The organism is Streptomyces sp. CB02366 (genome assembly GCF_001905905.1).
GTDB lineage: Bacteria > Actinomycetota > Actinomycetes > Streptomycetales > Streptomycetaceae > Streptomyces.
On the sequence record NZ_LIVT01000018.1, the window covers coordinates 1 to 57,381 of the forward strand.

Sequence of the window (57,381 nt, forward strand, 5' to 3'; positions counted from 1 at the left end):
GGGAGCGGCCACAACCACGGACGGTCGTCCGAAGAGCACGGACCCCTCGGACGACTGCCAGACGTCCGGTCAGCCGGCCTGGGCCTTCAGGTGGCGGCGCAGGTACTCGCCGGTGAGGGAGGAATCCGCGGCGAGCAGGTCCTTCGGCGTACCGGTGAAGACGATCTCCCCGCCTTCCCGTCCGCCGTCGGGGCCAAGGTCGATGATCCAGTCGGCCTGCTGCACCACATCGAGGTTGTGCTCGATGACCACGACGGTGTTGCCCGCCTCGACGAGACCGTCCAGGAGCGCCAGCAGGGTGTCCACGTCCGACATGTGCAGCCCGGTGGTGGGCTCGTCCAGGACGTAGACCGTGCCCGTGCGGTGCAGCTGGTCGGCGAGCTTGATGCGCTGCAGCTCACCACCGGAGAGGCTGGAGAGCGGCTGACCCAGGCTGAGGTACCCGAGGCCGACGTCCACGAGGGCGCGCAGCTTGGGCAGCAGCGCCTTCTCGGTGAAGAACTCGACGGCCTCGTCGGCGGGCAGCTCCAGGACGTCCGCGATGGACTTGCCGCGAAGCTTGTGCTCCAGGACCTCGGGCTTGAAGCGGCGCCCCTCACAGACACCGCAGTGGGTGGTCACGGGGTCCATGAAGGCCAGCTCGGTGATGATGACCCCGCGGCCCTGGCACTCCTCGCACGAGCCCTTCGAGTTGAAGCTGAACAGTGAGGCGTTCGCGCCGGTCTCCTTCGCGAACAGCTTGCGCAGCGGGTCCATCAGACCGAGGTAGGACACCGGTGTGGAGCGCGAGGAGGCGGCGATCGCGGACTGGTCGACGAACACGGCGTCGGGGTGCGCCTCCATGAAGGCCCCGGAGATCAGGCTGCTCTTGCCGGAACCCGCCACCCCGGTCACCGCGGTCAGCACGCCGGTGGGTACGGCCACGGAGACCTGCTTCAGGTTGTGCAGATCCGCGTTCTCCACGGTCAGCTCCCCCGTGGGCGGGCGGACCTCCTCCTTCACGCGTGCCCCGCGCCGCAGTGCCTCCCCCGTCCGGGTCTTCGCCTTCCGCAGCTCCGCGAAGGACCCCTCGAACACGATTTCGCCACCGTGCACCCCGGCCCCGGGGCCGACGTCGACGATGTGGTCGGCGATCTCGATCACATCGGGGTCGTGCTCGACGACCAGCACGGTGTTCCCCTTGTCGCGCAGCGCGCGCAGCAGCTCGTTGAGCCGTCCCACGTCGCGCGGGTGCAGGCCGATGCTGGGCTCGTCGAAGATGTAGGTGAGCCCGGCCAGACCACTGCCGAGGTGGCGGACCATCTTCAGCCGCTGCCCCTCGCCCCCGGAGAGGTCGGCCGTGGGCCGGTCCAGGGTCAGGTAGCCGAGCCCGATGGACACGATCCGCTCCAGGGCCGTGCGCGCGGCCTTCGCGAGGGGAGCCGCGGCCGGCTCTGTGACGCCGGTGAGCACCTCCGTGAGGTCGCGGACCTCCATGCTCGAGTAGTCGGCGATGTTCTTGCCGTCGATCCGCACGTCGAGCGCGGCGGCGTTGAGCCGCGCCCCCCGGCAGGAGGGGCAGACGCCGTCGGTGACGAAGCGTTCGATGACCTCGCGCTTACGATCACTCAGGGCGCTGAGGTCGCGCTTGAGGTTGAGCCGCTCGAACCGGTCGGCCAGCCCTTCGTAGTTCGTCTGGAACTCGGTGCTCTTGGTCTTCAGCGTCACCTTCCCGCCGGTGCCGCGCAGCAGGGTGTCCAATTCCTCGGCGCTGTACTCGGCGATCGGCTTGGCCGGATCCAGACGGCCTGACTTCGCCCAGATCTGCCAGTCGGGGCTGCCCACCTTGTACTCGGGGAAGAGAACCGCCCCGTCGTCCAGGGACTTCGAGCGGTCCAGCATCTTGTCCAGGTCGAGGGCGATGCTCTGGCCGAGACCGTCGCAGTCCGGGCACATGCCCTGGGGGTCGTTGAACGAGAACGCGGAGACGCCGAGCGAGGACGGCTTCTTGTCCGTCGTCGTGCCGAACCGGGCGAACAGGGCCCGGATCATGGGCTGCACGTCGGTCATGGTGCCCACCGTGGACCGGGCGTTGCCCCCCACCGGCTTCTGGTCGACGATCACCGGGGTGGTGAGGTTCTCGATCGCCTCGGCCTGCGGACGTTCGTACTTCGGGAGCTGGTTGCGGATGTACCAGCTGAAGGTGGAGTTCAGCTGCCGCTGGGCCTCCACGGCCACCGTGTCGAAGACGATCGACGACTTGCCCGATCCCGAGACCCCCGTGAAGACCGTGATCTGGTTGCGGGGGATCGTCAGCGAGACATCCTTGAGATTGTGGATCCGCGCGCCCGCGATACGGATGCCGTCTCCCGGACCGGATGCGGTGTCCGCGCCGGGGGTGGGGTCGGTGACGCTCACAGAGTTCTCCTCCTGGTTCCGTACATGAGTCACCGTTCCGCCGGACGGACCGGCGGAACGGTAACCACCTAGCCTGCACTCAGGAGGTGTCCGCGGTCTTCTCCTGCCGTGCTGACTTGGGCGGCGGCCCGCCCGAGAAGGCGGGCTCGGTGCTCCAGCCGGCCAGCCGCTCCTCCCGCTCCTGCTCGTCGCTCTCGAAAGCGATCCGGCTGCTCGCCCAGCGCAGGAGCGGCGGCGCCGACACCGAGGTGATGAGGGCGATCAGCACGATGATCGTGAAGGTGACGGTGTCCAGTACGCCGATGCGCAGCCCGACCAGGGCGATCACCACCTCGATCATCCCGCGCGAGTTCATCCCCGCCCCGAGCGCCAGCCCCTCGTACCGGCTCATCCCGCCGCTGCGGGCGGCGACGTACGCACCGGCGAACTTGCCGAGCGTGGCCACGAAGAGGACGACGACACCGGTGAGGAGGACCGACGGCTCCGCGAGCGCCGTCAGGTCCATGCGCAGCCCCACACTGCCCAGGAACACCGGGGCGAACACGGCCATGACCAGGGTGCGCAGCGGAGCCAGCCGCGCCGGGTCGATGTGCCGGAGCAGGGTGGCCCCGGCCACGAACGCCCCGAACAGCGCCTCCATCCCGGCCGCCGCGGTCAGCGCCCCGTACAGGACGACGACGGCCACGCCGACGGTGATGGCCGACACCGGAACCCGGCCGCCCCCGGTACGGGACATCCGCCTGCCGATCGGGCCGCCCACCGCGCACGCCGCGGCGATGAACACGGCGGTCCAGGCCATTGTGGTCAGGACCACGGGCCCGCCGGCCCCCCCGCTGGCCAACGCCGTCACCAGGGCGAGCAGCAGCCAGCCCACCGCATCGTCGAACACGGCGGCCGCGATGAGCAACTGGCCGACGTTGCGGTGCGTGAGGTTCAGGTCCGCGAGCGTCTTGGCGATCACCGGGAGCGCGGTGACGCACATGGCGACCCCGAGGAACAGCGCGAAGACGCCCCGTTCTCCGGAGTCCGTCAGCAGCGAGGCCGGCACCAGGTACCCGGTGGCGATACCCAGCCCCAGAGGCACCAGGAGACCGGCCAGGCTCACCCGGGCAGCCAGCCCCCCGCGCCTGCGCAGGATCAGGGGGTCGAACTGAGCCCCGGCGATGGCCACCAGCAGCAGGATGCCGAACTGGCAGAACGCGTCGAGCAGGTGCGCCTGCGACATGTCCGCGGGGAACAGCCGGCCGGAGAGCCCCGGTGCGATCTGCCCCAGCAGCGTCGGCCCCAGCAGCACCCCCGCGGTCAGTTCCCCCACCAGGGGCGGTAGGCCGACCCGGGCGCCCAGCCGCCCCAGACCGTAGGCGCAGACGAGGAGTACGCCGACCTGGAGCAGGAAGACGGTCAGCGGCTCCCCGCCCAGCGGCGACGTGGCGGCGGCGAGCGCCGCCACGTCAGGACCGTGCATGGGGAACCCAGCCCAGTCCGTCCGTCGACGCGGCCAGGCCCCCCTGCCTGACCGGTCGCTCGGCCCCCGCCTCGTCGCCGAGCAGCGCCCGCGCCTGCAGGGCGGCGCCCTGCTCCATGAGACGGCCCACCACCTTTCCCGGCACGGCGCCGTGCGGCCCGCCGGTGTCGTCCGCGGCGGTGTGCGTCATGCCGGCCATCTCGTCCGACGCCTCGGCGAACCGCTGCCTGGCCCGCGCCGCGTCGGCGAACTCGTCGGAGGAGACCCCGCCGATCAGCTCGACGAACGACTCCAGGTCGGAGTCCGCGGTGTTGGAGATCTTCCGGGCCTGCCAGAAGTAGGAGTCCTCCGAATGGTGCATGTCGTAGAAGCCGACGAGGAACTCGTAGAAGCGGCTGTACTCCAGCCGGTAGCGCGCCTCGAACTCCTCGAACGCGGTGGTCTCGTCGACCGTCCCGTCCAGGCAGGAGTTGAGCGAGCGCGCGGCCAGCAGCCCGCTGTAGGTGGCGAGGTGGACCCCGGAGGAGAACACCGGGTCGACGAAGCACGCGGCGTCCCCGATCAGGGCCATGCCCGGCGCCCAGAACTTCGTGTTGCTGTACGACCAGTCCTTGCGGACCCGCAGCTCGCCGTAGGGGCCCTCGGTCACCCGGGTGGCCTCGGAGAGCTTCTCCGCGATCAGCGGGCAGGCCGCGATGAACGACTCCATCGCCTTCTCGGGGTCGCCCTGCACCAGGCTCGCCGAGTCCCGGTTCACCACCGCGCCGACGCTGGTCAGGTCGGGGGTCAGGGGGATGTACCAGAACCAGCCGTGCTCGAAGGCGCAGGTGAAGATGTTCCCGGAGTTCGGCTTGGGCAGCCGCTTGCCGCCGTTGAAGTAGCCGAACAGGGCGAGGTTGCGGAAGAAGGGCGAGTACTCGCGCTTGGAGCCGGACTTCTTGTACAGCCCGCCGGTGTTGCCGGAGGCGTCCACGACGAAGCGGGCGCTCACCTCGTGCTCACGCCCCTCGGCGTCCCGGTAGCGCACCCCCCGGACCCGGCCGTCCTCGGCCTTGAGCACGTCGAGGACGTCGCTGTTCTCCCGTACCTCCACCCCGTGCTTGCGAGCGTTGTCGAGGAGGATCTTGTCGAACTTCATGCGTTCGACCTGGTAGGCGTACCCCGTCGCACCGGGCATCCGGCGCGAGACGGCGAAGTCGAACGTCCAGGGCTCGGGGTTGGCGCCCCACTTGAACGTCCCGCCGTGCTTGATCGTGAAAGAGGCCTTCTTCAGCTCGTCGGAGACGTCGAGGAGATGCGCGATGCCGTGGACGGTGGCGGGGAGGAGGGACTCACCGATCTGGTAGCGCGGGAAGGTCTCCTTCTCCAACTGGAGCACCCGGTGACCCCTCTTGCGGACCAGCGTGGACACGGTCGAGCCCGCCGGGCCACCGCCCACCACGATGACGTCGTACTGCGCTGACACGTCCACGGAGTCTCCTTCTCGCGCGTCGGGAAGCGGCGTCTCACATTCGCTGGAATCCTCCGGCCCGCCGCGGGGGCGCCGCATCTCCGGGATTGCGAAGTCGTGGGCATTCTGCGAGAAGCGCGTACCGCGCGGTCCGGTCTACAGTGACGTGGAATTTCAGTGATTGCGCTGAAGGGCGGAACACAATGAAGGCACTTGTACTGTCGGGCGGTTCGGGAACCCGCCTGCGCCCGATCAGTTACGCCATGCCGAAGCAGCTTGTTCCGATCGCCGGGAAGCCGGTCCTGGAATACGTTCTGGAGAATATTCGCGACCTCGATATCAAAGAGGTCGGTATTGTCGTCGGCGACTGGGCTCAGGAAATCATTGAGGCGATCGGGGACGGCAGCCGTTTCGGTCTGCGCATCACCTACATACGCCAGGACCAACCCCTGGGCATCGCGCACTGCGTGAAACTGGCCCGCGAGTTCCTCGACGAGGACGACTTCGTCCTGTACCTGGGCGACATCATGCTCGACGGGGACCTGCCGGCGCAGGCCCGGGAGTTCCTCCGGGCCCGCCCCGCCGCGCGGATCGTCGTGCGCCAGGTGCCCGACCCCCGGGCCTTCGGCGTGATCGAGCTGGACGCCCAGGGACAGGTGCTGCGCCTGGTGGAGAAGCCCCGGGAACCGCGCAGCGACCTGGCGGCGATCGGCGTGTACTTCTTCACCGCCGACGTGCACCGCGCCGTCGACGCGATCCGGCCGAGCGCCCGCGGGGAGCTGGAGATCACCGACGCGATCCAGTGGCTCCTGGAGCACGGCTCGCGGGTCGAGGCCGGCCGCTACACCGACTACTGGAAGGACACCGGCCGGGTCGAGGACGTCGTGGAGTGCAACCGCCGAATGCTCGGCCGGCTGGCCCGCCGGGTGTCGGGCGAGGTGGGCCCGGAGAGCGAACTGCTGGGCGGTGTGGTCGTCGAGGAGGGCGCGCGCGTGACACGTTCGCGGATCGTGGGGCCCGCGGTGATCGGTGCGGGGACGGTCGTCGAGGACAGCCAGATCGGACCGTACGCCTCCATCGGCCGGCACTGCACGGTGCGGGCCTCCCGGCTCTCCGACTCCATCGTCCTGGACGACGCCTCGATCCTCGCGGTGGCCGGACTGCACGGCTCGCTGATCGGGCGGGGCGCCCGGGTCGGGCCGGGGGCCCGGGGCGAGGCCCGGCACCGCCTGGTCGTCGGCGACCACGTACAGATCGAGATCGCGGCCTGACGCCCGCCTGCCGGGACCCCGGGGGGAGGTCCGGCAGGGGCGTCAGGCCGCGAAGGGCGCTGCCGGGACGGGTGCGACCCGCCCCGGCAGCACACAGGTCCCCGGTCCGCGGAACCGGGGGCCACGGTTCGATCAGCCGAAGGTCAGAGCCACGTGGCCGAGGTCGAGACCGGAGTTGCCGGCGCCGAGGTTGCACGCGTCGGTCGCGCAGTCGACGTTGCCGACCGGCGTGCCGGTGGGCGTGCTGCCCGCGTACGTCTTGCGCACGACGAAGCTGAACGACGCCGCTCCGGACGCGTCCGTGGTGAAGGAGGTGGCGGTCGCCGGGTTGCACGCCTCCTGGCCGCCGACCGGCGCACACTGCGCGATGTAGTAGGTCTCACCCGCGGCCGCACCGCTGACCGACACCGAGACGCTCTGCCCGTCGCTCAGGCCCGACGCGGGGCTGGCCGAGAAGGAGGGCGCGGCGAAGGCCACGGACTGCGCGGCGGCGGCCAGCCCGATGGACGCGACAGCCACGACGCCGAACCTGGAGGCACGGCGGGACATGTGACGTAACGACATGCGGATACTCCATTTCGAGGAGGGGGTTGATCACTCCCTGAAAGGATCACCTCGAATGGCTGCCGCCTGCATCTTCTTCTGTGCTGTCATTCCCCTGGGGCACCGTGCTCCCGTCGACGGCCGCGCGGACGATACGGCAGACTCCCCGTACCTCCTTCGGCCCCACGGCCGTGCCGGTGGGCAGTGACAGCACCCGCTCGGTGAGCGCCTCCACCTTCGGGAGCGGATCGGGCGCGTGGCGCGCGGGGTCGGACCGGTAGGGCTCGCAGCTGTGGCAGCCGGGGCTGAAGTAGGCGCGGGCCAGCACATTGTGCCGCTTGAGCACCTCCTGGAGCTCGTCGCGGTGCAGTCCGGCCCGGTCGGCGTCCACCTCGATGACGACGTACTGGCAGTTCGACAGCTCGCCCTGCTCCTGCGGGCGGACCCGGACGCCGGGCAGGTCGTCCAGGTACTCCTCGTACAGCCGGTAGTTGCGCCGGTTGACCTCGGTGAAGTGGTCGGCCGACTCCAGGGAGGTGAGGCCCATGGCCGCGCTGATCTCGTGCATCCGGGCGACCGTTCCGCTGCCGGTGATCTCGTGCGCGGCGTTGAGGCCCTGGTGGCGCATGGCCCGGAGCCGGTCGGCCAGCGCGTCGTCGTCGGTGACGATCGCACCGCCCTCGAAGCTGTTCACGAACTTCGTCGCCTGGAAGCTGAAGATCTCCGCCGTGCCGAATCCGCCGATCGGCTTGGACCGGTAGGTGCAGCCGAAGGCGTGGGCGGCGTCGAAGAGCAGCGGGAGCCCGTGCTCCTCGGCCAGCTTGGTCAGCTCGTCGATCCGGGCGGGCCTGCCGAAGACGTGCACGTCCAGGATGGCGCGGGTGCGCGGGCCGATCAGCCGCTCCACGTGCGCCACGTCGGCGGTGCCGGTCTCCTCGTCCAGTTCGCAGAAGACGGGCACCGCACCGATCCAGTCCAGCGCGTGGGCGGTGGCGACCCAGGTGAAGGAGGGGACGATCACCTCATCCCCCGGGCCGATGCCCAGGGCCTTCGCGGCGACCTGGATGCCGGTGGTGGCGTTCGACACGGCGACGCAGTGCCTGACCTCGGTGAGCTCGGCCACGCGGGCCTCGAACTCCCGGACCAGAGGGCCGTCGTTGGTGAACCACAGCCGCTCCAGCGCTCCGTCGATCCGTTCGATCAACCGGTCGCGGGAGCCCACGTTCGGGCGTCCGACGTGCAGCGGTTCGCTGAAGTAGGGCGTGGGCAGGGACTCGAGACGCACCGGGCCGCCGCTCATGCCGTGCGCACGCCGACGAAGAGGCCGGGGCTGTTGGGCCGGCCGTCGGCCAGCCGGAAGCCCGGCACGAACCTCACCGAGAGGCCCGCCGACTCGAAGGCGTCGGCGTACTGCTCGCGGGTGAACAGGCTGGAGGTCAGGACCTCGGAGAACTCGCTGAACCCGGAGGCGTCCGCGACCCGGAACCGGACCTCCAGACGCGACTTGTCGCCCTGGCGCACGGAGTGCGTCATCCGCGTGATGACGCGGCCCTCCTCACGGTGCAGATGGCCGCCGACATGCCCGTCGAGGAAGTTCTCGGGGAAGTACCAGGGCTCGGCGACCAGGACACCGCCGGGGTTCAGGTGCTGGGCCATGGCCGACACCGCGGCCTTGAGCTCGGTGACGGACCCCATCTCGCCGAGCGCGTTGCCCATGCAGGTGATCGCGTCGAAGGTGCGGCCCAGGTCGAAGGAGCGCATGTCGCCGGCGTGCAGCGGGACGCCGGGCAGCCGGCCGGCCGCCTGCTCCAGCATCGCGGGCGCGTACTCCAGGCCCTCCACGTGGCCGAAGAGCGTGGCGAGCGTCTCCAGGTGGGCGCCGGTGCCGCAGGCGACGTCCAGGAGCGATACGGCGTCGGGGCGGTCGGCGAGGATCAGCTCGGTGAGCCCGCGGGCCTCCAGGTCGAAGTCCTTGCCGCGGCTGCGGAACACGAGGTCGTAGAACTTCGCGTGCTCGGGGCCGTACTCCATCAGACGAGCTCCTTCGCTGACTGGGCGGAGATGATCCTGGGCTCCGGGATGGGAACGATGAACTTCCCTCCCGCCTCGAGGAAGCGGCGCTCCTTGCGGACGACCTCTTCGGTGTAGTTCCACGCGAGGAGGAGGTAGTAGTCCGGTTCGGTGGCGGCGACCTCGTCCGGCGGAAGGACGGGGATGCGGTTTCCCGGCAGCAGCTTGCCGTGCTTGAGGGGCGTGGTGTCGCCGCAGACGGTGATGTCGTCGGCGGTCAGGCCGCAGGCCATCAGCAGCTGGGTGCCCTTGGACGGCGCCCCGTAGCCGGCCACGCGGTGGCCGTCCGCCGCCAGGCCGCGGACGAGCGTGCGCACCGCCTCGGTCACGTGCGTCACCCGCTCGGCGAAGGCCCGGTAGGGGGCCTCCGTCAGCAGTCCGCGCTCCTCCTCCAGGCCGAGCAGCGCGGCGACCGACGGCTCCGGGGTCCGCGCGGCCGACTCGCGTGCGGCGACGACGGCGATCGAACCGCCGTGGACGGCGACCCGCTCCACGTCGATGATCCGCAGGCCGTGCATGCCGAAGAGGTGGCGCAGCGTGTGCAGGGAGAAGTACGACAGGTGCTCGTGGTAGATCGTGTCGAACTGGTTCTCGTCGAGCAGGTTCAGCAGGTACGGCACCTCGATGACCAGGACGCCGTCGTCGTCGAGCACCGCGTCGACGCCGTCCAGGATGCGGTGTACGTCGTCGATGTGCGCGAAGCACTGGCGGCCGATGACGGCTTTGGCCCGGCCCTGCTCGGAGGCGATGCGGCCCGCGGGGCCGGGGCCGAAGAAGTCCGGGTCGGTGGGGACGCCCCGCGCGTTGGCGATCTCGGCGAGGTTGGCCGCCGGGTCGACCCCGGCCACCCGCATGCCCGCCTCCTGGAACATCGCGAGCTGGGTGCCGACGTTGCTGCCCAGCTCCACGACCAGGTCGCCGGAGGCGAGGCCCGCCCGGCGGGTGGCCAGCTCGACGATGTGCGCCATGTGCTCGCGGATCTGGTCGGAGTCGGAGGAGACGTAGACGTAGTGCTTGAACAGCGCCTCGGGGTCGACGACATGCCGCAGCGTCATCAGCCGGCACGACCGGCACACGATGACGTCGAGCGGGAAGACGTCCTGCGCCTCGTCGGCGTCGGCCGGGTCGACGAAACCGTTGGCGAGCGGTAGCGAACCGAACGAGATGACCTCGGTCCAGTCGTCCGCACCGCATACACGGCAGGTCTCGTCCCGCCTGCATTTCTCCAGCATGAAGTCTCCTGACGGCGAAAGCCGACGCATCGGGCCCGTCGGTCCGGGGACGTCAATCTAGAGTTCCGGCCGACGGGCGCTCCACTTCGTGTGTGCCCTAGTGCTTCAGCGCAGCGGACGGGTGAACGACCGGACGTCCTCGACGAGGAGCTGCGGCTGCTCCATGGCGGCGAAGTGCCCGCCGCGGTCGAACTCGGTCCACCGCGTCAGGGTCGGCAGGATGCCCTCGGCGAACGACCGGATCGGCCGGGTGGCGTCGTCCGGGAACACCGCGACGCCGACAGGGGCGCTCAGGGGCCAGGGCCCGCCCCAGGTGCGGGCGAAGTCCGCCATGCCGCGAGCCGACTCGTAGTACAGCTGGGCGCTGGACCCGGCGGTCGCGGTCAGCCAGTAGATCATCACGTGGGTGAGCAGCCGGTCGCGCGGGATGGCCTCCTCCACGTTCTTGCCGCCGCTCCACTCCTGGAACTTGTCGAGTATCCAGGCGAGTTGGCCGACCGGCGAGTCGGTGAGCCCGTAGGCCAGGGTCTGCGGTCGGGTGGCCTGGATGCGCTGCCAGCCGATGCCGGTGTCGGCGAACTCCCCGCCGTGCGCCAGCTTGCCCAGGTCGCTCTCGTCCAGGCGCCCGATGGCCTCCGGGTCGTCCTGCGGCGGGAAGGTCACCAGCATGTTCAGGTGGACGCCGGCCACGTGCTCGGGGTCGGCCAGCCCCAGCTCCAGCGAGACGACCTTGCCCCAGTCGCCGCCCTGGGCGACGTAGCGCTCGTAGCCGAGCCGGTTCATCAGCTCAGCCCAGGCGCGTGCGATGCGCCGCACGTCCCAGCCCGGCTCGGTCGTCGGGCCGGAGAACCCGTAGCCCGGCATGGAGGGGACGACCACGTGGAACGCGTCCGCCGGGTCGCCGCCGTGTGCGCGCGGGTCGCTCAGGGGGCCGATGACGTCGAGGAACTCGGCCACCGAGCCGGGCCAGCCGTGGGTGAGGATCAGCGGGACCGCGTCCGGCTCGGGCGAGCGCACGTGCAGGAAGTGCACGTCGGCGCCGTCGATGGTGGTGACGAACTGGGGGAACGCGTTCAGCTCGGTCTCCGCGGCCCGCCAGTCGTAACCGTGGCGCCAGTGCTCGGTGAGCTCCTTGAGGTAGGACAGCGGTACTCCGCGGTCCCATCCGGATCCGGGTATCTCCGACGGCCACCGGGTCGCGTCGATCCGGCGGTGCAGGTCGTCGATGTCGGACTGGGCGATCTCGATACGGAAGGGACGCACAGTGAATCCACCCTCGTGATTGTGGGAGCGGGCGGCGCGAAGCGGCCGTCCCGCCGTGATCGGGGACCGTGCTCAGGCTGCTTCGGCCGGTGCGGCCGCGCAGTCCCGTGCGGTGAAGGACCGCATGGAGGCCAGGAAGTTGCGGATCATCGGCATGCCGTGTTCGGTGCGGAAGCTCTCCGGATGGAACTGGACGGACTCCACCGGCAGCGAACGGTGGCGCAGGCCCATCACGTAGCCGTCGTCCGTGGAGTGCGCGGTGACCTCCAGGGACGGCGGGACCGTGCCCTCCGGCACGATCAGCGAGTGGTAGCGGGTCGCGGAGAACCCTGCGGGCAGCCCGGTGAACACTCCGCGCCCGTCGTGCGTGATCCGGCTCGTCTTTCCGTGCATGAGATGCCGGGCGGGGACGGTGGCGGCGCCGTAGGCGCGGGCGACGGCCTGATGGCCCAGGCACACCCCGAGCAGCGGAACCCGGCCGGCGAACGCCTGGACGATCTCGACGTGCCCGGAGGTGTCGGGGTGGCCGGGGCCCGGTCCCAGCAGGACCGCGTCGGGCCGCATCAGCCCCATCTCGTCCGGGGTCATGCGGTGCGACCGCACCATGACCGGCTCCGCGCCGGCGGACATCAGGTACTGGCGCAGGATGTCGACGAAGCTGTCGAACGCGTCGACCACCAGGACCCGCGGGGCGTCGGCGCCTCCCCCCGATCCGTCGGGAGACCGCAAGCTCACAGCAACTCCTCTCCGGTGACCGCCCAGTGCGTGGCGCTCATCTTGGCCAGCGTCTCGGTCCACTCCGCCCCCGGTTCGGAATCGGCGACGATTCCGGCCGAGGCCCGGGTGCGGTAGACGCCCTCGTGGTGGAACAGGGTGCGGATGCACAGGGCGAGGTTGGTGTATCCGCCCACGTCGAGGAGGCCGAGCGCCCCCGCGTACAGGCCGCGGCGGCTACGCTCGACGGACTCGATGATCTCCATGGCGCGGATCTTGGGTGCGCCCGTCATGGTGCCGGCGGGGAACAGGGCGGCGATGCTGTCGAAGGCGTCGGTGTCCGCCCGCGCCCGGCCGACCACCGTGGAGACCAGGTGCATCACGTGGGAGTAGCCCTCCACGTCCAACTGGTCGGGTACGTCGAGCGTGTTCGGCCGGGCGATCCGTCCGATGTCGTTGCGGCAGAGGTCCACCAGCATGGTGTGTTCGGCGATCTCCTTGGGATCGGACCGCAGCCGGACTCCCGCGGCGGTGCCGCCGTCCGGGCCGGACCGCGGCACCGTGCCCGCGATCGGCCGCATCGTGACCTCGCCGTCCTCGATGCGTACGAACAGCTCGGGGCTGGCGCCGATCAGGCGGTGCCCGTCGATGCCCGCCAGGTACATGTACGGGGAGGCGTTCCGCCGGCGCAGGCGCTGGTAGACGTCCGCGGGGTCGGCCGCCGAGCGGATGGAGAGCTCGTGGCCGATCTGCACCTGGTAGATGTCGCCGACGGCGATGTGCTTCAAACACCGCTCGACGTCGTTCGCGAACACCTCGGGGGCGCTGTCGTCGGTGACCGCCGAGGCGGGGAATCCGTCGACGGACGGGTCGGGCCAGGACCGCTCGGCGTCGGCGAGGAGCCCGGTGACGGTCTCCGCCGCGAGGGCGGGCCAGTACGGGGACTCGTGGAGCAGCAGTTCGCTCCGGCCGGTGGCGAGATCGGTGACCACGCTGCCCTGGTGCAGGACCATGCGTACGTCGGGCAGGTCCGGCCGGGTCTCGATGAGGTGGGGCAGCTCCTCGATGTAGCGGGCCGTGTCGTACCCGAAGAAGCCGAGGAACCCGAAGCGGAAGCCGGACGCGGACCCCTCGGCGTCGAACATGTCCCGCATGGCCCGCAGCAGCGACCACAACCCGGCCGCGGTACGCAGCCGCAGCCCCTGGGGGCCGTCCTCCAGCAGCGCGCCGGCCCGCTCCAGGAGCAGGCCCTGCAGGGCGGGTACGCCCTCGACGCGCACCGCCCGGTCGGTGACCGAGAGCGAGAGCAGCGCGCCGAAGCCGACGAACTGGTGCCTGCGGTCGCGGCTCGGGCCGGCCGCGGACTCCAGGAGGTAGACCTCGTCGGGGCCGAAGTGCTCGGCCAGCGCGCGGTAGGCGGGCAGGGAGCCCGTCTCCTTCACATCGAGGCGTCGTGTCCGCACCCGCACCGGGGCCGAGACCATGCACTGGTCGGTCATCCTGGGTCCTCCGGATCACGTGGTGATGGCGTAGCGGTGTGCCACCTGACGGGCGGTCAGTACCGCCCGGTCGGGGCCGGAGCGGTTGTCGACGACGCGCGCGGCCTTCCAACTGACGAAGGAGCCGGTGTGGGTCACCGGGTCGAGGTCGGTGTCCACGACGATGCCGGCGTGCGCCCCGGTCCGCTCCCGGAGCCTGGCGGCGACGGCCTCGCCGATGCCCTGCCGTTCCCCGTCGGCGCCGGCCAGCAGGTCCATGCGCACGGTGACGGCGTCGCTGCCGTCGTCCTGCCGGTCGATGACGACCTGGTAGCCGAGGCAGCCGCCGACCCCGTCGAGGATCGCGGCTTCCAGCTCGGCGGGCTGGAGGGTCACATCGCCCAGGGGGATGCGGTCCGAGACCCGGCCGATGACCTGGATCCGCGGGCCCGGCAGCGGGTCTCCGGGGCTCGCCGGAAGGATGCGGACCAGGTCCCCGGTACGGTAGCGGATCAGCGGTTTGATGCCGTCCACCAGCATGGTGAGAACGAGTTCGCCCTCACCGGTGTCGCCGACCACGGCGCCGGTGTCCGGTTCGACGAGTTCGACCAGGTAGTTGGGCTGGGCGAGGTGGAGCGCTCCGGTGTCCGCGCCGGTGGCGATGCACAGGGCTTCCTGGGAGCCGTAGAGCGTGGGCCGCACGACGGCCTGCGGCCACAGGGTCGCCACGTTGTCGGCGAACTGAGGGGTGCAGATCTCCCCCAGCGTGAGGAAGAGCTTCACCGGCAGGTCGGCCAGGTCGTAGCCGTAGTGCAGGGCCGCCTTGGCCAGGCTCAGGCACAGGGCCGGAGCACAGACGACGACCTCGACCTCCAGCTCCTCGATCAGCCGCAGCGCCTTGCGGAACCCCACCCTGGGGGACTCGGGCCAGATCTTGACGTGGCAGGCTCCCAGCTCCCCCGCCACCGCGGTGAACACATCCCCGAACGCGTACAGTTCCGACGGCCCCATCAGGCCCACGACGGGCATCCGGTCCCCGAACCGGGCCTCCAGCATGCGGCGCCAGGACTCCCGGACGGCGATGTTGCTGGTCGCGATGTCCTTCTCGCCGCGCGGGCACGGGGTGGCGGCGCCGGTGGTTCCGGTGGTCTCGTAGTAGATGCGCGCTTCGTGCAGCGGACCCGACAGGACGTCGTGCATCTCCCGCCGCAGGTCGTCCTTGGTGGTGAAGGGCAGTTCCGCCAGGTTCGCGGGGGTGACCGCCTCGACGTCCACGCCGGCCAGGTGGCGGCGGTAGAACGGCGAGCGCCGGGTGACGTGGCGCAGTACGGCCGTCAGCCGCTCGCTCTCCCAGCGCTCGCGGTCGGCGGCGGTGAGGTCTCCGCGGTAGAACGCGTCGCTCACCTGCCCGTAGGCGGACCAGAAGCCGTCGTCCGCTTCGGCGCCCAGCGGCCCGGTCCGGGCGGGACCGGGCCGCCGGTCGTCTCTCACGGCTGCGCCTGGAGTTCGTTGAGAGCGAGGCCGACCCGCTCGTTGACCTCGCCGGAGGCCAGCGCGTCCGAACGGCCGGAGAGCCGACGGTGTTCGTCGAGCAGCTCCATCATGTCCGTCATCCTCTCGACCAGGCGCGAGACGTTGGTGAGGCCCTCCTCGTCCTTGAGCGCGTCGCCCCGGTGCAGGGCGTGCACCGTCGCCGGGAAACCGCTGCCCACCAGGATCATCCGGTTGAGCAGGGCGTTGACGGTCAGCTGGGCCCACACCTCACCGGCGCTGTAGCGCCGGGCGACCGAGATGATCCCGGCGACCTTGTTGCTCAGCGGCCGGTCGAAGCGCAGATATCCGACGCCGGCGCGCTCGATGAAGGTCTGCATGAGGCTGGCGGTGCCGAAGCCGTGCACGGGCGCCGCGAAGATGATCCCGTCCGCCGCGACCATCTTCGCCACGACCTCGGGCACCCCGTCGGCCAGGGTGCAGGCCACGGGCCTGTCGTTGCAGTCGCCGCACGGCCCGCACCGCTCCATCCTGATCGAGCGCAGGTCGACGGTCTCGAAGTCGACGCCGCGGTTCTCGGCGACGCGTGCCGCATGCCGCAGTACGTCGGCGGTGTTGCCGTCACGTTCCGAACCGTTGATCGCGAGGATCTTGAGTTGTGCGCTCACGGGGGCCTCCTTGGGGAGTCAGGTGCGCTCGGCGGTCGGCTCCGCGGGACTGTCGGGCCGACGCTGGTCCGGGATCCGCAGAGCCGGCTCGGCGGGGGCGGGAGGAAGGTTTCCCCGCGGTGGCCCGCCGCGTTCGCCGAACTTGATGAGAGGCTTCTCCACGAGATAGAAGCTGATGGTCGCCAGCACGACGCTGATCGAGATCGTGAAGAGGAACAGTTCCCAGAACCCCATGTCACCTCGGAATTCGGGCGTTGGCACGGGGGACTTGCCGAAGATGCTGCCGTTCCTGAGCCAGAGGTTGATCACGATCTCGTGCCAGAGGTAGACGCCGAGGGAGATCTGGCCGAGGAAGAGGATCGGCTTGCTGGTGAAGAGCGCGTCCGAGAACCGGGACTCTGCCCCGGGGACCGTCATCGGCGCCAGGAGCAGCAGGGTGAAGGCGGTCAGGATGAAGTGGTCGACGAGCTCCTGGGCCAGGGCCGCGTTGTCGCCCAGGCCCGGGATGCCGATGGGCTTGGTGGCGTAGAGGAGGTACAGGGGGATGAGCGGCGCCCAGCAGACCAGCGGACGCCGGATCACGAACCGGTAGAAGCCCGGGGTCCCGGGAAGCGCCTCGGCGTACGCGGCGTAGATGGCCAGCGCCATGCCCGCGGCGAAGCAGCCGGCGTAGTAGGGCGGCCAGTACCACTGCATCGTCGCGCCGGTGGAGGGGAGGTTGGTGTACGTGACCCAGCCGATGGCCATGACTTCCAGCGCGGCCAGGGGCAGCAGCAGGCGGCGGGCCTTCTGGGCGGGGGTGCTTCCGCCCCGCGCGAGCCGGTGGCCGATCCAGGCGATCAGCGGCAGGGCCAGGTAGAACGTGAACTCGGCGGGGACCGTCCAGGTGGGCTCGATGCCGTGCATCGGCTGCCCCTCGGGCAGGTAGAAGTGCATGAGGAGCACGGGCCGCAGGACGTCGCTGACGCTGTCGATCTCGAACCAGTTGTAGCCGGGGATCGCGAAGACGAGCAACAGGTAGTAGGCGGGCAGGATGCGCAGGGCCCGGCGCTTGAGGAACCGTCCGGTGGCGGGGCGCTTCGTCCCGCTGATGGTGACGCGGGCGTAGGGCTTGTACAGCATCATTCCGGACAGAGCGAAGAAGGGGGGAAGGCAGACCCCCAGACCGTCCGCGAGGACGCCCCAGAACGGTTTGCCCGGCTCACCGACGAAGCTGCCCACTCCGGCCTGGAACGCGACGTGGTAGACGACCACACCCAGTGCGAGGACACCTCGCAGTCCCTCGAACTTCGGTATTCGCTTACTTTTTGCGCCACCTGTGTCGCGAAGGACGTCCCCCATGGAACAGTCCCCTTTCCCTTGGCACTTGCTCGTTGACTTCCCGAAATAGTCAGGTCTGCGGCGTGTGAGCCGCATCTCCAATCGTGCTGTTCCGGTGCTCAGGACGACTTATTTCGGCCGGAGTGGGAAGGCAGCCACCCCAGCCGCCCCGCCTCGGTCAGACCGGGGGCCGAGGAGTCCCGTTCCGAGAGGATCGGAGTGACCTCCGGCGGCCAGCCGATGCCCACCTCCGGATCCAGCGGATTCAAGCCATGTTCGAGCCGGGGGTCGTAGGCCGCCGAGCACAGGTAGGCGATCACCGCCTCGTCGCTCAGCGTGAGGAAACCGAAGCCCAGGCCCGCGGAGACGTACAGCGCCCGCCCCGTGGCCTCGTCGAGTTCGACGGTCCGCCAGTCCCCGAACGTGGGCGACCCCACCCGGATGTCGACGACGGCGCCGAGCACCCTGCCGCGCAGGCAGCTGAAGTACTTGGCCTGGCCGGGTACGCCTCCGGCGAAGTGGATGCCGCGCAGCACCCCCCGGGAGGAGATCGCGCAGTTCGCCTGCCGCAGATCGAAGGGGTGGCCGACGGTGCGGCGGAAGGGCTCGTCCTGGAACCACTCGCGGAACGAGCCCCGTTCGTCGCGGAAGATCTTCTTCTCGTCCGTCCACGCTCCCGAGATCCCGATCGGCTTCATCGCTCGTCCCTTCTCTCGACGACTCGCGGGAGGCGGCCGAAGGGTCCGCCGGGCCCGTCGAAACGCCGCAGTCTAGGCGGGCGGCGCGGCGGACAGGGGCGTGCGGCGCCCGGCCGTCCCAGCTCAGCACACCGGGAGATGCAGGTCGGTGACACGCGACGTGACGATGCAACGGTCCGAGGCCCGGTTGCCCGGACGACGGCCCACAGGAGCCATCGGAGCCATCGGAGCCAACGGAGGCGGACCGCAGATGACCAAGCACGCCCGTGACCGCGCGGTAGTCCTCGGTGCAGGGATGGCGGGGCTGCTCGCCGCGCGCGTCCTGTCCGAGACGTACAAGGAAGTGCTGGTGATCGACCGGGACCGGTTGGGCGGCAAGGAGCAGCGCCGCGGTGTCCCGCACGGCCGCCACGCCCATGCCCTGCTGGCCAAGGGGCAGCAGATCCTCAACGAGCTCTTCCCCGGTCTCGACACCGAACTCACCTCGGCCGGGATCCCCGCCGGGGACATCGCGGGCAACCTGCGGTGGTACTTCAACGGCCGCCGGCTCCAGCCCTCGAACACCGGGTTGATCAGCGTCTCGGCCACGCGGCCCGAGCTGGAGTCCCACGTGCGCGACCGGGTCGCCGCGCTGCCGCAGGTGACGATCATGGACGGGTGCGTCATCCGCGGCCTGACCGCCTCGGCCGACCGCAGCCGCGTCACCGGCGTCGAGGTGGTCGACGAGTCGGGCACGGACACTCCCGCGCACCTGGAGGCCGACCTCGTCGTCGACGTCACGGGGCGCGGCTCGCGAACCCCCGCCTGGCTGGAGGAGTTCGGGTACGAGCGGCCCGCGGAGGACCGCTTCAAGATCGACCTGGCCTACACCACGCGCCACTTCAAGCTCAAGGAAGACCCGTACGGCACGGACCTGTCGATCAACCCGGTGGCGTCGCCGAGCAACCCCCGCGGCGCGTTCTTCCCCCGGCTCGCCGACGGCAGCTCCCAGCTCTCCCTGACCGGAATCCTCGGCGACCACCCGCCCACCGACGACGAGGGCTTCCTGGCCTTCGCCAAGTCGCTGGCCGCGCCGGAGATCTACCGGGCCGTCCGCGACGCCGAGCCCCTCGACGAACCGGTCACCTTCCGCTTCCCGGCGAGCGTCCGCCGCCGCTACGAGCGGCTGCGCCGCTTCCCCGGAGGGTTCCTCGTCATGGGCGACGGCGTGTGCAGCTTCAACCCCGTCTACGGCCAGGGCATGACGGTCGCCGCGCTGGAGGCCGTGGCGCTGCGCGACCACCTGCGGGACGCCCCGGTCCCCGACGCGCTGCGTTTCTTCCGGCGCATCTCCACGGTCATCGACGTCCCGTGGGACATCGCCGCCGGAGCGGACCTGAACTTCCCCGGGGTGGAGGGCCCCCGGACCATGAAGGTGAAGATGGCCAACGCCTACATGGCCCGCCTGCACGCGGCGGCGGCCGTCGACGGCGAGGTGACCGGGGCGTTCTTCCGGGTGGCCGGACTGGTGGACCCCCCGCAGGCCCTGATGCGGCCCGGCCTCGCCATGCGGGTCATGCGGAACTCCTCGGCCAAGCAGTCGGGGGCGGCCGTATGACCGCGCGGGCCGTCCGGGCCGGCCGCCGGGGGCTGGAGCCGACATGCGGGTGATGATCACGGTTTTCCCGGCGCGGGCGCACTTCCTGCCCCTGGTGCCCTACGCCTGGGCCCTGCAGAGCGCCGGCCACGAGGTGTGCGTCGTGGCGCCCCCGGGCTATCCCACCGGTGTGGCCGACCCCGACTTCCACGAGGCCGTCACCGCGGCCGGCCTGAAGTCGGTGACCTGCGGGCAGCCTCAGCCGCTGGCGGTCCACGACCGCGACGACCCCGGCTACGCGGCGATGCTGCCGACCGCGGCAGAGTCCGAGAGCTTCGTGCGCGCGCTCGGAATCAGCGACGAGGAGCGCCCCACCTGGGACGTCTTCTACCACTTCACCCTGCTGGCGATCCGCGACTACCACCCGCCCCGGCCGCGGCAGGACGTGGACCAGGTGATCGAGTTCGCCCGGGTCTGGCAGCCCGATCTGGTGCTGTGGGACGCCTGGTTCCCCTCCGGCGCCGTCGCGGCGCGGGTCACCGGCGCGGCGCACGCACGGGTGCTCGTCGCCCCCGACTACACCGGCTGGGTCACCGAGCGGTTCGCCGCCGCGGGGCCCGCGGCGGGGGTCGCCAATCCCCTGGCCGAGACGATGCGGCCGCTGGCGGAGCGGTACGGGGTGGAGGTCGACGACGACCTCCTGCTCGGGCAGTGGACGGTCAATCCGTTCCCGGCGCCGATGAACCCGCCGACCCGGCTTACGAACGTCCCGGTGCGCTACGTGCCCTACACCGGCGCCAGCGTCATGCCCACGTGGCTGTACGCCCGGCCGTCGCGGCCGCGGGTGGCGCTGTCGCTCGGGGTGTCGGCGCGGGCGTTCCTCAAGGGGGACTGGGGGCGCACCGCCAAGCTGCTGGAAGCGGTCGCGGAGCTGGACATCGAGGTGATCGCCACGCTCAACGACAACCAACTGGCGGAGAGCGGGCCCCTGCCGGACAACGTCCACACCCTCGACTACGTACCGCTCGACCAGCTGCTGCCGACCTGCTCGGCCGTCATCCACCACGGATCGACGGGCACCTTCGCCGCGGCGAGCGCCGCCGGGCTGCCCCAGGTGGTCTGCGACACCGACGAGCCCCTGCTGCTGTTCGGCGAGGACACCCCGGGCGGTATCGCGTGGGACTTCACCTGCCAGAAGCAGCTCACCGCGACGCTCACCTCCCGCGTCGTCACCGACTACGGGGCGGGAGTGCGCATCGACCACCAGAAGCAGTCCGCCGGACAGATCCGTGAGGCACTACGCAGGGTGCTCACCGAACCCTCCTTCCGCGAAGGCGCGCAGAGGATCCGGGAAGACCGGAACTCGGCCCCCAGCCCGGTCGAACTCGTGCCCCTCCTGGTAGAACTGACGAAGCGTCATCGCCATGACGAGGAGGCGACCCGATGAGGATGCTGGTGACGGGCGGAGCCGGTTTCATCGGCTCGCAGTTCGTACGGGCCACGCTGCGCGGCGAGTTGCCGGGTACCGAGGACGCCCATGTGACGGTCCTGGACAAGCTGACGTACTCCGGCAACCCGGCCAACCTCATCTCCGTCGCGGCCCATCCGCGCTACAGCTTCGTCCAGGGCGACACCGTCGACCCGCGCGTGGTCGACGAGGTGGTGGCGGGCCACGACGTCGTCGTCCACTTCGCGGCCGAGTCGCACGTGGACCGTTCGATCGACACCGCCACCCGGTTCGTCACGACCAACGTGCTCGGCACCCAGACGCTGCTGGAGGCGGCTCTGCGGCACGGCGTCGGCCGGTTCGTCCACGTGTCCACCGACGAGGTCTACGGTTCGATCGCCTCCGGCTCGTGGACCGAGGACACCCCGCTCGCCCCCAACGTCCCCTACGCGGCGTCGAAGGCCGGCTCGGACCTGATGGCGCTGGCCTGGCACCGCACCCGGGGCCTGGACGTCGTCGTCACCCGGTGCACCAACAACTACGGGCCCTACCAGTACCCCGAGAAGGTGATCCCGCTCTTCGTCACCAACATCCTCGACGGCATGCGGGTGCCCCTGTACGGGGACGGCGCCCACCGCCGGGACTGGCTGCACGTGTCCGACCACTGCCGGGCGATCCAGATGGTCATGAACTCCGGCCGGGCCGGGGAGGTCTACCACATCGGGGGCGGCACCGAACTCTCCAACGAGGAGCTCACCGACCTGCTGCTCACCGCGTGCGGCGCCGACTGGTCCTGCGTGGACCGGGTGGCCGACCGGCAGGGGCACGACCGCCGCTACTCGCTCGACATCACCAAGATCCACCAGGAACTGGGCTACGAGCCCCTGGTCGCCTTCGAGGACGGCTTGGCCGCGACGGTGAAGTGGTATCACGAGAACCGCCCGTGGTGGCAGCCGCTGAAGGCCGCGGCCGGCCTCCTGGACGCCGTCGGCTGACGGCACGCACTGCTCAGCACCCCCCAGGAAAGGAGCCACCTCCGTGACAGCCGTCAAGGAGCCGACGCCCCGCGCCGGACGGCGGGAGTGGATCGCTCTCGCCGTCCTCTCCCTGCCCACCATGCTGTTGATGCTGGACATCAACGTCCTGATGCTGGCCCTGCCGCAACTGAGCGAGGACCTCGGCGCGAGCAGTACGCAACAGCTGTGGATCACCGACATCTACGGATTCGCGATCGCCGGATTCCTGGTGACGATGGGCACTCTCGGCGACCGGATCGGCCGCCGCAGACTGCTGCTCGGCGGCGCGGCCGTGTTCGCGGTCGTGTCCGCCGTCGCCGCGTTCTCCGACAGCGCGGAGATGCTCGTCGTCAGCCGCGCCGTGCTCGGCGTCGCCGGGGCCACGGTGATGCCCTCCACGCTCGCGCTCATCAGCAACATGTTCCAGGACCCCAAGGAGCGGGGCACCGCCATCGCCATGTGGGCGAGCGCGATGATGGCCGGGGTCGCCCTCGGGCCCGCGGTGGGCGGTCTGGTCCTCGCCGCGTTCTGGTGGGGATCGGTGTTCCTCATCGCCGTGCCGGTGATGCTGCTGGTGGTGGTCACCGGACCGGTGCTGCTGACCGAGTCCCGCGACCCGGACGCCGGGCGGCTGGACCTGCTGAGCGCGGTGCTCTCCCTCGCGACCGTGCTGCCGGTGATCTACGGGCTGAAGGAGCTCGCCCGGAGCGGGTGGGATCCGCTCGCCGCCGGTGCGGTGGTGCTCGGCGTGGTCTTCGGCGCGCTGTTCGTCCAGCGCCAGCGGCGGCTGGCCGACCCCATGCTGGACCTGGGCCTCTTCGCCGACCGCACCCTGCGGGCCGGACTGACGGTCAGTATGGTCAACGCCGTCATCATGGGCGGGACCGGCCTCATGGTCGCCCTGTACCTCCAGACGATCGCCGGCCACTCCCCGCTGGCCGCCGGACTGTGGCTCCTGATCCCGGCCTGCGTGCTCGTGGTGGGCGTGCAGGTGTCGAACCTGCTGGCCCAGCGGATGCCCCCGTCCCGGGTCCTGCTGGGCGGCCTGCTGATCGCGGCCGTCGGGCAGCTCCTGATCACCCGGGTGGACGGCGACGACACCGTCCTCCTCATCACGGCCACCACCCTGATCTACTTCGGCGCCTCCCCGGTGGGGCCGATCACCACGGGCGCGATCATGGGGGCCGCGCCTCCGGAGAAGGCCGGCGCCGCCTCGTCGCTGTCCGCCACCGGCGGCGAGTTCGGCGTCGCCCTCGGCATCGCGGGTCTGGGCAGTCTGAGCACCGTGGTGTACAGCGCCCGGGTCGAGGTGCCGGACGAGGCCGGGCCCGCCGCCGGCGACGCCGCGCAGGAGAGCATCGCCGGCGCCCTGCACACGGCCGGGCAGTTGGGACCGGACAGCGCCGGCGCCCTGCTGGACTCCGCACGCGCGGCCTTCACCAGCGGCGTGCAGTCCGTCGCCGCCGTCTGCGCCGTGTTCTCCGTCGCCCTGGCCGTCCTGATCGGCACCCGGCTGCGGGACATCTCCGCGATGGACCACGGGCACGGCGAGGAGCCGGCCGAGAACGACGCGCAACCAGCCACATGAGCGCATTTCCGGAGATGCACGGGCCGCCGTCGAGGCATGAGGATCACCTTCTGGGGTGCACGTGCACGGCAACGGAGGCGTAGTGGAGTACTGGAACAGCACGGCGGAGACCATGCCCCGCCAGGAACTTGAACAGTGGAAGTGGCGCAGGCTTCAGGCCGCGATGGACCACGCCCGAAGGCTCTCCCCCTTCTGGCGAGAACGTCTCCCCGAGAACATCACCTCCATGGAGGACTACGCGGCGCGGGTTCCGCTCCTGCGCAAGGCCGATCTCCTCGCCGCGGAAGCCACGTCTCCCCCGTACGGAACCTGGCCCTCGCTCGATCCGGCGCTCGGGGTGCGCCACCACCAGACCAGCGGGACCAGCGGCAACCCCCCCATCCGGACGTTCGACACCGAACGCGACTGGGCCTGGTGCGTGGACACGTTCTGCACGGCGCTCCACAGCATGGGCGTGCGCCCGCACCACAAGGGCCTGGTGGCGTTCGGGTACGGGCTGTTCGCCGGCTTCTGGGGCATGCACTACGGCCTCGAGCGCATGGGAGCCACGGTCATCCCGGCCGGCGGCCTCGACTCCCGCTCCCGGGTACGGCTGCTGGTCGACTACCAGATCGAGGTGCTCGGCCTCACACCGAGCTACGCGATGCGGCTGATCGAGACGGCCCGGGAGATGGGCGTCGACCTCGCCCGCGAGGCGAACGTCCAGATCATCCTGGCCGGTGCGGAGCCGCGCTCCGCCTTCACCACCCGCACCATCGAGGAGGCTTTCGGCGCCCGGGTCTTCAACGCCGCGGGCACCACCGAGTTCGGCGGGGTGTTCATGTTCGAGTGCACCGCCCGACGCGAGGCCTGCCACATCATCGAGCCCTCGTGCATCGAGGAGGTGCTCGACCCGGTGACCGAACAGCCCGTCGGCTACGGCGAGGAGGGCGTCCGGGTCACCACCGGGCTGAACCGCGAGGGGATGCAGCTCTTCCGGCACTGGACCGAGGACGTCGTGGTCAAGCGGCCCCACACCGAGTGCGGTTGCGGCCGGACGTGGGACTTCTACGACGGCGGCATCCTGCGGCGGGTGGACGACATGCGCAAGATACGCGGGGTCTCGATCACCCCGGTGATGATCGAGGACGTGCTGCGCGGATTCGACGAGGTGAACGAGTTCCACTCGTCCATCAGGACCGTCCGCGGACTCGACACGATCCACGTCAAGGTCGAGGCGGGGGACATCTCGGGCGAGGCGGGCGAGAGCCTGTGCGGCCGCATCACCGAGGAGTTCAAGCGTGAGATAGGCATACGGCCCCAGGTGGAGCTGACCCCCGCGGGCAGCCTCCCCCGATCGAAGTGGAAGGCGGCACGACTTCATGACGAGCGCGAACTCGCCCCTCAGGCCTGAGCAGGTGGAGCAGCTCCTGGGGAGCTACCGGAGCCTGGGCGCGCTGGAGGGCAGTTGCACGGTCCCGGCCGTGCTCGCCGCGGTCAGGGCGGCCCGCGCGGAACTCCGCATCGCCCTGGACGGCCAGGCCGTGGAGTTCGACTACTACCGGGGGCACGACGACAGCCTCGTGGCCTGAACCCATCCCCCGGCTCGCCGGGTCAGACGAAAGGGAGACCGGTGTCCCACGGTGCAGAGCGCGAAACGAGCCCGGCCGATGAGAGTTCCGGCACCCGGCCGCTGACCGGCGAGGAGTACCTGGAGAGTCTGCGGGACGCGCGGGAGGTGTACCTCGACGGCAACCGCGTCAAGGACGTCACCGCGCATCCCGCGTTCCACAACCCGGCCCGGATGACGGCCCGGCTGTACGACAGCCTTCACGACCCCGACCAGAAGGCGGTCCTGACGGCGCCCACCGATTCCGGAGACGGGTTCACCCACCGCTTCTTCACCGCGCCGCGCAGTGTCGACGACCTGGTCAAGGACCAGGCCGCCATCGCGTCCTGGGCGCGCAAGAGTTACGGCTGGATGGGGCGCAGCCCCGACTACAAGGCGTCGTTCCTCGGCACGCTGGGGGCCAACGCCGACTTCTACGAGCCCTTCGCGGACAACGCCCGGCGCTGGTACCGGGAGTCGCAGGAGAAGGTGCTGTACTGGAACCACGCCTTCCTCCACCCCCCGGTGGACCGGTCGCTGCCGGCCGACGAGGTGGGCGACGTCTTCATCCACGTCGAGCGGGAGACCGACGCGGGTCTGGTGGTGAGCGGGGCCAAGGTCGTCGCGACCGGCTCGGCCCTCACCCACGCGGCGTTCATCTCGCACTGGGGACTTCCCATCAAGGACCGGAAGTTCGCCCTGGTGGCCACCGTGCCGATGGACGCGGACGGACTCAAGGTGATCTGCCGGCCCTCCTACTCCGCGACCGCGGCGATGACGGGCAGCCCGTTCGACAACCCGCTCTCCTCACGGCTCGACGAGAACGACGCCATCCTCGTCCTGGACCAGGTGCTGATCCCGTGGGAGAACGTGTTCGTCTACGGCAACCTGGGCAAGGTGCACCTCCTCGCCGGGCAGTCCGGGATGATCGAGCGGGCCACCTTCCACGGGTGCACGCGGCTCGCCGTGAAGCTGGAGTTCATCGCCGGACTGCTGGCCAAGGCGCTGGACATCACCGGGGCGAAGGACTTCCGCGGCGTGCAGACCCGGCTGGGCGAGGTCCTGGCCTGGCGCAACCTCTTCTGGTCGCTGTCGGACGCGGCGGCCCGCAACCCCGTCCCCTGGAAGAACGGCACGCTCCTGCCCAACCCCCAGGCGGGCATGGCCTACCGCTGGTTCATGCAGATCGGCTATCCGAGGGTGCTGGAGATCGTCCAGCAGGACGTGGCCAGTGGACTGATGTACGTCAACTCCTCCACCGAGGACTTCCGCAACCCCGAGACCGGCCCCTACCTGGAGAAGTACCTCCGAGGCAGTGACGGCGCCGGCGCCGACGAGCGGGTCAAGGTGATGAAGCTGCTGTGGGACGCGGTGGGCTCCGACTTCGGCGGCCGCCACGAACTCTACGAGCGGAACTACTCCGGCAACCACGAGAACACCCGGATCGAACTGCTGCTCTCGCAGACGGCGAGCGGCAAACTGGACTCCTACAAGGACTTCGCCCAGGCCTGCATGGACGAGTACGACCTGGACGGCTGGACCGCTCCCGACCTGGAGTCGTTCCCGGACCTGCGCTCCGCCTCCCGTGACCTGCTCGGAGGACGGTAGCCGCCCCCGCCGACGACGTACCGCGGCCCCCGGACGAGATGTCCGGGGGCCGCTTCACGTACGCCGTCGGGTGAGGAGGGGGACTCAGCCGCGCAGGAACTCGATGAGCTCGGGGGCGAGCTTCTTGGGCGCCATGGCCACGGCGCCGTGGTTGAGCCCGTTCAGCGTGCGGTGGCTCGCGTCGGGGAGCACTCCGGTGAGTTCCTTCGCGGCACGCTGGAAGCCCTCGGGGCTCTTGGAACCGGTCAGCACCAGGGTCGGAGCCGAGGCCGCCGACCACGGCTCGGCGGGGAGCGGCTTGCCCTGCTGGGTGTCGCCCATGACCGCGATGTCGTAGGGCAGCGTGTTGGCCAGACCCTTGAGGTTGGACCAGACACCGGGCATCAGGCGCATCGCGCCGACCATGAACGAGGGCATGCCCTGCGCCTTGACCATGAAGGCCTTGACCGCGTCGCTGCGCCGGTCCTCCGCCAGCAGGGCGTCGATCTGCCCGGCGAAGCCGGCGGGCGGGCCGAAGCCGTCCGGGGCGACGGAGAACGGCGGCTCGTAGACTGCGAGCTTGTTCACTTTCAGGCCGGCGGCGGCGGCTCGCAGGGCGAGCACCGCGCCGGACGAGCTGCCGAACAGGGACGCCGAACCGCCGACCTGGTCGATCAGCGCCGCGATGTCCTCGATCTCGCGCTCGACCGCGTACGCCGAACCGTCGGCGCTGGCGCCGCGGCCCCGCCGGTCGTAGTTGACCACCGTGAAGTGCTCGGCGAGGAGAGCGGCGAGCCTCTTGGCGTCGGAGCGGTCGGCCAGGGCGGAGGCCACCAGGATCACCGCCGGCCCCTCGCCCGACTTGTCGAAGGCGATCGTGGTGCCGTCGGCCGATACCGTCGTCGATTCCACCTTGGCTGCTTTCTCGCGGGTTGAAGACATGCTTTCCCTCAGATCACGTTGTGGGGCGTGCTGCCGACAATAGAGACCGGCGTCCGGCGGGAAAGTAGTCGGTCCTGCCGGAATTGAGGGGTCCGGAGGGCACGCCGGCCGCTGCACGACGGCGTGCCCGGACCTTCCGGACATTGTCGTGTCCTCAGGCGCGGCTCGCATCTTCAGGAATGCTCAGTGCTCCGTGTGGCGGAAAAGGGACGGCGATTTCGTCAGTCGTTGCCGCGCGGGCTGTTCTGGTAGGCGGCCAGACGCCACTGCCCGTCCTGCTCGACGGCCAGCCACGAGGCCCGGACGGCGCCGTCGCCGCTCGCCTCGGTCTCACCCGGGGCCAGGATGCCGCCCTCGGTGATCAGCAGAGCGACCCCGTCGCCGAGCAGACGCGCGTCGATGGGGCTGCCGATGACGCGCGTGCCCTTGTACGGGCCCGCGAACGCGGCCGCCATGTGGGTGCGGATGTTCTCACGGCCCTTCCGGTAGAGGCCCGGGAGGATCATCGTCCCGTCCTCGGCGAAGACGTCGGCGAACCGGTCGGCGTCGTGGTCGGCCCACGCGGCCACGATGCGCCCCGGCAGGGCGGCTACCGCGGCCAGGGCCGCGTTCGGAGCGGAGGTGGTCGAGTCGGTGCTGGTCATATCTCGGTTCCCGTCCGTTGGATGGCGGTTTCGGCACGGCCGTCAGACCTGCCTGGGCCCGACGCTGGCAGTCGGCCCCGCCGCCGGGCATCTCCTGCGTTGCGCCCCACGCCAGTCACTTCACGGCCAGAACAAGTCGCGCATTCTGGAAGAAGCTGAGGCCCGGAACCCGGTGCGACGATCTGCGGTGTCAAGGACTTCGCACACGTTTACGCACGGAGGCTCGATGCCCGCTGTCAATGGATCGGTGCAGCCAGGTCAATCGCACCGACGCTCCGTCGTGGCGACGGTGGTGGGCAACTTCGTGGAGTCGTTCGACTGGCTCGCCTACGGGCTCTTCGCTCCCCTCTTCGCGGCTCAGTTCTTCCCCTCGTCCAACCAGTTCACCTCCCTGCTCGGCGCGTTCGCGGTCTTCGGCACGGGCATGCTGTTCCGGCCGATCGGCGGAATCCTGTTGGGCCGCCTCGCCGACCGGCGCGGCCGCCGGCCCGCCCTGATGCTGGCGATCGGACTGATGACCGGCGGCTCGACGCTGATCGCCGTCGTCCCCACCTACGAGCACATCGGGATCATCGCCCCGCTGCTGCTCCTGCTCGCCCGGCTCGCCCAGGGCGTCTCCTCGGGCGGGGAGTGGACGGCGGCGGCCACCTACCTGATGGAGATCGCGCCGAAGAACCGCCGGTGCCTCTACAGCAGCCTCTTCTCCGTGACGACCATGGCGGGCCCCTTCGTCGCCTCGCTGCTCGGCGCCGGTCTCGGCGTGTGGCTGGGGACCGCGACGATGGAGGCATGGGGCTGGCGGGTGCCGTTCCTCCTCGGCGGCGTCTTCGGCGTGATCCTGCTGGTCCTGCGCCGCCGGCTCACCGAGACCGAGGTCTTCCGCCGCGAGGTGCGCCCCCGGGCCCGGCGCGGCTCACTGCGCCAACTGATAGGCGCTCACCGCCGCCAGGTGGTGCTGGCCGTGATGTTCGTGGCCGGGCTCGGCGTCATCGGGGGAACGTGGTCGACCGCGGTCCCGGCGATGGGCCACCGCCTGATCGGATCGCAGACGATGTTCTGGGTGGTGGTCTGCGTGACCGGCTCGGTCATCCTGCTGCAGGTCCCCCTGGGGCTGCTCGCCGACCGGGTGGAGCCGGGCAGGTTCCTGATCGTCTCCAGCGTCGTCTTCGCCGCCGTGGGCTCGTACGCCTACCTCACCGTCCAGGACTCCTTCGCGAGCCTGGCGTTCACCTACAGCACCGGAGTGATCTTCCTCGGCTGTGTCACCATGGTGCTGCCCAAGATGCTCTCCAGGATCTTCCCTCCGCAGATACGCGGCCTGGGCATCGGCCTGCCGCACGCCTCGACCACCGCGCTCCTCGGCGGAGCGGGGCCGCTGCTGGCCGCCTACTCCGACGACCGGGGCGCCTCGGGCTGGTTCATCGCCGCCGTAATGGCCGCGGTCCTGCTCGTCTGGCCGGCCACCCTGTGGGAGCGACGGCTCTTCCGTGCCCAGCCGGCCCCGGGCGGCGACCCGGTGCCCGAACCCGCCGTCGCCCGCCCCGTCGGGTGACCGTCCGCTGTTCCGTCACCCCGTCCGGCACCGAGCGCCGGCGACGTTCCCGATGAGAGGTTGACACCATGACGACGTCCGACACCACCGACCGGTCCCAGGACGGTACGGCGCCGCCGCTCTCCTTCCACCAGGAGTTCCTGTGCATGTTCGACAGCGGGAACGACGGCGCCGACGTGGGCCCGTTCGGCCCCATGTACCACATCGTCGGAGCCTGGCGGCTGACCGGCGGGATCGACGAGGAGACGCTGCGCGAGGCGCTGGGCGACGTCGTCGTGCGCCACGAGGCCCTGCGCACCTCGCTGGTCCGCGAGGGCGGCACGCACCGTCCGGAGGTCCTGCCCGCGGGGCCCGCCTCGCTGGAGGTGCGCGACCTCGGCGGCGTCGACGAGTCGGAGCGGGTGCGGCGCGGTGAGGAACTGCTCAACGAGGTCGAGTCGACCGGTCTGAGCGTGCGGGAACTGCCCCTGCTGCGCGCCGTCCTCGGGCGCTTCGACCAGAAGGACTCGGTGCTGGTCCTCATAGCCCACCACACCGCGGCGGACGCCTGGGCCATGCACGTCATCGCCCGCGACCTGCTCCACCTGTACGCCGCCAGGCGCGGGAACCCGGTTCCCGCGCTGCCCGAGCCGACCCAGCACGCGGAGTTCGCCCGTTGGGAGCGCGAGGCGGCGGAGGCGCCGCGGGTCGCGGTTTCGAAGGAGTTCTGGCGCAAGCGCCTCCAGGGGGCGCGGATCATCGGGCTCGAGACGGACATGCCGCGCTCGGCGGGGCTGCCCAAGGGCACCGCGTGGCAGCGGTTCGCCGTGCGCGGGGAGCTGGCCGACTCCGTCGTGGAGTTCTCGCGGGCGGCCAAGTGCTCCCCGTTCATGACCATGTTCGCCGCCTACCAGGTGCTGCTGCACCGCAGGACGGGTGAGCTGGACATCACCGTGCCGACCTTCTCCGGGGGCCGCAACAACTCCCGGTTCGAGGACACCGTGGGGTCCTTCATCAACTTCCTGCCGCTGCGCACCGACCTCTCCGGGTGCTCCTCCTTCCGCGACGTCGTGCTGCGCACCCGCACCACCTGCGGAGAGGCGTTCACCCACGAGCTGCCGTTCTCCCGGCTGATCCCCGAGGTGCCGGAGCTGATGGCGTCGGCGGCCTCCGACGACCACCAGATCTCGGTCTTCCAGGCGGTGCACGCGCCCGCGTCCGACGGGCCCGAGCAGGCCGGGGACCTGACGTACTCGAAGATCTGGGAGCGGCAGCTCTCGCAGTCGGAGGGCTCCGACATCCCCGACGGGGTGCTCTGGTCGATCCACATCGACCCCTCGGGCTCCATGGCCGGCAGCCTCGGGTACAACACCAACCGCTTCAAGGACGAGACGATGGCGGCCTTCCTGGCCGACTACCTCGACCTGCTGGAGAAGTCGGTGGCCCGGCCGGACGCCCCCTTCACCTCCTGACCCAGCTCCGGCAGCGGCGAACCCGCCCGAAGAAAGGAAAGCCAGTGTCCACCGTTTCCGACACAACGGCCGGATCCTCGCTGGAGGAGAAGGTGACCCGGATCTGGACGGGTGTTCTCGGCACGTCCGGTGAGGAAGGCGCGACGTTCATCGAGCTCGGCGGGCAGTCGGTCTCCGCCGTGCGCATCGCCACGCGCATCCAGGAGGAGCTGGACCTCTGGGTCGACATCGGCGTCCTCTTCGACGACCCGGATCTGCCGACCTTCATCGCGGCGGTCGTCCGCACGGCCGAGGCCGCGGGGACCGACGGCTCCGGGACGGGGTGAGACGCGCCGGGCGCCGTCTCCCCGCGGCGCCCGGCACCACATGGCTGAGGCGGTTCACCCGGCACCGGGTGAACCGCCTCAGCCATGTGGTGCCGGGGTGCGGTCAGTGCAGCTGGACGTCCGTCTCGCGGGTGATCGCCCGGAGGAACTCGGCGCGGGACAGCGCGTCGGCCACCAGCTCGATGTCGTCGGCCATGTACCGGTCGACGCCCAGCGTCGGAACCAGCGCGCGCACCGCCTCGTACGTGGCCTTCGCGGCCGGGCTCAGGCCGTCGAACCGGCCGGAGATGTCGACCGCCTGGGCGGCGGCCAGGTACTCCACCGCGAGGATCTTGTTGTTGTTCGACAGGACCCGGCGGGCGTTGCGGGCCGCGATCAGGCCCATGCTCACCACGTCCTGGTTGTCCCCGTTGGACGGGACGCTCTGGGTGCTGGCCGGGCCGATCGTCCGGTTCTCGGCGACCAGCGCGGTGGCCGGGTACTGGGCGCCGGCGAATCCGCTGTGCAGCCCCGGATCCCCGGAGACGAGGAACTCCGGGAGGCCGTAGCTGAGGTGACGGTTGAGGACCCGGTTGATCTGCCGCTCGGCCAGGACGCCGAGCTGGGTGAGGGCGATGGTCACGAAGTCCATCGCGAACGCGATCGGCTGACCGTGGAAGTTCGCCCCGTGGAAGATCTCCTTGCCTTCGAAGAAGAGCGGGTTGTCGTTGGCCGAGTTGAGCTCGATGTGCAGCTTGTGCCGCGCGTGGTACAAGGTGTCGCGCACCGCGCCGACGACCTGCGGGATGGCCCGCAGCGAGTACGCCTTCTGCAGGTAGATCTCCGAGCGCTGGACGTCCTTGCCGGCCTCCTTGTCCTTCTGCAGCTCGCGGCGCAGGTCGGCGTGCTCGACCGTCAGCCCGCTGCCCCGCATCAGGGCCCGCATGTTGGCCGCCGTGTCGATCTGGCCCTCGTGCGGCCGGGCTATGTCGTGCCCCTCCGCGAGGAAGGGGCTGGTCGAGCCGCGTACTGCCTCGATGAGCAGCGCCGTGACGATCTCGGCCTGCTGGGCCTGCTCCAGGGCGCGTCCGACGACCAGCGAGCCCAGACCGGTCATCCCGGAGGTGCCGTTGATCAGCGCGAGCCCCTCCTTGAAGCGCAGTTCGAGCGGCTCGATGCCCCGCTCGGCCAACACCTGGGCGGTCTTCACCGGCTGCCCGTCGCGCAGGACGTAGCCCTCGCCGATGAGGGTGCTCGCGACGTGGGAGAGCGGCGCCAGGTCGCCGCTCGCCCCCAGCGACCCGATCTCGGGTATGGCCGGGGTGATGCCCTCGTTCAGGTACTGCGCGAGGCGTTCGAGGATCACGGGGCGTACTGCGGAGTGGCCCTTGGCCAGGGTGTTCAGCCGGGCGGCGACGATCGCCCGCGCCTCGTCCTCGGCGAACAGGGGGCCGACGCCCGCGCTGTGGCTGCGGACGAGGTTGGTCTGCAGTTCGACTTCCTTCGACTTGTCGACCTGCATGTAGATCATCTCGCCGTACCCCGTGGTCACCCCGTAGATGGGGATGTTCTGCTCGGCGATCCCCTCGAAGATCTCCCGGCTCTTCTGGGCCTTCGCGATGGATTCGGCCGGTACGTCGACCGCCGCGCGCTCCTCCGCGACGCGGCGTACGGCGTCGACGGTCAGGGTCTCGCCGTCGATGGAAACCGGGACGATCTCGGTCTCGACTTGAGTCAATGCCATCACTCCATGGGTAGCGGCCGAGGCCGGTGTACGACAGGTCAGGGGGTGGGTTCGTGAGGCGCGGCGGCTCAGCGGGTGAGCTGGGAGCGGTCCACCTTCCCCGCGGCGTTGCGCGGCAGGCGCGAGGACAGGCGGGTGAAGACGGCGGGCAGCGTGAGGGGGCCGAACTGGCCGCGCAGATGGGACCGCCAGGCCCGGACGTCCGCGTTCACGTCCCCCTCGCCGTCCCCCCGCGGCACCACGTACACCGCGAGGCGGGTCACCAGGCCCTGGCCGTTGACGTGGGGGAGGACCGCGCACTCCAGGACCGAGGGGTCGCGGTTCAGCGCGGCCTCGATCTCGGTGAGTTCCACGCGGTTGCCGAACAGCTTGACCTGGAAGTCGCTGCGGCCCCGGAACTCCAGGGCGCCGTCGAACCGCACCCGCGCCAGATCCCCGGTCCGGTACCACCGGTCGCCGTCCGGGGCGAAGCCGGCGACGGGTGCGAACAGCGCGCCGTGGTCCGGGCCGCCCTCGACGGCGAGGTACCCCGGCGTCACGTACGGGGAGCGGACCACCAGTTCGCCGGTGACGCCGGCCGGGCTCGGCCGGTCGTGTTCGTCCACGACGAGGACCTGACGGCCGGGGAGCGGGCGCCCGATCGGGACCTGGCCCGCGACCGGTCCGGTGATCTCGTGCCAGGTCGCGGCGATCGTCTCGGTGGGCCCGTACAGATTGATCAGGCGGGTCCGGGGCAGGGCCGCGCGCAGCCCGTCCACCAGTTCGCCCGGCAGCGCCTCCCCCATCAGGAGCAGGTGGCTCAGGGCGTCGGGCCGCCGGTCGGGGCCGGAGCCGGTGATCACGCCGAGGAGGTCCCGGGCGAAGCTGGGCACGGTCTGGATGTGGGTGATGCCCTCCTGGACGAGCCAGGGCACCAGCTTGTCGGGGTTGACCCTGACGCGCTCCGGTACCGGACAGAGCGTGCCGCCGGCCACGAGCGTCGCGAAGACCTCGGCCAGCGCCGGGTCGTGCTCCGGGGAGACCCACTGGGCCACCCGCGCGCCCGGCCCCATCGCGAACTGCTCGCCCATCCAGCCGGCGAACTGGGCCAGCGCGGCGTGGGACTGGACGATCCCCTTGGGGCGCCCCGTCGAACCGGAGGTGAACGCCACGTAGGCGAGGTCCTCCGGGTCCGGCCGGGCCCCGGCCGCCGCGTCCGCACCGGGAGCGGCGGAGGGGGAGCCGAGCACCTGGGAGGCGTCCAGCAGACGGGCGCCCGGTTCACCGGCGTACCAGAGCGCCAGCGGATCCTCCTGCGGACCGCCGTCGAGCACCATGCACGACGGGCGCAGATCGCGGAGCATCGACCGGTGGCGTTCGCCCCCGCCGTCCGGCGCGAACCACGCCAGGTGGGCGCCCGCTTCCAGGACTCCCAGCAGCACCGCGATCCGGTGGGCGCCCGGTCGCATCCGCACCGCCACCGGCGAGCCGGGCCCCGCGCCGGCCGCGGTGAGGGCCGAGGCGACGCGGGCCGCGTGCGCCGTCAGTTCGGCGTAGCCCGTGCTTACGCCGCCGAACGAGACGGCGGTGCCGTCCTGTCCGGCGTGGCCGCGCACCGAGACGTGCACCGGCGGTGTCACGTGTCCGCGGGGCGCCCGGCGGTCCGAGGCGCGCAGGGCGCGGTCCCGGTGGCGCTCGTCGTCCAGCGGGAGTCCGCCCACGGGCGCGTCCGGATCGGCGGTCGCGGCTGCCAGGAGGGTGGCCAGCTGATCCAGCAGCCGTCGGGCCGAGGCAGGTTCGAACAGTGCGGCGCGGTACTCCAGGAAGCCGGCGACGCAGGGCGCGGTGTCCTGGAGGACCAGGGCCAGATCGGCGGCGGCCGTGCCGTTGTGCACGGACAGCTGCCGCACCTCGGCGCCCGGTATCCGCAGGGCCGCCCGCTCCCGGTGGACGAACACGGCGTCGGCCCCCTCGATACGGCAGGGCTTCGAGGCCGGGTCCGGCACCGTGCGCAGCAGCTCCCTGAAGGCGGTGGACAGCGTGCCGTCGTCCTGTCCGGCATAGCGGTGGACGAGGGCGCGGAATCCGGCCAGCACCACGGCCGCGGGCGTGACCCCTGCCGCCTCGGCCAGCCGGGCCGTACGGAAGCCGAGGTCCGGGCTCCAGGTGAAGGCGACGGCGCCCCCCGCGTGCGGGGGCAGGTGCGGGCGGTTCCGGTCGGCGGGCAGGACCAGACCGGCGGCGGTCGCCGAGGGCTCCTCGCCCCCACGTGTCCCGGGCGCCGGCCGAAGGGGCGGGGCGGAGGGCCGACCGCCGGTCACGACGGCGCGGTACGCGTCGGACAGGGCGGCCGGCAGGGCCCCGGACGGTCCTTCCCAGGCCCCGGAGTGGGAGGCGGCCAGGAGCAGCAGGTGCTCGCGCGGGCCTCTGCGGGCGAGGTGGAGCCGGGCCGGCGCGTCGCCTTCGGCGAAGGGACGGGCCGCCCACCGGGCGCAGAGTTCCTCGTCCCCGAACCCCTCGCCGGCGGTCTGCCCGACCGCCGCCGGCTCCACGGGAGCACCGTCCCCGGCGACCGCCCGCCAGGCCGTTCGCAGGGCGTCCAGGTCGAGTCCGCCGGTCACGTGGTAGGCCGCGTACCGGTGCAACGCCGCAGATCCGGAGGCCGGCAGAAGCCCCCGGTCCGGATCGGTCACAGTCACGTCATTCGCCACGACGCCCATCTTGAGGCGGTGGCGCACGGGACGCTTCTCCTTGTGTGCGGAGCTCCGCATGCCGGCCGAAGGACCCCGCCAAACCTTGTTCGACCAACTCCGCAATCTGGAAGTTGACGTCTTCCAGGGGGAGTTGGGAACGATGGAGGACCCCGCCGGCCGCGTCGGAACGGCCGTGCAGTGCGGCCCTCCCGGCACTCTCGGCCACCGCGGAATCCGAACGTGCCCGAAGGAGCCCCCCTTGCAAGCCTGGTTCAAGCGCACCAGCGGTGTGCCCGGTGACAGACGTGGAAAGTGGCTGGTCCTGGCCGCCTGGCTCATCATCGCGATGGCGCTGGGCCCCTTGGCGGGCAAGCTCGCCGACGTCCAGGACTCCAGTGCCAACGCCTTCCTTCCGCGCAGCTCGGAATCCGCGAAGCTGAACAAGGAACTGGAGAAGTTCCGCGCCGACGAGCTGATGCCCGCCGTGGTGGTCTACAGCGCCGACGGCTCGCTGCCCGCCGAGGGGCGGGCCAAGGCCGAGAAGGACATAGCCGCTTTCCAGGAACTGGCAGCCGAGGGCGAGAAGGTCGAGGCGCCCCTGGAGTCGAAGGACGGCCAGGCGCTCATGGTCGTCGTTCCGCTGATCAGCGACGCCGACATCGTCGCCACGACGAAGAAGGTCCGCGACATCGCCGACGCCAACGCCCCGCCGGGCGTCGCCGTCGAGGTGGGCGGGCCCGCCGGTTCGACGACCGACGCCGCCGGCGCCTTCGAGTCCCTCGACTCCATGCTGATGATGGTCACCGGTCTCGTGGTCGCGGTCCTGCTGCTGATCACCTACCGCTCCCCCATCCTGTGGCTGCTGCCCCTGCTCTCCGTCGGCTTCGCCTCCGTGCTGACCCAGGTCGGCACCTACATGCTCGCCAAGTACGCCGGGCTGCCGGTCGACCCGCAGAGCTCCGGCGTCCTGATGGTCCTCGTGTTCGGCGTCGGCACCGACTACGCCCTGCTGCTCATCGCCCGCTACCGCGAGGAACTGCGCCGCGAGCAGGACCGGCACATCGCCATGAAGACCGCGCTGCGACGGTCGGGTCCGGCCATCCTGGCCTCGGCCGGCACCATCGCCATCGGCCTCGTCTGCCTGGTCCTCGCGGACGTCAACTCCTCCCGGTCCATGGGCCTGGTCGGCGCGATCGGCGTGGTCTGCGCCTTCCTCGCCATGGTCACGATCCTGCCCGCGCTGCTGGTCATCCTGGGCCGCTGGGTGTTCTGGCCCTTCGTGCCCCGCTGGACGGCTGAGGCCGCCGCCGCTCCCGAGGCCCCCGCGTCCCACAGCCGCTGGGAGCGCATCGGTTCCGTCACGGCCGCCCGGCCACGCCGCGCCTGGGTGCTGTCGCTGGCCGCGACGGGGCTTCTCGCCCTCAGCTCCCTCGGCCTCGACATGGGACTCACCCAGAGCGAACTGCTCCAGACGAAGCCCGAGTCCGTCGTCGCCCAGGAGCGGATCTCCGCGCACTACCCGTCCGGCTCCTCCGACCCCGCCACCGTCGTCACGCCCACCGCGGACGCGGCCGAGGTGCGGCGGGCCGCCGAGGGGACCGAGGGCGTGGTGTCCGTCGAGGACGGCCCCACCACTCCCGACGGAGAGCTCACCCTGCTGTCCGTGGTGCTCAAGGACGTGCCCGACAGCGCCGGGGCCAAGGACACCGTCGACGCCCTGCGCGACAACACCGACGCCCTCGTGGGCGGAACGACCGCCCAGAGCCTGGACACCCAGCGCGCCTCGGTCCGCGACCTGTGGGTCACCGTCCCCGCGGTCCTGCTCGTGGTCCTGCTCGTCCTGATCTGGCTCCTGCGGTCGGTCGCCGGGCCGCTGATCATGCTCGGCACCGTGGTCGTGTCGTTCTTCGCGGCCCTGGGCGCGTCCAACCTGCTCTTCGAGCACGTGATGGGGCACGCCGGCGTCGACTGGTCGGTGCCGCTCCTCGGGTTCGTGTACCTGGTCGCCCTCGGAATCGACTACAACATCTTCCTCATGCACCGCGTGAAGGAGGAAGTCGCCCTGCACGGCCACGCCAAGGGCGTGCTCACCGGCCTGACCACCACCGGCGGCGTCATCACCAGCGCCGGTGTGGTCCTGGCCGCGACGTTCGCCGTCATCGCCTCGCTGCCGCTGGTCCCGATGGCGCAGATGGGCGTCGTGGTCGGCCTGGGCATCCTGCTGGACACCTTCCTCGTCCGGACGATCCTCCTGCCGGCCCTGGCGCTCGACCTGGGGCCCCGGTTCTGGTGGCCGGGCGCGCTGTCGAAGGCGGCCGGGGGCCCGACTCCCGTCCGTGAGGACCGCACGTCCCAGCCCGTGGGCTGAGACCGGCCCGGGAAGACCCGTACGGCGGGCGGCCGGTTCCCCCGGGCCGCCCGCCGTACGACTGCGCAATCCAGAAGATGGGACGCCCGCGACTTGGCGTCACGATGGTGGCCCACCGGCCGAAGGCCGATTCCCCGGAAGGACACGCCGTGTTGGGCGATGAGGACGGCAAGGCCGCCGAACTGTGGTCGATGGCGAACCTGGGTACCCCGATGGCCGTGCGCGTCGCCGCGACACTGCGCATCGCCGACCACATCACGGCCGGAGCGCGCACCGCCCGCGAACTCGCCGAGGCGGCCGCCGTGCACGAGGACTCCCTCGACCGGCTGCTGCGCTACCTCGCCGTCCGGGGCCTGCTGGACCGCGACGAGCTCGGCCGGTACACCCTGACCCCCCTGGGCCGGCCGCTGTGCGAGGACCACCCGGCGGGCGTCCGGGCCTGGTTCGACATGGAGGGGGCGGGACGCGGAGAGCTGTCGTTCGTCGACCTGCTGCACAGCGTACGGACCGGGAAGGCCGCCTTCCCGCTGCGCTACGGCCGTTCCTTCTGGGAAGATCTGGCGGACGACCCCCGGCGCGCGGAATCGTTCAACCGGCTGCTCGGCCAGGACGTCGCCACCCGCGCTCCGGCCGTCGTGGCCGGTTTCGACTGGGCGTCCACCGGCCATGTGATCGACCTCGGAGGCGGCGACGGCTCCCTGCTGACCGCGCTGCTGACCGCCTACCCGTCGCTGCGCGGCACGGTCCTGGACCTGCCCGACGCGGTGCAGCGCGCCAAGGAGTCCTTCGCGGCGTCCGGACTGGACGACCGGGCGAACGCGGTCACGGGCAGCTTCTTCGACCCTCTCCCCGCCGGCGCGGGCGCCTACGTGCTCTCCCTGGTCCTGCACGACTGGGACGACGAGGCGTCCGTCGCGATCCTGCGGCGCTGCGCCGAGGCGGCGGGCCGGACGGGATCGGTGTTCGTGATCGAGTCGACCGGTTCGGCGGGCGACGCCCCGCACACCGGCATGGACCTGCGCATGCTGTGCGTCTACGGAGCCAAGGAACGCGGCGTCGAGGCGTTCACGGAGCTGGCGGGCCGGGCCGGGCTCCGGGTCGTCGCCGTCCACCCCGCGGGTTCCTCCGCGATCATCCAGATGTCCGTGGTCTGACGCACGCCGCCCCGGCCGAACGCGGCGCGGGGTACGGCAGACAAGGAGAGAGCGTATGGCCGGCACGGTCATGTCGCCGGTCGAGGCGCTCGACGCGCTGGGCACGGTGCGGGGCCGCCAGGACCCCTACCCCCTCTACGAGGCGATCCGCGCGCACGGGCAGGCGGTCCCCACGAAACCCGGCCGCTTCGTGGTGGTCGGCCACGACGCGTGCGACCGGGCGCTGCGGGAGCCGGCCCTGCGCGTCCAGGACGGCAGGAGCTACGACGTCGTCTTCCCGTCGTGGCGGTCGCACTCCTCGGTCCGGGGGTTCACGAGCTCCATGCTCTACAGCAACCCGCCCGACCACGGCCGGTTGCGCCAGGTGGTGAGCTTCGCGTTCACCCCGCCCAAGGTGCGCCGGATGCACGGGGTGATCGAGGAGATGACCGACCGGCTCCTCGACCGGATGGCGCGGCTCGGCTCCGACGGCTCCCCGGTCGACCTCGTCGCCGAGTTCGCCGCCCGGCTGCCCGTCGCGGTGATCAGCGAGATGATCGGCTTCCCGGAGAAGGACCAGGTGTGGTTCCGCGACATGGCCTCCCGGGTCGCCGTGGCGACGGACGGCTTCACCGACCCCGGCGCGCTCGCGGGGGCCGACGCCGCCATGGACGAGATGAGCGCCTACTTCGACGACCTCCTGGACCACCGCCGCCGCGTCCCCGCCGACGACCTGGTCACCCTGCTCGCCGAGGCCCACGACGGCTCCCCCCGGCGCCTGGACCACGACGAGCTGATGGGCACCATGATGGTGCTGCTCACGGCCGGGTTCGAGACCACGAGCTTCCTGATCGGCCACGGGGTGATGCTCGCCCTCGAACACCGGGCGTACGCGGCCCGGCTGCGGGCCGAACCGGACTTCGCCGACGGCTACGTCGAGGAGATCCTCCGGTTCGAGCCGCCGGTCCACGTCACCAGCCGGTGGGCTGCCGAGGACCTCGATCTGCTGGGCCTGCCCGTCCCTGCGGGCTCCAAGCTGGTCCTCATCCTGGCCGCCGCGAACCGGGATCCCGACCGCCACCGCGATCCCGGCCGCTTCGACCCCGACCGCTACGCGCCCCGCCGGGACGGCTCCGAGGCCGCCAGGCCGCTGAGCTTCGGCGCGGGCGGCCACTTCTGCCTGGGCGCTCCGCTGGCCCGCCTGGAGGCGCGGATCGCGCTGCCGCGGCTGCTGCGCCGGTTCCCGGAACTGACCGTCTCCCAGCCGCCCGTCTACCGCGACCGCTGGGTCGTCCGCGGCCTCGACACCTTCCCCGTGACCCTGAGCCCCGAGTCCTGAACCCCGGCTCCCGAGCACCCCGCCGGCCGGAACACGGCGACCGTCCCGGCCGGTGGTGCGCCCCTCTCAGACGTACAGGGTGTTGGGCCCCTGCCCGCACAGCACCCGGCCGTACAGCTCCAGGTTGGTGCTCGGGTTCATGAGCGCGTGCAGCGTGATGCTCTGGGCGTCGCGCTGCACGCGCTGGATCGGGACGTCGTTGTAGATCGAGGAACCGCCGCTCGCCTGCGCGAGGATGTCCACCGACTCCTTGCCCAGGCGGCAGGCCCGCCCCAGCAGGCCGCGGCACAGCACCCGCTCCTCCAGCGTCCAGGCCTCGCCCGAGGCCCCCTTGGAGTCGACCAGGTCGGCCAGCCGGTGGGCGTGGAACCGCGCCTCGTCGGCCAGCAGGCTCGCCTCGCCCAACTGGAGGTGGGTGATCGGCGCCGCGCCCTGCTCCTCGTACTCGGTGTAGGTGATCTTCCGGCCCGGCAGCCGGCCGCGGAAGACGTCCTGGGCCGCCGCGGCCAGTCCGGTCATGGTGCCGACCGACGAGGCCGAGGCCACGGCCAGCATCGGCGCGCGGAACATCGGCGAGGCGGCGTTGAGTTCGGAGGCGTACTGCTGCTGGAGCACCGCGCCCAGCGGAAGGACCCGATCCTGGGGGACGAAGACGTCCGAGGCGATGGTGGTGACGCTTCCGGACCCCCGAAGACCCGAGGTGTACCAGTCGTCGACGATCTGCAGCTGGTCCGTCGGCACCAGAGCCATCACGGGCTGCATGGCGCCGTCGGGGGTGGGCGAGACGGCGATCAGGACCTGCCAGTGGCTGTGCCAGGCGCCGCTGATGAAGCCCCACTTGCCGTTCACCACGACGCCGCCGTCGACCGGGGCCGCCATCCCGCCGGGGCTGAGGGTGCCGGAGACCCGGACGTCCGGCCGGGAGAACACCTCGTCCTGCACGTGGTCCGGGAAGAGGCCCGCCATCCAGGTGGGGATCCACCACACCGACGCCGTCCACGCGGCCGATCCGTCGCCGCGAGCCAGTTCGGCGGCCACGTCCACCAGGGTGCGGGCGTCGGACTCGTAGCCGCCGTAGCGGGCCGGCACGCGCATGCGGAAGATCCCGGCCGCGGCCATCGCCTCGACCGACTCCTCGTGCAACCGCCGGTTCTCCTCGGTCCATGCCGCGTGGGACTGGAGCAGCGGCCTCAACTTCGAGGCACGTTCAACCAGTTCGGTGCGGGCGGGCGTAGGCGTCTGGTCCACTCGGTCCTCCAGGAATCATGAGGCGCCCTGTCCGCGCTGTGCGGAAGCAGGCGTCTGCGCGCATCGGTCAGGACGGCGTCGCCCTGCTCCCGCATGGTTCACCGAGTCGTACGGGCGTCGCATCTCCTTGATTGCCGGTCGCCTCCGCCGATGCCGACCGGGCCTGGGCGAGAGCGCATCCCACGAGAAGGCCGCGACCGGCCCGAGGATCGAGAATGTGCTTCTCGGCCGGAGCCACGGCCGGCGCCGGCGCCCGTCGCCGACAACGCCGGGCCGGTGCCCGGATCCGTCAGGGAGGCAGCCCATGAGCGACAGCGACCGCCCGTCCCGGGTGTCGACCGCAGTGGCACCCGCCACCGCGAGGCCGTCGGCCGACACGGTCCTCGCCACCGCGGCGGCCTCGCCCGCCGCGTACAGCGCGGCCACCGCGCAGGAAGCGGCGACCGCGCTGGTCCGCATGCTGATGGAACAGATGGTGCTCGGTCCGGGCGCCGTGGAGCCGGAGACCCGCGCGGACGATCCGGGGTCGGGGCCGCACGGCCCCGACGGCTGCCCGCCGCCGCGGACCGGACAGGACCTGCCGGGCGAACCGCCGTCGGCGAGGGCGCCGAGCTTCGACAACGGGAAGGGAAGGCGACGATGAGGCCGCTTGTGCGGGCAGTGCTGCGGGGATCCCTGCGGCAGGTGAGGTACGTGGACGTGGTCGCCCCCCGCCAGGCCCGCGGCCTGGTGGCCCGGGTGTACCGGGAGACGGAGGAGCAGTTCGGCGTGCTCGCGCCGCCCCTGGCCCTCCACTCGCCCGCCGCGGCGTCGCTGGCCGCGGCGTGGCTGATGCTGCGGGAGACCCTGCTGGTCGACGGGCGGGTGAGCCGGGCGGTGAAGGAGACGGTCGCCACCGAGGTCTCCCGCGCCAACGACTGCCCGTACTGTGTCCAGGTGCACCAGGCGGTTCTCGGAACCCTGCCCCCGGACGGGGTCGGCGCCGGGCTCCTGCGGTGGGTCCGGGAGGCGGGACGGCAGCCGGGGGACGGGGTGGCGGACGGCGGGGAGCCGTTTCCGCTCAGCGGTGAACAGGCGCCGGAACTGTGCGGCGTCGTGGTCACGTTCCACTACATCAACCGCATGGTGTCGTTCTTCCTGGCCGACTCCCCCATGCCGGCCCGGACGCCGACGCCGCTGCGCGGCCCCATCATGCGGACCACCGCCCTGGCCATGCGTCCGGTCGCACCGGGTCCGCTGGCGCCGGGCGACTCGCTCGACCTGCTGCCCCCGGCGCCCCTGCCGCCGGGGCTGGAGTGGGCCGAGGGCAGCCCCTTCGTGGCCCAGGCCCTGGGACGTGCCGTCACCGCCGTGGACCAGGGGGCGCACTGGGTGCCCGAGCCGGTCCGGGAGCGGCTGCGCACGCGTCTGGACGCGTGGGACGGATCGGCGCCGGGTCTCGGCCGGGGGTGGCTGGACGAGGCCGTAGCCGGCCTGCCGGCCCAGGACGTGCCCGCGGCACGGCTGGCGCTGCTGACGGCCTTCGCCCCCTACCAGGTGCTCCCGCAGGACGTCGAGGCGTTCAGGCGGCGATGGTCCACCGACCGCGAACTCGTCGAGCTCACGTCCTACGCCGCGTTGACCACCGCCGTGCGCGTAGGCAGCCGGCTCGCCGTGTCCGGTGCCGCCGGGCGGGGGTGAACGGCCTCGCAGCGGGTGGCGGTCTCAGGGGCGCAGGCGTACGCCGGTGAGGCGCTCGGACTCCTCCCACAGGCGGCGCCGGGCCTGGGGGTCGAGGGCCGTTCTGCCGGGGCGTACGAGCCCGGGCGCGCCCCGGGTCTCGGTCACGCCGAGGGGCCCGTAGAACTCGCCTCCGCGCGCGTCGGGATCGGTCGCGGCCCGCAGAGCGGGCAGCATTCCCGCCGCGGCCGGCTGGAGGAACAGGGGGGCGAGCGGGGAGCCGAACCTGCGCACGGGTGCGGGAAAGCCCCGGCCCAGGCCGGTCGCGGCCAGCCCGGGATGGGCGGCGAGCGAGGCCAGTTCCGCGCCCGACTCCGCCAGCCTGTGGTGGAGTTCGAGCGCGAACATGAGGTTGGCCAGCTTGGACTGGTTGTAGGCCCGGTACCGGCTGTAGCGGCGTTCGCCGTGCAGGTCGCGGAAGTCGATGCGCCCCAGCCGGTGCAGGTAGCTGCTGATCGTCACGACCCGCGCGCCGGATGCGGCCCGCAGGGAGTCCAGGAGCAGACCGGTGAGGGCGAAGTGCCCCAGGTGGTTCGTGGCGAACTGGAGTTCGTGTCCGTCCGGGGTGCGGGCCCGGTCGGTCCACATCACGCCCGCGTTGTTGACCAGCAGGTCGATGCGGGGGAAGCGGTCGCGCAGTTCCTCGGCGCCGGCACGCACCGACGCGAGACTGGAGAGGTCGAGCCGGCGGACCGTCAGCTCGACCGACGGCGCCTGGGCCCGGATGCGGGCCGCCGCGGCGATCCCGCGGTCGGGATCGCGTACGGCCAGCACCACGTGGGCGCCGTGCCGGGCGAGTTCCTGGGCCAGGTGCAGTCCGATGCCGGAGCTCGCACCGGTGACCACCGCGGTGGTGCCGGTGCGGTCCGGGACATCGGCGGTGCTCCACCGTCGCCGCGTGCTCATCCGTCGTCCCTCTCCGGGGAGGCGTCAGCCGGCCTGGGCCATCGCGGCGCGGTAGCCGTCGGCGACGATCTGCCGGGCGGAGTGCTCGTAGTACTCGCCGTCCTTCGGCAGCTCGGTGGCGAGGCAGCTCACGTAGCGGTTGAACATGCAGAAGGCGGCGGCGATCAGGACGGTGTCGTGCAGAGCGGTGTCGTCCGCCCCTTCGGCCCGCGCCGAGGCGATCGCCTCGGCGGAGACCGGGCGCGCCGCGTCCTGGACCTCGGCGGCGACGGCCAGCAGCGCGCGCATCCGCCCGTCGACGGGCGCGGTCGCGGGATCGGCCAGGACGGCCTCGACCAGCTTCCGGCCCCCGCTCAGCTGCGCGGCGGCGAAGGCCCCGTGGGAGGCGGAGCAGAACTCGGTGGCGTTGAGGTGCGAGACGTACGCCGCGATGAGCTCGCGCTCCCCCGGTTCGAGCGAGGACGGCGCCCGCAGCAGGGCGTTCGCGAGATCGCCCAGCGGAGCGGCGGTGTCGGGGCGGTGAGCCATCAGGCCGCTGATACCGGGGAGGTCGTTGTCGAGTGCGATATGGGGCACGGATCTTCCTTCCGGGAGGGCGAGGGGCGGACGGCGGGGGATCAGGGCCATTCGACCTCGTCGTCGGCGCGGATGCTGGCGAAGGGCCATTCCACGTCTTCTCCCGCCGTTGCGGCGTGGGCGGAGGTCGTGGCGAGGAGGGTGACGAGTCCGAACGTGCCGATGAGGAGGGACAGTCGGGCAACGTGAAGTGCGGTACCCATGCGAGCTCCTAGCGAGGGCGGCGTGACCGCGGGACGGTGAGACCTCGTGATGCCAGGAAGCTAGTGAATCGGACTCGCAGTGGCAACGATATGCCAGACTTTGGCAACTTGCCTGGGTATCAGTCGGACTGTCGGCCGCTCGTGAAGACGGAGCGGCGGGATCCCGCGACCGCGTCGCTGAGCAGCAGCGTCTGCTCCCCCAGGGTCGGGGCGGCCAGCATGTCGCGCACCGGAAGCGTGACGCCCAGCTCACGGTCGATCCTGCGGACCAGCCGGGTGATCAGCAGGGAGTCCCCGCCGTGCGCGAAGAAGTCGGCGCCCTCCGAGGGGTTCGGGAAGCCGAGCAGATCACCCCAGCCCCGCGCCAGCACCCGGCGGATGTCGCGCGTGGTGACGGTCGGCCGACGGGAGCCGCGGCGGGCCGAGCGCAGCCGCGAGGCGTGCACCAGCGCCACCTGGTCGCCGAGGTTGCGCCGCGACAGTTCGCGCAGCGACACCGCGACGCCGAACCTCTCGGTGATCCTGCGGACCAGCCGGGTGATCAGCAGCGTGTCCCCGCCGCGTGCGAAGAAGTCCGAATGCTCGGTGAGATCGGAGCGGCCGAGGAGCTCGCTCCACACGCCGATCATGAACTCCCGTACGTCGCCGAGCCGGTACTCGTCGCCTTCGCGGCCCTTCGACGCGCCGGACCCCGCGGAACGGTTCCGGCCGGAGACGGCAGAGCGGTCACTGGCCATTGTCGCCACCTCCATGGACATGTGTCGGCTGCATCGACTCCCTGTCACGGTACGGGAGCACATGCTCTGTGGCAATATTTTTCCAAGCTGCGGGCAAGTCTACTTGCCATTCAGGCCCAGGAGTTGGGCGAGATGTGTAGGTCTTCGAGGTCGACAGGTTTGCCAAGCCGCGCGCGACCGGCATAGTCTCTGGCACAACTGGAAGGAACAGCGTGGCAGGCCACGGGGACCGGGCCGAGCCAGAAACCTTCGTCCTCCATCCATTCGTTGGGGCGTGCACGTGTTGGAGCAGCCATCTTTCGGCCGTCGTCTGAGGCAGCTGAGGACCGAGCGGGGCCTGTCCCAGGCCGCGCTCGCGGGGGACGGCATGTCCACGGGCTATCTCTCGCGCCTGGAGTCGGGTGCACGGCAGCCCACGGACCGCGCCGTCGCCCACCTGGCCGGACAACTCGGCATCAGTCCCTCGGAGTTCGAGGGATCCCGGGCCACATCGCTCGCCCAGATCCTCTCCCTGGCCACCTCCCTGGAGTCCGACGAGACCAGTGAGCTGCTCGCCGAGGCGGTGCGTTCCGCATACGGTCAGGACCCGATGCTCCGCTGGCAGGCCCTGTGGCTGCTGGGGCAGTGGAAGCGCCGGCACGGCGACTCGGCCGGCGAGCGCGGCTACCTCGAGCGGCTGGTGACGCTGAGTGAGGAGATCGGTCTGGCCGAGTTGCGCGCGCGGGCCCTGACCCAGTTCGCCCGGTCCCTGCGCGTGCTGGGCGAGATCGTCCCGGCGGTGGAGGCGGCCGGCACCGCCCACCGGCTCGCGGTCGACCACGCGCTGTCCGGTCAGGACAGGGCCGCGGCCCTGCTGGTCCTGGTGTCGGTGGAGGCCGAGGCGGGACGGATGCCCGACGCCCGGCGCCACGCCGACGAGCTGATCGCTCTGGTGAGGGGGCGGTCCGACACCCTGTGGGCCGAGGCGTTGTGGACGGCGGGCGCGCTGAAGGTGCGGCAGGGCGAGTTCGCCGCGGCGCAGGTCCTCTTCCAGGAGGCGCTGGACGGATTCGACAGCCGGGAGAACCTGACGATCTGGCTGCGGCTGCGCATCGCGATGGCCGAACTCCACCTCCAGAAGCTTCCCCCCGAACCCGACGCCGCGCAGCGCTGCATCGAGGCGGCGGAGGCGGCTCTCCCCTTCGCCCGCACACCCGCCCTGGAACAGTCCCTCGCCGCGCTGCGGGCGCGCCTCGCCTTCCACGAGGGCAGGTTCGCCGATGCCCGCGCGCTGCTGGAGAGGCTCGGTCGGACCGAGCTCCGGCTGCCCTATCAGAGCCGGATCCGCCTGGAGGTCCTCAGCCATCAGCTGCGCATCCTGAGCGGGGAGGAGGACGAGGGCCTGGCCGGCCTCCAGCTCCTGGCCGAGCAGGCGCAGGAGAACTCCAACATCAACCTCGCCGCGGAGATCTGGCGGCTCGCGGCGGAATGTCTCATGCGGGCACGCGGGAAGGTCGGGGGAGGCGCCGGCGGCTGAGGCCGCTTCGGACCGCGAGGTCCGTCGCCCCGCCGTGCCCGCCGCCGTCGGCGCGAGGCGCCGCCGCGTGCGGTCCCCCCGTACCGCCGCGGCCGTTCGCCCCCGGTTCTGCGTCTGCTGACGCATGTGTACCTCCTGCATCGGTCACTTTGTTGCCGAAATTATCGAACGCGCTGGCAATTACTTGCCTTTGGTGAAGGGGCGTGCTGATATGCAAGCCGAGTAGCCCTCCTCCGACCTCGGGCGGCCATGATGGGGAACATCGAGTTGATCGGCGAAAATGCTTGCCAGTGCTGGTGTGTTGTTGCAGCAATGAACGTTGAGAACTTTGGCAAGTTATTGCCAAAAACTGGTACATGCCTGTCCGTGCCGGACACCCACCGACGCCCGGGGGGCGATGCTCCGGCGCGGATCCGGTCCCACGTCGCACGGCCGACGGGCCGCGCCGTGCGGAACGAGGCGCCGGTGTGCGTCCGCTGACCGGTACAGCGGCTCCGGCCGTAGCAGGTTTCCACCGAGAAGAAGGCCGAGGCCCCGCCGTGAACCACGAGATGTCCCAGCGTGCCCTGTTGGAGGCGGCGGCCGAGGGACTGCGGCGGCTGGCCGGCGACGCGCGGTGCAGGACCGCTTTCGCCGCCCCCTCCTCGGCACTGCGGGACATGCTCTCCCCCGCCGCCCGCCGCTACGTGCTCGCCTCGGACCGCGCGGGCTTCCTCGAACAGGCCGCCCGGCTGCGCTCCCGGGGCTACCGCGTGAGCGCGGAGTTCGCCGGCCCCGATCAGGGGGCCACCGACGCCGTCCGTGCGGAGCACGTGGTCGAGGAGCATCTGCGGCTGCTCGACCACGAACCGGCCCCGGACCGGATCGGTCTGGACCTGTCCCGGATCGGCCTCGCCCACTCGGCGGAGGCCGCCCTGCGCAACGTCGGCCGGCTGGCGGCCGCCGCGGCGCTCCGCGGCAGCGAGGTCGTGCTGCTCGTGGAGGGTTCCGAGGACATCGACACCGTCCTGGCCGTCCACGACGCACTGGCGACCCGCTACGACAACCTCGGAATCACCCTTCAGGCGCACCTGCACCGCACCGGGGACGACGCCATGGCCGTAGCGGGGCCGGGCCGCACCATCCGGCTGGTCATGGGCTCCTCGCCCGAACCACCGGATGTGGCCCTGGCCCGGGGCCCGGCCCTCGACGACCGGTACCTCGATCTCGCGGAGCTCCTCCTGGACCGGGGCGTCGAGCTGAGCCTGGCCACGCAGGACGCCGAGGTCCTGGCCGCGGCGCAGGAGCGCGGGCTGCTGGAACACGTCCAGGACATCGAGATGCTCTACGGTGTCCGGCCCGAACTGCTGCGCCGCCACCGGGTGGCGGGCCGCACCTGCCGCATCCACGCGACCTACGGGGTGAACTGGTGGCTTCCCCTGCTGCGGAGACTGGCCGACAACCCCCCGATGGTGCTCAACGCCCTAGCCGACATCGGCCGGGACCGGGAACCCGCCGAAGCCGCCGCCCACCAGGCGTACTGACCGGCCGTGGGGAGACGGGCGGGAGCCCCCGGCGCCCGGCCCCGGGGCGCCGGTCAGCTCCCGGTCGCCGCGAACTGTCCGGGCTTGCGCCCCTCGCCCGCCGGCCCCCGGTAGGCCTGGGCGATGTCCAGCCACCGCTCCGCCTCCTGGCCCGACGCGGTCAGGGCCAGGTCGTCGCGGTGGCGGCGGCGGGTGACCAGCAGGCAGAAGTCGTGCGCGGGACCGCTGATCGTGTCGGTGGCGTCCTCGGGGCCGACCGTCCAGACCTCGCCCGAGGGGGCGGTCAGCTCGAAGCGGAACGGCTCGGCCGGCGGGGTCAGACCGTGCGACTCGTAGCCGAAGTCGCGTGTCAGCCAGGCGAAGTCCACGATGTTGCGGAGCCGCTCCGTGGGCGTGCGCCGGACCCCCAGGGCATCGGCGATGTCCTGGCCGTGGGCGAACACCTCCATGATCCCGGCGCAGCCCAGGACGACCGGCGGCAGCGGGTTGACCAGCCACGGGACGATCTGGCCGGCCGGCACCGCGGCGAGTGCCTCGACCGAGGCCCGGCCCATGGCCCGGAAGCGGGTGAGCAGCTCCTGCGGCGGGAAGTCCTTGAACTGCTTCAGGGCCGCGTTCACCGCTCCGTCGAAGTTCCCGGCCGCGGCGGCGGTGACGGCCTTGAACTCCGCCGGCGCGGCCGCCGCGGTCCTGGCCAGGTTGAAGACGAAGGTGAGATGCGCGATCTGGTCGGTGACGGTCCAGCCGGGAGCCGGCGTCGGGGTGGACCAGGCGTCCTCGTCGATCTTCTCGACCAGCTGCGCCAGCTCCTCGATGTCGGTGGCCAGGTGGTTGAGGACGTCGTCGAGCGTGTTCATCTCGTACTCCTTCACAGGGTGTGTTCCAGGACGGGGACGGGGTTGCCCACCGGGTGGGCCGGGTGGCCGTCGGGACGGGGTCGCCGCGGGGCGCCGGCGGTCGACGACAAGGCGGCGCAGGAGCGGGCCGGGCGCAGCGAGCTCCACGTGGTCCGAATGGGAGGCTCTGGGGCGTGTTTCGAAAGGAGCGCCGTCCGCCCGGACGCCGCCGAGCAGGCGGGACTTTCGAAACCCGCCCTAGGCGGCGCGGCCCACGGAGGAGCCGGCCCGGTCGGAATAGGGTGCGAGCGCCTCGGCCAGGGCCTCGGGTATCAGGGTCGGCACGGTCGCCGTGTTGGGGCCGCGCATGCAGGCGATGCGCTGCCGCCCCCGCGCCACCAGGGTCTCGCCGCCGTCGCCGCCCAGCTTGATGTAGTCGAAGGTGAACTCCAGCTGGGTCTGCCGCAGCTCCGAGAGCCTCATGCGGATCGACAGCTCGTCGAAGGCGGTGATCTCGGCGAAGAACTCGCAGTCCACCTTGAGCGTGAAGAGCTTGAGGTCCTCCTGGACCTCGGCGAGCACCGAAGGGGCCCTCTCCTTGAGGAAGAGCTCGCGGCAACGTCCCTGCCAACGAAGGTAGTTGACGTAGTAGACGTTGCCGACGAGGTTCGTCTCCTCGAAGCCGACGGTGTGACGGAGCTCGAAGTAGTCGGGGATCGTCGCGGTCATCGGTCTGTGCCCTTCGTCGTCGGGGCCGGTCATCGCACCGAGTTGCGTGATGCAACCCACTGGCCGCGAGAACCTGCGGGGTCGGTGGCCCGCGCTCCGGGCGGAGAGCGCGGGCGGGGGCGCCGGTCGGCGCGCGGGATCAGCCGCGTGCCGACGGCAACAGCGGGAGGACCTTGTTACGGCCGCTCGCGGAACCGTCGGGGGCCGGTGCGCCGTAGGTGACGGAGACGCCCCGGCTCTGCGCGGCGCGCACGATCCCCGGCATCGCGCGTTCGGCGAGCGCCGCGATGGTCATCGCGGGGTTGACCGTCAGCGCGCCGGGCACCGACGAGCCGTCGGTGACGAAGATGCCCGGGTGGTCGCGGAGTTCGTTGCTGTCGTCCAGGGCGGAGGTGTGCGGGTCGTCGCCCATCCGGCAGGAGGCGAGCGGATGGACGGTGTACGCGCCGACCAGGTCGTTGGTCCACGGCATGACCTTGGCCAGGCCGTCCTTCTCCAGGATCTCCTTGACCTCGGCGTCGGACGCGGCCCAGGCGCCCAGGGTGTTCTTCGTCGGTTCGTAGCGCAGGTTGCCCCGGCCCAGCATCTGCTGGGAGATGCGGTGGGCGTTGCCCGTGGCGGGAGGCGGTCCGAAGACGCCCTCGTTGTCGTCCTCGATCATCGTGAAGATCGTGAGCCAGGAGGTCCACTGCTTCAGGATCTCCTTCTTCTCCTTGCCGAACCAGGAGGGGCCGGTGGCGCCGGGCACCTGGGCGAGGATCGTGCCGAGGCCCGGCGGGAAGTAGAGCTGCTCCAGCGAGTAGCGGGAGTACTCGGGCAGCGAACCGTCCAGCCTGTCCCAGCTGGCCACGGTGGGGCCCTTGCCGATCTGGTTGGCCGCGTAGGCCAGCCCGTCGCCCCGGTCCAGACCGAACAGCTCGGCCGCCTTCGCCTCGTCGATGATGGCGGTGTTGAGCCGCTCGCCGTTGCCGGAGAAGTAGCGGCCGACCGCTCGGGGCATCGTGCCCAGGTGGGCCTCGCTGCGCTGGAGGATCACCGGGGTCGCGCCCGCGCCGGCCGCCATGACCACGATCTTCGCCTCGATGACGCCGCTGCCCGCCTGCAGGCGGTAGTCGTCGTCGTGCACGACGTTGTAGTGCACCCGGTAGGAGCCCTCGGGGGTGCGCGTGAGGTACTGCACCTCGTGCAGCGGCCGGATGCGCGCCCCATGGGCGATGGCGGCGGGCAGGTAGTTGACCAGAAGGGACTGCTTGGCCTCGAAACGGCAGCCGGCCATCATCCAGTTGCAGTTCACGCACTTGGTGTTGTCGATGGCGACGGCGAGGGGGTTGGCGGTGCGACCGGCGTGGTTGCACGCCGCGGCCCAGAGCCCGCCGGCGTAACTCACGTCGTTCCAGTCCTGCCGGGTGACGGAGAGGGATTCCTCGACCCGGTCGTACCAGGGGTCCAGGGTGTCGCGGCTCACTGCCTGCGGCCACATCCGGCGTCCTATGGACCCCTGCCGGTCGAAGACGAAGCGCGGGGCGCGGGGCATCGCGGCGAAGTAGACGACGCTGCCGCCGCCCACGCAGTTCCCGCCGAGGATGCTCATGCCGTCCCCGACCGTGAAGTCGAACGCCCTGGTGTAGGAGGAGCCGAGCTTGTAGTCGTGCTCGAACTCCTTGCTCTCCAGCCACGGACCGCGTTCCAGGACGGTGACGTCCGCGCCCCCCGCCGCCAGGTGGTACGCGGCGATCGCGCCGCCGAATCCGCTGCCGATGACGAGGACGTCCGTGCGCTCGGCCGTGGTGCTCATGCGGGGCTCCCGGTGGACGTGGTGTCGGGGTGGAGGCGGGCGAACTCGCGCCCGTAGCTGTAATCCTGGAATCGCCACAGGCCGTCGGCGTCCGGCGTGCTCAGGCCCATGGCCTCCAGTCCCGGATGCCCGTCGGCCATCGCCTGCGCCGTGTTGAGGTGCGCGGCCGAGTCGAAGGCCATGTTGCAGAAGAGGGAGAGCAGTACCCAGAACTCCTTCTCGGGGTGGCCCGGCGTCGTCAGCCGCTGGATCAGGGCGGCCCGGTCCGGGTACTCCAGCGCCACGAAGGGCGGCACCGTCGGATCCGGGGCCAGACCCCGCTCCGCCGCGTAGGCCAGGGCATGCTCGTTGACCAGGCGCACCAGGTCGTCCAGACCCTCGTGTATGCCGGTCGCATCCCATTGCAGGAGTTCCAGGGCCCCCGCCTGGACGGCGCCGCCGCCGGTGGCCACTCCCGCGATGGCCCGGTCGTCCGCGGAGCGTTTCTGACCCGGCACGATCGTGTCGGCGTAGGCCTCCAGGGTCATGGTCCGGATGTCGCCGGCCGGCGCCCCTCGCTCATTGTCGTCGCGCAACTCGCTCTCCATTCTCGCAGTCCGGAGTGGGATGCCTTGCGGCGAGGAGAAAACTAGGTTCGTTCGACCGGTTCAAGCAACTAGCCAAAGTGGAGGCGACCTTGAAACCGACTCCACGGAGTTGGCGCGAAGCGGCGGATGGATTACGCGCGCGGGCGAGCGGCTCACTAGTCTGGCCGCACGGATGTCTTCATCACCTGCACGTGGAAACGCTTCTGCACGGGCACCGCATGTGGAAGTGAGCCCTGGTCTCATGTCTTGGGGGAAACGTGAAAAGTGACTCTGCCCAACGCGTCGTGGAGCGTTCACGGCGTGTCGTACGGATCGATGAACTCATTCCCGCCGATTCCCCACGCCTGAACGGAATCGATCGTTCCCATGTACAGCGCCTCGCGACCGTCTACGCGTCCCTGCCGCCGGTCCTGGTCCACCGGCCGACCATGCGGGTCGTCGACGGCATGCACCGCATCGGCGCGGCCCGCCTGAAGGGGCTGGACACCGTCGAGGTCACCTTCTTCGAGGGGGCCGAGGAGCAGGTGTTCCTGCGGTCCGTCGCGGCGAACATCACCAACGGACTGCCGCTGTCGGTCGCCGACCGCAAGACCGCCGCGGCCCGCATCCTGGCCTCGCACCCGACCCTGTCCGACCGCGCGGTCGCCGCGCACGTGGGACTCGACGCCAAGACCGTGGCGGGTGTGCGGACGTGTTCAGCCGCGGGTTCTCCGCTGCTGAACGTGCGAACCGGGGCGGACGGCCGCATCCACCCGCTGGACCGCACCGCCGAACGCCTGCACGCCGCGGCGCTGCTGACCCAGGACCCGGCGCTCCCGCTGCGCTCCGTCGTCGAGCAGACCGGGCTGTCGCTGGGCACGGCGCACGACGTCCGCCGCCGGTTGCTGCGGGGCGAGGACCCGGTCCCGCAGAACCGGCAGAGCGCGATGCTGGAGACGGGGCCCGCCCGCCAGAAGCAGGCGGCGGCCAAGCCGCCCGTCGGCGCGGTCGTCCGGACGAGCCCGAAGGCGCCGCCCGCCGTCGCCGGGAGACCGCCGGTGTCCCCGCGGTCCCGGGCGCCGCTGGAGGCGCTGCGCAGGCTCTCCAACGACCCTTCCATGCGCCACTCCGACCAGGGGCGCGAACTCATGCGCTGGCTGCACAACCGGTTCGTCGTCGACGAGGCCTGGCGCCGGCGCGCGGACGCGGTCCCCGCCCACTGCGTCGACTCGATGGCGGACCTGGCGCAGCACTGCTCGGACGCCTGGCGCCGGTTCGCCGAGGAGATGGTCCGGCGCCGGCACAGCGCCGCGGCCGACAGCCCGGAACTCCGTACCACTCAGCCACCTCGCCGTTGACGGCCTACTTCGACAGGGAGTTACGGTGACCACGAACACCATCGAGGACGCGGTCCGCCGGGTCGTCGAGTACATGCACGTCAACCTCGGTCAGAACCTCACGATCGACGACATGGCGCGCACGGCGATGTTCAGCAAGTTCCATTTCACCCGCATCTTCCGTGAAGTCACCGGTACCTCTCCCGGGCGTTTCCTGTCCGCCTTACGGATTCAGGAGGCCAAGCGACTTCTGGTGCATACTGCACTCAGTGTGGCCGATATCAGCAGCCAGGTCGGCTACAGCAGCGTCGGTACCTTCAGCTCGCGGTTCAAGGCCTGTGTGGGCCTTTCCCCGAGCGCCTATCGCGACTTCGGCGGGGTGCAGCCGGGATTCCCCTCCCCCGCGAGCCGTATTACCTCCGTCGCCCACAACCTCTCGTTACGCGGACGCATTCATTCCGCTCCGGGCGAGAGGCCGGAGCGGGTCTTCGTGGGCCTGTTCCCCGGCAGGATGCGCCAGGGCCGGCCGGCGCGCTGGACCACTCTGGAGAGCCCCGGGGCCTTCGAGCTCCGGGACGTCCCCGTGGGCACCTGGCACATCCTGGCCCACTCCTACTCCGTCGGCCACCAGCCCCACCGGCTCGACTCCGAACCGCTGCTCCTCGGGCACAGCGGACCGCTCGTGGTGCACCCCGGCGCGCTGCTCCGTCCGGTGGACATCCTCCTGCGTAAGGTGGACGCCCTCGATCCACCGGTCCTGCTGGCCCACTTCGCCCTCGAGAGCCGGCTCACCTCGCCGCACTCACCGTCATCGGTAGCCCTCCGCGCATCCGCAGGGAGAGCATGGGTTCGGCAACCGCCCGGTGTCCGGCGACAGTACGCAGATCGAGATCGCGGGTGACCAGGGCCGTGACGAACACCGCCTCCATCATCCCGAGGTTGCTGCCGACGCAGAATCGGGGCCCCGCGCCGAACGGGATGTACGCGTACCGGGGCCGGGCGGCCACCTGCCCGGGTTCGAACCGATCCGGGTCGAAGCGCTCGGGATCGTCCCACAGGCCCGGGTGGCGGTGCATGATGTACGGGCAGACCAGCACGTCCGAGCCGGCGGTCACCGTGTAGCCGCCCACCACGTCGCTCCGCTGGGCGACCCTGGGCAGGATCCACACGGGAGGGAACAGCCGCATCGCCTCCTGCACCACCATCGTCGTGTACGGCAGCCGGTGCAGGTCCTCCAGCCGGGGGACGCGGTCGCCGAGGGCGGCGCGGGCCTCGGCGCGGACCCGGTCGCGCGCCTCGGGGTGACGCTCCAGCAGATGCAGGGTCCAGCCGAGCGTACTGGCCGTGGTCTCGTGTCCCGCCAGCAGCAGGGTGACCAGCTCCTCGCGCAGCCTGCGGCGGGTTCCGGCCGGATCGCCCCGCCGCCGGTCGGCCGCGACGATGATCCGGGCCAGCGCGTCGTCGTCCGCCTCCCCGCCGGCCATCCTGGAGCGCCGGTCGGCCACCAGCAGGTCGGCCACCCGGTACAGCTCCCGGCGGGCGCGCCGGAAGCGCGCCTGCGGAGGCAGCGGCAGCCAGCCGGGCACCATGCCCTGGCTCACCATCTCCAGCATGGCCTGGTCCTGGACCTCCTCGAAGGAATGGGCGAGCGACTCGTGCGCGGTGAGGTCCGAGTCGAGCAGCGTGCGGCCCAGCACGCCCAGGGTGAGGCCGGTGACCTCCTGGAGGACGTCCACGGGCCCGCCCCCCTCGTGACCGCGCAGCAGGGCGACCAGCTTCACCGCCTCCTCCGCGACGGCGGCCGCCTGCTGGTTGATGCGGCCCGGCTTGAACGCCGGCTGCACGGCCCTGCGCTGTTCGCGCCACGTCTCACCGTCACTGGTGAGCAGACCGTCGCCCAGCACCCGGCGGGACTGCACCAGACCGATGCCCTTGTGGTAGTTGTCGCTGTTGTCCGCCAGGACGTGCTTGGCGTAGTCGGGACGGTTGAAGACGTACAGCTTCTTGGGCCCCATGGAGACGCGGACGGCGTCCCCGAGGTCGGCCGCGTCCTGCATCATGCCGAGGCGGTCCACCGCCAGCTTCCTCAGCAGTCCCGGAAGCGCCCTGAGCGGCGGGCCGGGCGGATCGATCCTCATGCCGCCCTTCCTTCGCCCGCATCCGGTGCGAACCGGCGGAAGCGGCCGCCGGAGAACAGCATCCCCTCGCGGACCGGCCAGCGCGTCGCCGTGATCACTTCGCCGAGGAAGATCGTGTGGTCGCCACCGTCGTAGAGCCGGTGCTTCGCGCATTCCAGGTGGGCCACCGCACCCGCGATCAGCGGTGCGCCGGACGCCTCCCCGAGCAGCCAGTCCACCGAGTCGAACTGGTCGGCGCCCGGCGGACGGGAGCGGTCCGCGAAATGCCTGGCGGCCTTCTCCTGCCCGGCTTCCAGAACCGATACGGCGAACGTCGGCAGGGCGGTGAGGCGCTGGTGCATCACGGCGTCCTTGCCGACGCAGATCAGCACCAGCGGCGGTGAGAGCGAGACGGACGTGAACGAGTTGGCCGTCATGCCCCGGGGCTCGCTCCCGCCGACGGTCACCACGGTGACGCCGGTCGGGAAGTCCCCGAACACCCTCCTGAGCTGTACGCGGTCGTTCGGGTCGACTAGCTCCGCGGGCGGAGCGGTGATCGGA

Annotated in this window: 49 protein-coding genes (1 of these 49 only partly in view); 20 read left to right on the plus strand and 29 right to left on the minus strand. The window is 71.3% G+C overall.

The features are described from left to right. Window positions 1-69: 69 nt before the first annotated feature. From AMK24_RS29400 to AMK24_RS29410, 3 genes are all read right to left on the minus strand, one after another. Window positions 70-2,397, minus strand: coding sequence for an ATP-binding cassette domain-containing protein (locus AMK24_RS29400; RefSeq protein WP_073771946.1), 2,328 nt, complete (start codon window positions 2,395-2,397; stop codon window positions 70-72). A 79-nt stretch (window positions 2,398-2,476) separates the two neighbouring features. Next, entirely contained in the window at window positions 2,477-3,862 is a 1,386-nt protein-coding gene (locus AMK24_RS29405) for a cation:proton antiporter (protein WP_073771947.1), read from the minus strand. Further along, window positions 3,849-5,333, minus strand: a complete 1,485-nt coding sequence (locus tag AMK24_RS29410) for a tryptophan 7-halogenase (protein ID WP_199876532.1) — start codon at window positions 5,331-5,333, stop codon at window positions 3,849-3,851. The genes AMK24_RS29405 and AMK24_RS29410 overlap by 14 nt, the downstream gene beginning before the upstream one ends. A 182-nt stretch (window positions 5,334-5,515) precedes the next feature. Here AMK24_RS29410 and AMK24_RS29415 point away from each other — a divergent pair, with 182 nt between their 5' ends. Next, a complete protein-coding gene (locus tag AMK24_RS29415) occupies window positions 5,516-6,583 on the plus strand; it encodes a glucose-1-phosphate thymidylyltransferase (RefSeq protein ID WP_073771948.1) in 1,068 nt (355 codons plus the stop codon). Window positions 6,584-6,715: 132 nt separating this feature from the next. Here the strand turns inward: AMK24_RS29415 and AMK24_RS29420 are convergent, their stop codons facing one another. The 11 genes from AMK24_RS29420 to AMK24_RS29470 form a co-directional block, all read right to left on the minus strand. Continuing rightward, window positions 6,716-7,147, minus strand: a complete 432-nt coding sequence (locus tag AMK24_RS29420; RefSeq protein WP_079190681.1) for an enediyne antibiotic chromoprotein — start codon at window positions 7,145-7,147, stop codon at window positions 6,716-6,718. Between the two features lie 46 nt (window positions 7,148-7,193). Beyond that, on the minus strand, window positions 7,194-8,411 hold the full coding sequence (locus tag AMK24_RS29425) for a DegT/DnrJ/EryC1/StrS family aminotransferase (RefSeq protein ID WP_073771949.1): 1,218 nt from the start codon (window positions 8,409-8,411) through the stop codon (window positions 7,194-7,196). An 11-nt stretch (window positions 8,412-8,422) separates the two neighbouring features. After that, window positions 8,423-9,157, minus strand: coding sequence for a class I SAM-dependent methyltransferase (locus tag AMK24_RS29430; protein WP_073771950.1), 735 nt, complete (start codon window positions 9,155-9,157; stop codon window positions 8,423-8,425). Beyond that, window positions 9,157-10,428: a class I SAM-dependent methyltransferase gene (locus AMK24_RS29435; protein WP_073771951.1), complete on the minus strand. Its 1,272-nt coding sequence runs from the start codon at window positions 10,426-10,428 to the stop codon at window positions 9,157-9,159. The genes AMK24_RS29430 and AMK24_RS29435 overlap by 1 nt, the downstream gene beginning before the upstream one ends. Window positions 10,429-10,533: 105 nt before the next feature. Beyond that, a complete protein-coding gene (locus tag AMK24_RS29440) occupies window positions 10,534-11,691 on the minus strand; it encodes an epoxide hydrolase family protein (RefSeq protein ID WP_073771952.1) in 1,158 nt (385 codons plus the stop codon). A gap of 72 nt (window positions 11,692-11,763) precedes the next feature. Then, window positions 11,764-12,426 (minus strand): anthranilate synthase component II, encoded by a 663-nt coding sequence (locus tag AMK24_RS29445; RefSeq protein WP_073771953.1) that lies wholly within the window; start codon window positions 12,424-12,426, stop codon window positions 11,764-11,766. Further along, entirely contained in the window at window positions 12,423-13,904 is a 1,482-nt protein-coding gene (sgcD, locus tag AMK24_RS29450; RefSeq protein WP_073771954.1) for a 2-amino-4-deoxychorismate synthase SgcD, read from the minus strand. The genes AMK24_RS29445 and sgcD overlap by 4 nt, the downstream gene beginning before the upstream one ends. 15 nt (window positions 13,905-13,919) lie before the next feature. Continuing rightward, entirely contained in the window at window positions 13,920-15,374 is a 1,455-nt protein-coding gene (locus AMK24_RS29455) for a phenylacetate--CoA ligase family protein (RefSeq protein ID WP_079190683.1), read from the minus strand. Further along, window positions 15,371-16,042, minus strand: coding sequence for a 2-amino-4-deoxychorismate dehydrogenase SgcG (sgcG, locus tag AMK24_RS29460; protein ID WP_073771955.1), 672 nt, complete (start codon window positions 16,040-16,042; stop codon window positions 15,371-15,373). Before sgcG ends, AMK24_RS29455 begins: the two co-directional genes overlap by 4 nt. Window positions 16,043-16,060: 18 nt before the next feature. Next, on the minus strand, window positions 16,061-17,458 hold the full coding sequence (locus AMK24_RS29465) for an acyltransferase family protein (protein ID WP_143203743.1): 1,398 nt from the start codon (window positions 17,456-17,458) through the stop codon (window positions 16,061-16,063). A gap of 23 nt (window positions 17,459-17,481) precedes the next feature. Beyond that, window positions 17,482-18,060: a dTDP-4-dehydrorhamnose 3,5-epimerase family protein gene (locus AMK24_RS29470; protein ID WP_073771957.1), complete on the minus strand. Its 579-nt coding sequence runs from the start codon at window positions 18,058-18,060 to the stop codon at window positions 17,482-17,484. Between the two features lie 250 nt (window positions 18,061-18,310). Here AMK24_RS29470 and AMK24_RS29475 point away from each other — a divergent pair, with 250 nt between their 5' ends. The 7 genes from AMK24_RS29475 (at window position 18,311) to AMK24_RS29505 (ending at window position 26,883) form a co-directional block, all read left to right on the plus strand. Then, entirely contained in the window at window positions 18,311-19,657 is a 1,347-nt protein-coding gene (locus tag AMK24_RS29475; RefSeq protein WP_073771958.1) for an FAD-dependent oxidoreductase, read from the plus strand. Window positions 19,658-19,700: 43 nt separating this feature from the next. Further along, complete coding sequence (locus tag AMK24_RS29480; RefSeq protein WP_073771959.1) at window positions 19,701-21,083, plus strand: nucleotide disphospho-sugar-binding domain-containing protein; 1,383 nt, start codon at window positions 19,701-19,703, stop codon at window positions 21,081-21,083. Beyond that, window positions 21,080-22,078, plus strand: coding sequence for a dTDP-glucose 4,6-dehydratase (gene rfbB, locus AMK24_RS29485; protein WP_073771960.1), 999 nt, complete (start codon window positions 21,080-21,082; stop codon window positions 22,076-22,078). Before AMK24_RS29480 ends, rfbB begins: the two co-directional genes overlap by 4 nt. Before the next feature lie 43 nt (window positions 22,079-22,121). Next, entirely contained in the window at window positions 22,122-23,687 is a 1,566-nt protein-coding gene (locus AMK24_RS29490) for an MFS transporter (protein ID WP_073771961.1), read from the plus strand. Window positions 23,688-23,769: 82 nt separating this feature from the next. Continuing rightward, entirely contained in the window at window positions 23,770-25,080 is a 1,311-nt protein-coding gene (locus AMK24_RS29495) for a phenylacetate--CoA ligase family protein (protein WP_073771962.1), read from the plus strand. Beyond that, on the plus strand, window positions 25,049-25,258 hold the full coding sequence (locus tag AMK24_RS29500; RefSeq protein WP_073771963.1) for a DUF6052 family protein: 210 nt from the start codon (window positions 25,049-25,051) through the stop codon (window positions 25,256-25,258). Before AMK24_RS29495 ends, AMK24_RS29500 begins: the two co-directional genes overlap by 32 nt. Window positions 25,259-25,299: 41 nt before the next feature. Continuing rightward, window positions 25,300-26,883 (plus strand): 4-hydroxyphenylacetate 3-hydroxylase family protein, encoded by a 1,584-nt coding sequence (locus AMK24_RS29505; RefSeq protein WP_073771964.1) that lies wholly within the window; start codon window positions 25,300-25,302, stop codon window positions 26,881-26,883. Between the two features lie 84 nt (window positions 26,884-26,967). On the opposite strand, the gene AMK24_RS29510 is transcribed toward AMK24_RS29505, so the two are convergent. Next, window positions 26,968-27,804, minus strand: a complete 837-nt coding sequence (locus AMK24_RS29510; protein ID WP_073771965.1) for an alpha/beta fold hydrolase — start codon at window positions 27,802-27,804, stop codon at window positions 26,968-26,970. A 221-nt stretch (window positions 27,805-28,025) separates the two neighbouring features. Further along, window positions 28,026-28,448, minus strand: a complete 423-nt coding sequence (locus tag AMK24_RS29515) for an SgcJ/EcaC family oxidoreductase (protein ID WP_073771966.1) — start codon at window positions 28,446-28,448, stop codon at window positions 28,026-28,028. 226 nt (window positions 28,449-28,674) lie between these two features. On the opposite strand from AMK24_RS29515, the gene AMK24_RS29520 reads away from it, so the two are divergent. The 3 genes from AMK24_RS29520 (at window position 28,675) to AMK24_RS29530 (ending at window position 31,777) form a co-directional block, all read left to right on the plus strand. Continuing rightward, window positions 28,675-30,000, plus strand: coding sequence for an MFS transporter (locus AMK24_RS29520; protein WP_242435298.1), 1,326 nt, complete (start codon window positions 28,675-28,677; stop codon window positions 29,998-30,000). A 68-nt stretch (window positions 30,001-30,068) separates the two neighbouring features. Then, complete coding sequence (locus AMK24_RS29525; RefSeq protein WP_073771968.1) at window positions 30,069-31,451, plus strand: condensation domain-containing protein; 1,383 nt, start codon at window positions 30,069-30,071, stop codon at window positions 31,449-31,451. Window positions 31,452-31,495: 44 nt separating this feature from the next. Next, entirely contained in the window at window positions 31,496-31,777 is a 282-nt protein-coding gene (locus AMK24_RS29530; protein WP_073771969.1) for a phosphopantetheine-binding protein, read from the plus strand. Between the two features lie 103 nt (window positions 31,778-31,880). Here AMK24_RS29530 and cmdF read toward each other — a convergent pair whose 3' ends face one another. Together cmdF and AMK24_RS33780 are read right to left on the minus strand one after the other, a co-directional pair. Then, on the minus strand, window positions 31,881-33,500 hold the full coding sequence (gene cmdF, locus AMK24_RS29535; protein ID WP_107427486.1) for a tyrosine 2,3-aminomutase: 1,620 nt from the start codon (window positions 33,498-33,500) through the stop codon (window positions 31,881-31,883). Window positions 33,501-33,568: 68 nt separating this feature from the next. Beyond that, window positions 33,569-36,217, minus strand: a complete 2,649-nt coding sequence (locus AMK24_RS33780; RefSeq protein WP_158072179.1) for an amino acid adenylation domain-containing protein — start codon at window positions 36,215-36,217, stop codon at window positions 33,569-33,571. A 214-nt stretch (window positions 36,218-36,431) separates the two neighbouring features. Between AMK24_RS33780 and AMK24_RS29545 the strand changes: the two genes are divergently transcribed. The 3 genes from AMK24_RS29545 (at window position 36,432) to AMK24_RS29555 (ending at window position 41,012) form a co-directional block, all read left to right on the plus strand. Then, the gene (locus AMK24_RS29545; RefSeq protein WP_073771971.1) at window positions 36,432-38,540 is read left to right on the plus strand and encodes an MMPL family transporter; all 2,109 of its coding nucleotides are present in this window, start codon (window positions 36,432-36,434) and stop codon (window positions 38,538-38,540) included. Between the two features lie 149 nt (window positions 38,541-38,689). Beyond that, a complete protein-coding gene (locus AMK24_RS29550) occupies window positions 38,690-39,694 on the plus strand; it encodes a methyltransferase (protein WP_338012712.1) in 1,005 nt (334 codons plus the stop codon). A gap of 55 nt (window positions 39,695-39,749) precedes the next feature. After that, window positions 39,750-41,012 (plus strand): cytochrome P450, encoded by a 1,263-nt coding sequence (locus AMK24_RS29555; RefSeq protein WP_079190685.1) that lies wholly within the window; start codon window positions 39,750-39,752, stop codon window positions 41,010-41,012. Between the two features lie 66 nt (window positions 41,013-41,078). On the opposite strand, the gene AMK24_RS29560 is transcribed toward AMK24_RS29555, so the two are convergent. Then, window positions 41,079-42,260 carry an acyl-CoA dehydrogenase family protein gene (locus AMK24_RS29560; RefSeq protein ID WP_073771972.1) on the minus strand — a complete coding sequence of 394 codons (1,182 nt, stop codon included), beginning with the start codon at window positions 42,258-42,260 and terminating at the stop codon, window positions 41,079-41,081. A gap of 304 nt (window positions 42,261-42,564) precedes the next feature. On the opposite strand from AMK24_RS29560, the gene AMK24_RS29565 reads away from it, so the two are divergent. Continuing rightward, the gene (locus tag AMK24_RS29565) at window positions 42,565-42,903 is read left to right on the plus strand and encodes a hypothetical protein (RefSeq protein WP_073771973.1); all 339 of its coding nucleotides are present in this window, start codon (window positions 42,565-42,567) and stop codon (window positions 42,901-42,903) included. Beyond that, window positions 42,900-43,940: a carboxymuconolactone decarboxylase family protein gene (locus AMK24_RS29570; RefSeq protein ID WP_073771974.1), complete on the plus strand. Its 1,041-nt coding sequence runs from the start codon at window positions 42,900-42,902 to the stop codon at window positions 43,938-43,940. Before AMK24_RS29565 ends, AMK24_RS29570 begins: the two co-directional genes overlap by 4 nt. Window positions 43,941-43,964: 24 nt before the next feature. Here the strand turns inward: AMK24_RS29570 and AMK24_RS29575 are convergent, their stop codons facing one another. The 4 genes from AMK24_RS29575 to AMK24_RS33475 all read right to left on the minus strand — a co-directional run bounded on the left by AMK24_RS29575 (window position 43,965) and on the right by AMK24_RS33475 (window position 46,401). Further along, window positions 43,965-44,885 carry an oxidoreductase gene (locus tag AMK24_RS29575; protein WP_073771975.1) on the minus strand — a complete coding sequence of 307 codons (921 nt, stop codon included), beginning with the start codon at window positions 44,883-44,885 and terminating at the stop codon, window positions 43,965-43,967. A gap of 24 nt (window positions 44,886-44,909) precedes the next feature. Continuing rightward, complete coding sequence (locus AMK24_RS29580) at window positions 44,910-45,461, minus strand: carboxymuconolactone decarboxylase family protein (protein WP_073771976.1); 552 nt, start codon at window positions 45,459-45,461, stop codon at window positions 44,910-44,912. A gap of 41 nt (window positions 45,462-45,502) precedes the next feature. Next, on the minus strand, window positions 45,503-45,664 hold the full coding sequence (locus tag AMK24_RS34025; protein WP_158072180.1) for a hypothetical protein: 162 nt from the start codon (window positions 45,662-45,664) through the stop codon (window positions 45,503-45,505). Window positions 45,665-45,783: 119 nt separating this feature from the next. Beyond that, the gene (locus AMK24_RS33475) at window positions 45,784-46,401 is read right to left on the minus strand and encodes an acyl carrier protein (protein ID WP_073771977.1); all 618 of its coding nucleotides are present in this window, start codon (window positions 46,399-46,401) and stop codon (window positions 45,784-45,786) included. 274 nt (window positions 46,402-46,675) lie between these two features. Between AMK24_RS33475 and AMK24_RS29590 the strand changes: the two genes are divergently transcribed. Beyond that, on the plus strand, window positions 46,676-47,917 hold the full coding sequence (locus tag AMK24_RS29590; RefSeq protein WP_242435300.1) for a helix-turn-helix domain-containing protein: 1,242 nt from the start codon (window positions 46,676-46,678) through the stop codon (window positions 47,915-47,917). A 539-nt stretch (window positions 47,918-48,456) separates the two neighbouring features. Next, window positions 48,457-49,440: a hypothetical protein gene (locus AMK24_RS29595; protein ID WP_073771978.1), complete on the plus strand. Its 984-nt coding sequence runs from the start codon at window positions 48,457-48,459 to the stop codon at window positions 49,438-49,440. Window positions 49,441-49,493: 53 nt separating this feature from the next. On the opposite strand, the gene AMK24_RS29600 is transcribed toward AMK24_RS29595, so the two are convergent. The 4 genes from AMK24_RS29600 to AMK24_RS29615 form a co-directional block, all read right to left on the minus strand. Beyond that, window positions 49,494-50,297 (minus strand): TIGR03084 family metal-binding protein, encoded by an 804-nt coding sequence (locus AMK24_RS29600; protein ID WP_073771998.1) that lies wholly within the window; start codon window positions 50,295-50,297, stop codon window positions 49,494-49,496. Between the two features lie 237 nt (window positions 50,298-50,534). Continuing rightward, window positions 50,535-51,005, minus strand: coding sequence for an acyl-CoA thioesterase (locus AMK24_RS29605; protein ID WP_073771979.1), 471 nt, complete (start codon window positions 51,003-51,005; stop codon window positions 50,535-50,537). 139 nt (window positions 51,006-51,144) lie between these two features. Beyond that, complete coding sequence (locus AMK24_RS29610; RefSeq protein ID WP_073771980.1) at window positions 51,145-52,800, minus strand: FAD-dependent oxidoreductase; 1,656 nt, start codon at window positions 52,798-52,800, stop codon at window positions 51,145-51,147. Beyond that, window positions 52,797-53,327 carry a DUF5987 family protein gene (locus AMK24_RS29615; RefSeq protein WP_199876533.1) on the minus strand — a complete coding sequence of 177 codons (531 nt, stop codon included), beginning with the start codon at window positions 53,325-53,327 and terminating at the stop codon, window positions 52,797-52,799. The genes AMK24_RS29610 and AMK24_RS29615 overlap by 4 nt, the downstream gene beginning before the upstream one ends. A 317-nt stretch (window positions 53,328-53,644) precedes the next feature. On the opposite strand from AMK24_RS29615, the gene AMK24_RS29620 reads away from it, so the two are divergent. Together AMK24_RS29620 and AMK24_RS29625 are read left to right on the plus strand one after the other, a co-directional pair. Further along, entirely contained in the window at window positions 53,645-54,724 is a 1,080-nt protein-coding gene (locus AMK24_RS29620) for a transcriptional regulator (RefSeq protein WP_242435302.1), read from the plus strand. 25 nt (window positions 54,725-54,749) lie between these two features. Then, a complete protein-coding gene (locus tag AMK24_RS29625) occupies window positions 54,750-55,604 on the plus strand; it encodes a helix-turn-helix domain-containing protein (protein ID WP_073771983.1) in 855 nt (284 codons plus the stop codon). On the opposite strand, the gene AMK24_RS29630 is transcribed toward AMK24_RS29625, so the two are convergent. Beyond that, window positions 55,492-56,841, minus strand: coding sequence for a cytochrome P450 (locus AMK24_RS29630; RefSeq protein WP_073771984.1), 1,350 nt, complete (start codon window positions 56,839-56,841; stop codon window positions 55,492-55,494). The two genes, AMK24_RS29625 and AMK24_RS29630, sit on opposite strands and share 113 nt — an antisense overlap. After that, on the minus strand, window positions 56,838-57,381 hold the 3' portion of the coding sequence (gene sgcE6 / locus AMK24_RS29635; protein ID WP_073771985.1) for an NADH-dependent FAD reductase SgcE6. The gene runs 5 nt beyond the window's last position; only the last 544 of its 549 coding nucleotides appear in the window; the start codon falls outside the window, past its right edge; it ends in the stop codon at window positions 56,838-56,840. The genes AMK24_RS29630 and sgcE6 overlap by 4 nt, the downstream gene beginning before the upstream one ends.

Excerpts from the sequence above, each read along its gene's own strand:
- AMK24_RS29405 (WP_073771947.1), bottom strand. The coding sequence starts at position 3,862 with ATGCACGGTCCTGACGTGGCGGCGCTCGCCGCCGCCACGTCGCCGCTG.
- AMK24_RS29415 (WP_073771948.1), top strand. The coding sequence starts at position 5,516 with ATGAAGGCACTTGTACTGTCGGGCGGTTCGGGAACCCGCCTGCGCCCG.
- AMK24_RS29420 (WP_079190681.1), bottom strand. The coding sequence starts at position 7,147 with ATGTCGTTACGTCACATGTCCCGCCGTGCCTCCAGGTTCGGCGTCGTG.
- AMK24_RS29430 (WP_073771950.1), bottom strand. The coding sequence starts at position 9,157 with ATGGAGTACGGCCCCGAGCACGCGAAGTTCTACGACCTCGTGTTCCGC.
- AMK24_RS29435 (WP_073771951.1), bottom strand. The coding sequence starts at position 10,428 with ATGCTGGAGAAATGCAGGCGGGACGAGACCTGCCGTGTATGCGGTGCG.
- sgcD (WP_073771954.1), bottom strand. The coding sequence starts at position 13,904 with ATGACCGACCAGTGCATGGTCTCGGCCCCGGTGCGGGTGCGGACACGA.
- AMK24_RS29465 (WP_143203743.1), bottom strand. The coding sequence starts at position 17,458 with ATGCGGCTCACACGCCGCAGACCTGACTATTTCGGGAAGTCAACGAGC.
- AMK24_RS29470 (WP_073771957.1), bottom strand. The coding sequence starts at position 18,060 with ATGAAGCCGATCGGGATCTCGGGAGCGTGGACGGACGAGAAGAAGATC.
- AMK24_RS29475 (WP_073771958.1), top strand. The coding sequence starts at position 18,311 with ATGACCAAGCACGCCCGTGACCGCGCGGTAGTCCTCGGTGCAGGGATG.
- AMK24_RS29480 (WP_073771959.1), top strand. The coding sequence starts at position 19,701 with ATGCGGGTGATGATCACGGTTTTCCCGGCGCGGGCGCACTTCCTGCCC.
- rfbB (WP_073771960.1), top strand. The coding sequence starts at position 21,080 with ATGAGGATGCTGGTGACGGGCGGAGCCGGTTTCATCGGCTCGCAGTTC.
- AMK24_RS29500 (WP_073771963.1), top strand. The coding sequence starts at position 25,049 with ATGACGAGCGCGAACTCGCCCCTCAGGCCTGAGCAGGTGGAGCAGCTC.
- AMK24_RS29510 (WP_073771965.1), bottom strand. The coding sequence starts at position 27,804 with ATGTCTTCAACCCGCGAGAAAGCAGCCAAGGTGGAATCGACGACGGTA.
- AMK24_RS29515 (WP_073771966.1), bottom strand. The coding sequence starts at position 28,448 with ATGACCAGCACCGACTCGACCACCTCCGCTCCGAACGCGGCCCTGGCC.
- AMK24_RS29520 (WP_242435298.1), top strand. The coding sequence starts at position 28,675 with ATGCCCGCTGTCAATGGATCGGTGCAGCCAGGTCAATCGCACCGACGC.
- AMK24_RS29525 (WP_073771968.1), top strand. The coding sequence starts at position 30,069 with ATGACGACGTCCGACACCACCGACCGGTCCCAGGACGGTACGGCGCCG.
- cmdF (WP_107427486.1), bottom strand. The coding sequence starts at position 33,500 with ATGGCATTGACTCAAGTCGAGACCGAGATCGTCCCGGTTTCCATCGAC.
- AMK24_RS29555 (WP_079190685.1), top strand. The coding sequence starts at position 39,750 with ATGGCCGGCACGGTCATGTCGCCGGTCGAGGCGCTCGACGCGCTGGGC.
- AMK24_RS29565 (WP_073771973.1), top strand. The coding sequence starts at position 42,565 with ATGAGCGACAGCGACCGCCCGTCCCGGGTGTCGACCGCAGTGGCACCC.
- AMK24_RS29570 (WP_073771974.1), top strand. The coding sequence starts at position 42,900 with ATGAGGCCGCTTGTGCGGGCAGTGCTGCGGGGATCCCTGCGGCAGGTG.
- AMK24_RS29575 (WP_073771975.1), bottom strand. The coding sequence starts at position 44,885 with ATGAGCACGCGGCGACGGTGGAGCACCGCCGATGTCCCGGACCGCACC.
- AMK24_RS34025 (WP_158072180.1), bottom strand. The coding sequence starts at position 45,664 with ATGGGTACCGCACTTCACGTTGCCCGACTGTCCCTCCTCATCGGCACG.
- AMK24_RS33475 (WP_073771977.1), bottom strand. The coding sequence starts at position 46,401 with ATGGCCAGTGACCGCTCTGCCGTCTCCGGCCGGAACCGTTCCGCGGGG.
- AMK24_RS29600 (WP_073771998.1), bottom strand. The coding sequence starts at position 50,297 with ATGAACACGCTCGACGACGTCCTCAACCACCTGGCCACCGACATCGAG.
- AMK24_RS29605 (WP_073771979.1), bottom strand. The coding sequence starts at position 51,005 with ATGACCGCGACGATCCCCGACTACTTCGAGCTCCGTCACACCGTCGGC.
- AMK24_RS29610 (WP_073771980.1), bottom strand. The coding sequence starts at position 52,800 with ATGAGCACCACGGCCGAGCGCACGGACGTCCTCGTCATCGGCAGCGGA.
- AMK24_RS29615 (WP_199876533.1), bottom strand. The coding sequence starts at position 53,327 with ATGACCCTGGAGGCCTACGCCGACACGATCGTGCCGGGTCAGAAACGC.
- AMK24_RS29630 (WP_073771984.1), bottom strand. The coding sequence starts at position 56,841 with ATGAGGATCGATCCGCCCGGCCCGCCGCTCAGGGCGCTTCCGGGACTG.